General features: G+C 40.0%; 45 protein-coding genes, 7 tRNA genes and 1 pseudogene (1 of these 53 running past the window's edge). 21 read left to right on the top strand and 32 right to left on the bottom strand.

The features are described from left to right. The 9 genes from J3U75_RS06010 to gmk form a co-directional block, all read right to left on the bottom strand. Positions 1–1774: ESPR domain-containing protein (locus J3U75_RS06010; protein ID WP_267391039.1), on the bottom strand; the 1774-nt coding region annotated here is incomplete at its 3' end. Positions 1775–2806: 1032 nt separating this feature from the next. Continuing rightward, a tRNA-Ile gene (locus tag J3U75_RS06015) sits at positions 2807–2882 on the bottom strand. Between the two features lie 100 nt (positions 2883–2982). Then, positions 2983–4944 (bottom strand): RNA polymerase sigma factor RpoD, encoded by a 1962-nt coding sequence (gene rpoD / locus J3U75_RS06020; protein WP_100157162.1) that lies wholly within the window; start codon positions 4942–4944, stop codon positions 2983–2985. 59 nt (positions 4945–5003) lie between these two features. Continuing rightward, positions 5004–6788 carry a DNA primase gene (gene dnaG, locus J3U75_RS06025; RefSeq protein ID WP_267391185.1) on the bottom strand — a complete coding sequence of 595 codons (1785 nt, stop codon included), beginning with the start codon at positions 6786–6788 and terminating at the stop codon, positions 5004–5006. Between the two features lie 78 nt (positions 6789–6866). Further along, positions 6867–7310, bottom strand: a complete 444-nt coding sequence (locus J3U75_RS06030; protein ID WP_267391042.1) for a GatB/YqeY domain-containing protein — start codon at positions 7308–7310, stop codon at positions 6867–6869. A 161-nt stretch (positions 7311–7471) separates the two neighbouring features. Then, a complete protein-coding gene (gene rpsU, locus J3U75_RS06035; RefSeq protein ID WP_100141358.1) occupies positions 7472–7684 on the bottom strand; it encodes a 30S ribosomal protein S21 in 213 nt (70 codons plus the stop codon). Between the two features lie 277 nt (positions 7685–7961). Then, positions 7962–10490, bottom strand: a complete 2529-nt coding sequence (locus J3U75_RS06040) for a RelA/SpoT family protein (RefSeq protein WP_267391043.1) — start codon at positions 10488–10490, stop codon at positions 7962–7964. 14 nt (positions 10491–10504) lie between these two features. Next, the gene (gene rpoZ, locus J3U75_RS06045; RefSeq protein WP_100141356.1) at positions 10505–10708 is read right to left on the bottom strand and encodes a DNA-directed RNA polymerase subunit omega; all 204 of its coding nucleotides are present in this window, start codon (positions 10706–10708) and stop codon (positions 10505–10507) included. A gap of 48 nt (positions 10709–10756) precedes the next feature. Further along, positions 10757–11368 (bottom strand): guanylate kinase, encoded by a 612-nt coding sequence (gene gmk / locus J3U75_RS06050; protein ID WP_267391045.1) that lies wholly within the window; start codon positions 11366–11368, stop codon positions 10757–10759. Between the two features lie 167 nt (positions 11369–11535). Here gmk and J3U75_RS06055 point away from each other — a divergent pair, with 167 nt between their 5' ends. From J3U75_RS06055 to J3U75_RS06065, 3 genes are all read left to right on the top strand, one after another. Next, positions 11536–13161 carry a CTP synthase gene (locus tag J3U75_RS06055; RefSeq protein ID WP_267391046.1) on the top strand — a complete coding sequence of 542 codons (1626 nt, stop codon included), beginning with the start codon at positions 11536–11538 and terminating at the stop codon, positions 13159–13161. 150 nt (positions 13162–13311) lie between these two features. Beyond that, a complete protein-coding gene (locus J3U75_RS06060) occupies positions 13312–13809 on the top strand; it encodes a DUF3465 domain-containing protein (protein ID WP_267391047.1) in 498 nt (165 codons plus the stop codon). Positions 13810–13872: 63 nt separating this feature from the next. Continuing rightward, on the top strand, positions 13873–14448 hold the full coding sequence (locus J3U75_RS06065) for an HdeD family acid-resistance protein (protein WP_267391048.1): 576 nt from the start codon (positions 13873–13875) through the stop codon (positions 14446–14448). A gap of 99 nt (positions 14449–14547) precedes the next feature. Here J3U75_RS06065 and J3U75_RS06070 read toward each other — a convergent pair whose 3' ends face one another. The 9 genes from J3U75_RS06070 to pilM form a co-directional block, all read right to left on the bottom strand. Next, positions 14548–15741, bottom strand: a complete 1194-nt coding sequence (locus J3U75_RS06070; protein WP_267391049.1) for an aromatic amino acid transaminase — start codon at positions 15739–15741, stop codon at positions 14548–14550. A gap of 107 nt (positions 15742–15848) precedes the next feature. Beyond that, positions 15849–16556 (bottom strand): tRNA (guanosine(46)-N7)-methyltransferase TrmB, encoded by a 708-nt coding sequence (trmB, locus tag J3U75_RS06075; protein ID WP_267391050.1) that lies wholly within the window; start codon positions 16554–16556, stop codon positions 15849–15851. Between the two features lie 56 nt (positions 16557–16612). Continuing rightward, complete coding sequence (aroB, locus tag J3U75_RS06080) at positions 16613–17695, bottom strand: 3-dehydroquinate synthase (protein WP_267391051.1); 1083 nt, start codon at positions 17693–17695, stop codon at positions 16613–16615. 6 nt (positions 17696–17701) lie between these two features. Further along, positions 17702–18244 (bottom strand): shikimate kinase, encoded by a 543-nt coding sequence (locus J3U75_RS06085; RefSeq protein WP_416384693.1) that lies wholly within the window; start codon positions 18242–18244, stop codon positions 17702–17704. 261 nt (positions 18245–18505) lie between these two features. Continuing rightward, the gene (gene pilQ / locus J3U75_RS06090; RefSeq protein ID WP_267391052.1) at positions 18506–20689 is read right to left on the bottom strand and encodes a type IV pilus secretin PilQ; all 2184 of its coding nucleotides are present in this window, start codon (positions 20687–20689) and stop codon (positions 18506–18508) included. Positions 20690–20725: 36 nt separating this feature from the next. Beyond that, positions 20726–21262, bottom strand: coding sequence for a pilus assembly protein PilP (locus J3U75_RS06095; RefSeq protein WP_267391053.1), 537 nt, complete (start codon positions 21260–21262; stop codon positions 20726–20728). A gap of 52 nt (positions 21263–21314) precedes the next feature. Continuing rightward, positions 21315–21974 (bottom strand): type 4a pilus biogenesis protein PilO, encoded by a 660-nt coding sequence (locus tag J3U75_RS06100; RefSeq protein ID WP_267391054.1) that lies wholly within the window; start codon positions 21972–21974, stop codon positions 21315–21317. Between the two features lie 13 nt (positions 21975–21987). After that, positions 21988–22656 carry a PilN domain-containing protein gene (locus tag J3U75_RS06105; RefSeq protein ID WP_267391055.1) on the bottom strand — a complete coding sequence of 223 codons (669 nt, stop codon included), beginning with the start codon at positions 22654–22656 and terminating at the stop codon, positions 21988–21990. A 1-nt stretch (position 22657) separates the two neighbouring features. Next, positions 22658–23707, bottom strand: a complete 1050-nt coding sequence (gene pilM, locus J3U75_RS06110; RefSeq protein WP_267391056.1) for a type IV pilus biogenesis protein PilM — start codon at positions 23705–23707, stop codon at positions 22658–22660. Positions 23708–23887: 180 nt separating this feature from the next. On the opposite strand from pilM, the gene J3U75_RS06115 reads away from it, so the two are divergent. From J3U75_RS06115 to J3U75_RS06175, 13 genes are all read left to right on the top strand, one after another. Beyond that, positions 23888–26239, top strand: coding sequence for a penicillin-binding protein 1A (locus J3U75_RS06115; RefSeq protein WP_267391057.1), 2352 nt, complete (start codon positions 23888–23890; stop codon positions 26237–26239). A gap of 339 nt (positions 26240–26578) precedes the next feature. Further along, positions 26579–27511 carry a polyphosphate kinase 2 gene (gene ppk2 / locus J3U75_RS06120; RefSeq protein ID WP_100151997.1) on the top strand — a complete coding sequence of 311 codons (933 nt, stop codon included), beginning with the start codon at positions 26579–26581 and terminating at the stop codon, positions 27509–27511. Positions 27512–27678: 167 nt separating this feature from the next. Further along, positions 27679–28932 carry a glutamate-5-semialdehyde dehydrogenase gene (locus J3U75_RS06125; RefSeq protein WP_267391187.1) on the top strand — a complete coding sequence of 418 codons (1254 nt, stop codon included), beginning with the start codon at positions 27679–27681 and terminating at the stop codon, positions 28930–28932. 238 nt (positions 28933–29170) lie between these two features. Next, positions 29171–30025 (top strand): protease HtpX, encoded by an 855-nt coding sequence (gene htpX, locus J3U75_RS06130; RefSeq protein WP_267391058.1) that lies wholly within the window; start codon positions 29171–29173, stop codon positions 30023–30025. 799 nt (positions 30026–30824) lie between these two features. Continuing rightward, positions 30825–32012: an acetylornithine/succinyldiaminopimelate transaminase gene (locus J3U75_RS06135; protein WP_267391059.1), complete on the top strand. Its 1188-nt coding sequence runs from the start codon at positions 30825–30827 to the stop codon at positions 32010–32012. Then, positions 32009–32719, top strand: a complete 711-nt coding sequence (locus J3U75_RS06140) for a Sir2 family NAD-dependent protein deacetylase (RefSeq protein ID WP_267391060.1) — start codon at positions 32009–32011, stop codon at positions 32717–32719. Before J3U75_RS06135 ends, J3U75_RS06140 begins: the two co-directional genes overlap by 4 nt. Positions 32720–32815: 96 nt before the next feature. Further along, positions 32816–33748, top strand: coding sequence for a hydroxymethylbilane synthase (gene hemC, locus J3U75_RS06145; protein ID WP_267391061.1), 933 nt, complete (start codon positions 32816–32818; stop codon positions 33746–33748). After that, positions 33745–34476 carry a uroporphyrinogen-III synthase gene (locus J3U75_RS06150; RefSeq protein ID WP_267391062.1) on the top strand — a complete coding sequence of 244 codons (732 nt, stop codon included), beginning with the start codon at positions 33745–33747 and terminating at the stop codon, positions 34474–34476. Before hemC ends, J3U75_RS06150 begins: the two co-directional genes overlap by 4 nt. A gap of 51 nt (positions 34477–34527) precedes the next feature. Further along, a complete protein-coding gene (locus J3U75_RS06155) occupies positions 34528–35913 on the top strand; it encodes a uroporphyrinogen-III C-methyltransferase (protein WP_267391063.1) in 1386 nt (461 codons plus the stop codon). After that, positions 35910–37112, top strand: coding sequence for a heme biosynthesis HemY N-terminal domain-containing protein (locus J3U75_RS06160; RefSeq protein WP_267391064.1), 1203 nt, complete (start codon positions 35910–35912; stop codon positions 37110–37112). Before J3U75_RS06155 ends, J3U75_RS06160 begins: the two co-directional genes overlap by 4 nt. Positions 37113–37172: 60 nt before the next feature. Continuing rightward, complete coding sequence (gene hemE, locus J3U75_RS06165) at positions 37173–38237, top strand: uroporphyrinogen decarboxylase (RefSeq protein WP_267391065.1); 1065 nt, start codon at positions 37173–37175, stop codon at positions 38235–38237. Positions 38238–38437: 200 nt separating this feature from the next. Beyond that, entirely contained in the window at positions 38438–39931 is a 1494-nt protein-coding gene (gene cls / locus J3U75_RS06170; RefSeq protein WP_267391066.1) for a cardiolipin synthase, read from the top strand. Between the two features lie 363 nt (positions 39932–40294). Next, complete coding sequence (locus J3U75_RS06175) at positions 40295–42388, top strand: TonB-dependent receptor (protein WP_267391067.1); 2094 nt, start codon at positions 40295–40297, stop codon at positions 42386–42388. A 69-nt stretch (positions 42389–42457) separates the two neighbouring features. Here the strand turns inward: J3U75_RS06175 and J3U75_RS06180 are convergent, their stop codons facing one another. The 6 genes from J3U75_RS06180 to J3U75_RS06205 all read right to left on the bottom strand — a co-directional run bounded on the left by J3U75_RS06180 (position 42458) and on the right by J3U75_RS06205 (position 48238). Further along, positions 42458–43561: a Tim44 domain-containing protein gene (locus J3U75_RS06180; protein WP_267391068.1), complete on the bottom strand. Its 1104-nt coding sequence runs from the start codon at positions 43559–43561 to the stop codon at positions 42458–42460. 490 nt (positions 43562–44051) lie between these two features. After that, positions 44052–44693, bottom strand: coding sequence for a trimeric intracellular cation channel family protein (locus J3U75_RS06185; RefSeq protein WP_100141331.1), 642 nt, complete (start codon positions 44691–44693; stop codon positions 44052–44054). Continuing rightward, the gene (locus tag J3U75_RS06190) at positions 44680–45393 is read right to left on the bottom strand and encodes a 16S rRNA pseudouridine(516) synthase (protein ID WP_267391069.1); all 714 of its coding nucleotides are present in this window, start codon (positions 45391–45393) and stop codon (positions 44680–44682) included. The genes J3U75_RS06185 and J3U75_RS06190 overlap by 14 nt, the downstream gene beginning before the upstream one ends. 38 nt (positions 45394–45431) lie before the next feature. Next, positions 45432–46823 (bottom strand): sodium:proton antiporter, encoded by a 1392-nt coding sequence (locus J3U75_RS06195; RefSeq protein ID WP_370387415.1) that lies wholly within the window; start codon positions 46821–46823, stop codon positions 45432–45434. Positions 46824–47088: 265 nt separating this feature from the next. Continuing rightward, entirely contained in the window at positions 47089–47664 is a 576-nt protein-coding gene (locus J3U75_RS06200; RefSeq protein ID WP_267391071.1) for a DUF1415 domain-containing protein, read from the bottom strand. Positions 47665–47755: 91 nt separating this feature from the next. Next, positions 47756–48238 carry an Lrp/AsnC family transcriptional regulator gene (locus J3U75_RS06205; RefSeq protein ID WP_100141327.1) on the bottom strand — a complete coding sequence of 161 codons (483 nt, stop codon included), beginning with the start codon at positions 48236–48238 and terminating at the stop codon, positions 47756–47758. Between the two features lie 684 nt (positions 48239–48922). On the opposite strand from J3U75_RS06205, the gene J3U75_RS06210 reads away from it, so the two are divergent. The 3 genes from J3U75_RS06210 (at position 48923) to J3U75_RS06220 (ending at position 52758) form a co-directional block, all read left to right on the top strand. Continuing rightward, on the top strand, positions 48923–50119 hold the full coding sequence (locus J3U75_RS06210) for an MFS transporter (protein ID WP_267391074.1): 1197 nt from the start codon (positions 48923–48925) through the stop codon (positions 50117–50119). Between the two features lie 258 nt (positions 50120–50377). Next, on the top strand, positions 50378–51568 hold the full coding sequence (locus J3U75_RS06215; RefSeq protein ID WP_267391075.1) for an FAD-dependent monooxygenase: 1191 nt from the start codon (positions 50378–50380) through the stop codon (positions 51566–51568). Positions 51569–51594: 26 nt separating this feature from the next. Further along, a complete protein-coding gene (locus J3U75_RS06220; protein WP_267391076.1) occupies positions 51595–52758 on the top strand; it encodes an FAD-dependent monooxygenase in 1164 nt (387 codons plus the stop codon). A gap of 1154 nt (positions 52759–53912) precedes the next feature. Here J3U75_RS06220 and J3U75_RS06225 read toward each other — a convergent pair. From J3U75_RS06225 to msrAB, 8 genes and pseudogenes are all read right to left on the bottom strand, one after another. Beyond that, a tRNA-Leu gene (locus J3U75_RS06225) sits at positions 53913–54003 on the bottom strand. 39 nt (positions 54004–54042) lie between these two features. Then, a tRNA-Cys gene (locus J3U75_RS06230) sits at positions 54043–54117 on the bottom strand. A gap of 20 nt (positions 54118–54137) precedes the next feature. Continuing rightward, a tRNA-Cys gene (locus J3U75_RS06235) sits at positions 54138–54211 on the bottom strand. Between the two features lie 52 nt (positions 54212–54263). Further along, positions 54264–54339: transfer RNA gene (locus J3U75_RS06240), tRNA-Gly, on the bottom strand. Between the two features lie 28 nt (positions 54340–54367). After that, positions 54368–54443 (bottom strand) — tRNA-Gly (locus tag J3U75_RS06245). A 31-nt stretch (positions 54444–54474) separates the two neighbouring features. Beyond that, positions 54475–54550: transfer RNA gene (locus J3U75_RS06250), tRNA-Gly, on the bottom strand. A gap of 103 nt (positions 54551–54653) precedes the next feature. Further along, on the bottom strand, positions 54654–55226 hold the full coding sequence (gene pgsA, locus J3U75_RS06255; protein WP_100141323.1) for a CDP-diacylglycerol--glycerol-3-phosphate 3-phosphatidyltransferase: 573 nt from the start codon (positions 55224–55226) through the stop codon (positions 54654–54656). Positions 55227–55462: 236 nt separating this feature from the next. Then, positions 55463–56449, bottom strand: a pseudogene (msrAB, locus tag J3U75_RS06260) (bifunctional peptide-methionine (S)-S-oxide reductase MsrA/peptide-methionine (R)-S-oxide reductase MsrB); the annotation flags it as partial. Between the two features lie 155 nt (positions 56450–56604). Here msrAB and J3U75_RS06265 point away from each other — a divergent pair. Together J3U75_RS06265 and nrdR are read left to right on the top strand one after the other, a co-directional pair. After that, the gene (locus tag J3U75_RS06265; RefSeq protein WP_100141321.1) at positions 56605–57093 is read left to right on the top strand and encodes a GNAT family N-acetyltransferase; all 489 of its coding nucleotides are present in this window, start codon (positions 56605–56607) and stop codon (positions 57091–57093) included. Positions 57094–57577: 484 nt separating this feature from the next. Beyond that, a protein-coding gene (gene nrdR / locus J3U75_RS06270; protein ID WP_100141320.1) for a transcriptional regulator NrdR crosses the window boundary here: on the top strand, positions 57578–57671 show its 5' portion. It continues 362 nt past the right edge of the window; 94 of the gene's 456 nt are visible here — the first part of the coding sequence; its start codon is at positions 57578–57580; its stop codon lies beyond the right edge, outside the window.

Below are 57671 nucleotides of genomic sequence, written 5' to 3' on the forward strand. Positions count from 1 at the left end.
CATGGATACTACCTTTGCCATTATTAATAACCGTACCAGTAAGATTGTTGTTATTGGTAATATCAATATTATTAGCAGCAGTAGTGCTCGCATCACCAGAATTCGTAATGGTGCCGCCCAGAACATTATCATTAACAATCTTAATAGCACCGGCGGCAGAGTTGCTAATCGCACTATCAATCTCACCCGTACCATTGTTATTAATATTAATCAAACCATTTCCGGTATTGTTGATTTTATTAGATGATGATTTGCCATTGTTGTTGAGAGTAACTGTACCATTTTGTGCATTGTTAATATTATGAAAAATATTACCAGATTCACTATTATTAATTTCAATATTACCGCTATTATTATTGTTAATAGATCCATTTTTAGTATTATTTGTATTAGTAATAATAATAGCACCGGTACTATCATTATTTATATTACCGTTTAAATCTCCGGAATTATTAACGTTTAGTGTGCCACTAGATTTATTTCTTATAACAGATCCCGCATTACTATTTTCTGAAGATGGTGAACTAGATTCTAATACTCCTTTATTAGTTATATTTAATATTCCTTTTGAGTCGTGTAGTACTGTATCTGTATTACTAGTTGTATAACCATTCTCATTATTCTCAAAATTTGCTGTTTCTGTTTCTGAAAGTCTTGAGTCAGTAGCAATAACTGTATTCTGACCTTCATTTACTTTTAAGCTACCATTATTTATAAAATCTCCTTTATCACCTAATATAACACCTTTAATTTCAGTGTATAAATTATCTAGTTCATCTTTAATAGTAATATCAGCTCCTTTCGAAGCATTATATTTTCCATTGGATACAAAAATTGCAGAAAAATCTTGGCCAGGACGATCTTGTTTTTGTTCTTGAACTTGATCTCTATTTTTTATCATAGAAATAATTGTTTCACCACCAACATTTATTTGGCCAGATTCAACGCGGATAGCCTCATTTTCATCTAATATTTCACCAGCATTTATTTCAATATTATTATTCACATTTATTGATGGTGTTTTGGCGTTGTTATCAACAGATGTTTGTATAATCGCATTATTTCTATCTTTTTGATTAATAATGATATTATTTGCAGAAATTGTACCATTAACATTATTAATAGCTGTTGTGCCACCGGTGCTTCTTTGTGCATTAACAGTTATGTCACCTTGAGCAATAATTGTACTGTTATTATTTTCAATTCCATCAATAACAGTTCTGGCTGTATCAGTTACAGTTATATTTCCCCCTACATTTAATGTAGAACCGTTAGAATTTTTAATAACGGTTGTACTTGTGCCTGAAGAGTTTGCTTGCAAATTTTGCTCAATGTTAGCTACAGATTTATCCAGTGAAAGAGCGTTAGAGTCTGATGAACTTGATGCTTTGTTTACAGTTGTTACATTTTTTGCGGTTAATGATGATGAATTGTTTAATTCAATTGTTTTTTTAGATCCGGTAGCACGAGAAATTGTACCTGTAGCATTAATTGTCTCTCCTACTAGTTTTGCGCCATCAGTAGCAGAAATTGTATTATAACTACTCGCATCTAAATTACATTCACTTTCAGAACCCGAAGCTATTAAATTTGGATCGGCTCCGGTAGTTGGTACAGTGTCACAAGCCGCATAAGCACCGAAACTGGCTATGGATAATGCAACAGCCAAAATGATTTTAGTACAATTATTTTTTGTTTTGCCACGTGTCAGTTCCGAGCAGGCTACCCATGTATTGGTAGATTCACTCCATTTGGATTTGTAGATGATATTCATCAGTTTTCCTTGGTTTTGCAGATTCTATAAAATAAATCTTAACTCTTGATTAAAATTTAATTAATTAAGCTTATATATGTAATTGGATAATGAATTAATACTAAATAGTATTAATTCATTATAGAAGATATGTTATATCGTATCCAAATAAAGTTAACTTAATACTAATTGTTTGTGTCAGTTAGTTTGTTAGCATTTTTTGTGTGAATCATTAAAAATTCTAATATATTCATATATATAATCATTTGACATACCTATGATGTTGAATAAAACATTCAAAATAAAAAAAGTGTGGTTAACTTTACTTTGTTATTTTAATACACCCTAAATGTTATGAACCTATTTATAAGTGTTAATAGAAAGTTTTGTTATTTATAGGGAATATTATTTTATGTTTTTTGAATGTGGTTGTTGCCAGAGCTTCTATTGGCGGGAAATTCAGGCTATAAAAAGAAAAATAAATAATATATAAATAAGTGTATGAATTTTGCAACTAATTTGTAGCAGAGAATGTTTTGCGTTAACTAAATTTGGATATCAAACTATATTAGTCATTATGTTCAGTTTTAATAATCAAAATATTATGGTTTAAAGATGGCTGAATTTAATCAAAAACATTCTTTTTATCGCTTAATTTTGTTTTTAAAAAGCAGTAAATGCTAAAGAGAGGAAAGGATATTTCAGAAAAATATAAAGTTAAATATCTATATTAAATATTCAATTTTAATTATTGTTGAATTACATAGGTTGTGAAAAGTTGTATTTGTTTAAAAGTAGGATCGGAATAAACCTATTTTAGGTTTAAACCAAAAAATGAAAAATTTTGATGTTGTTGAATTTATATCTTAGATTTTTTGGGTAAAAAAAATCTCATGAGATGAAAATTCAAGCTTTGTGCTAATTTTTTATTGAGATTAAATAGTAATAGTAGAATAGATAAACTAAATCTCTGATAAATAGATAGCAGATAATTGAGAAATCAGCACTGTTAAATTAGATACCTAGCTGATACAAAATCATATGAGGTTTTTTTGGTGGGTCCAGTGGGTTTCGAACCCACGACCAAGGGATTATGAGTCCCCTGCTCTAACCCCTGAGCTACAGACCCGAGAAAGGCGTATTTTAGCTAATACGTCAGACGATTGCAAGGTTTTACATAAAAAATCATCCGCAGAGTGCGGATGATTTTGGTTTTAAAAGTAAAAAATTTACTGTTTGTTTTCGTCACTGTCGAGAAAGCTCTTTAGCCGGTCAGAGCGGGTAGGGTGACGCAGTTTGCGTAATGCTTTGGCTTCAATTTGACGAATACGTTCGCGGGTAACATCAAACTGTTTGCCCACTTCTTCGAGTGTATGATCTGTATTCATGTCGATACCAAAGCGCATCCGCAAAACTTTGGCTTCGCGCGGTGTTAGGCTTTCGAGTACATCTTTGGTGACTTCCCGCAGACTGGAATACATGGCTGCGTCTGCCGGTGCAACGTTATTCGCATCTTCAATGAAATCGCCCAGATGTGAATCATCATCATCGCCAATTGGTGTTTCCATAGAAATCGGTTCTTTGGCAATTTTCATGATTTTTCGGATTTTATCTTCAGGCATTTCCATCAGTTCAGCCAGTTTGGCTGAGTCGGCCTCTTCTCCGTTTTCCTGCAAATACTGACGGGATATCCGATTCATTTTGTTGATGGTTTCAATCATATGTACCGGTATGCGAATAGTACGAGCCTGATCTGCAATTGAGCGGGTAATAGCCTGTCGTATCCACCAGGTGGCATAGGTGGAGAATTTATAGCCTCGACGATATTCAAATTTATCCACGGCTTTCATCAGGCCGATATTGCCTTCCTGAATTAAATCCAGAAATTGCAGACCACGATTGGTGTATTTTTTAGCAATAGAAATTACCAGACGCAAGTTGGCCTGAATCATTTCTTGCTTGGCAGCAGCGGTTTCCTGCTCACTTTTGACCATGTTTTTGTTAATCTGTTTCAGCTCATCCAGTGAAATCTGAGCGGCCTCTTCCAGATTAGCCAGTTCAGTTTGCTTTTCAATAATGGCATACTGGAAACGACGTAGTGCTTCTGTCCAGACGCGGTTTAGAGAAAGTTCTTCATCTACCCAGCCCAAATCGGTAGTGCGATTGGCAAAGCTTTTGATAAAGTAATCACGCTCCATATGCACACGATTCAGAGCTATATCGCGAATATCTCGTTCCAGCTGACGTACTTGATTGACGCGCATGCGCAGGTTTTCACATAGGCTTTCAATCTGGCGGGTAGCAAAGCGTACCTGTAATAATTGCTCTGCAATTTCCTCTTGTAGTTTGAGGTAGGTAGCGTCTTTGCTGCCTTTTTCCTGAAGTGCGGCAACCATGGCTTCATAGCGGCTCTGAATTCCATCGAAGTGTTCTAGCGTTTTTTGGCGCAGCTCTTCCAGATTAGCAGATGCTGCTAGCGCAGCGTTTTCTTCTTCGTTTTCTTCAGAATCATCGTCTACGTCAACACTGTCTTCATTGTCGTCCTCTACCTCAGTATCCTCATTTTTGCTGTCGATACCGATACCCAGTTCATCGAGAAGTTCTTCATGTGGGTCGACAATAGCCTCTACAACTTCATCAACTTTGATTTCTTCTTTGCGTACAGCATCAATCAAAGCCAGTATTTCAGCTACAGAACCTGGGCAGGCAGAGATGGCCTGAATCATGTTGCGCAGGGCATTCTCAATTTTTTTGGCGATGATGATTTCATCTTCACGCGTTAATAGGTCTACCTGACCCATTTCGCGCATGTACATACGTACGGGGTCGGTGGTTCGTCCAAATTCGTTATCTGCATTAGACAGAGCTGCTTCAGCTTCGGCTACCGCATCGTCGTCAGTCATGTTGGCGGTGTTATCGCCCATTAGCAGACTTTCGGCATCAGGTGCTTCTTCGGTAACCTGAATCCCAAGACCAGATATCATCGAAACAATGTTATCAATCTGGTCGGCATCCGACATTTCATCCGGCAAAGCATCATTTATTTCAGCATATGTAATGTAACCACGTTCCTTGCCTTGAATAATCAGCTGACGCAGTCGTGCACGTTGTTCCTCAGCGGTTAACGGACGGGTATCGTCTTGTTCCTTACTACTATCAATAGTGGTTTTTTTGGGTGTTGGATTTGCCATATTTTACTCAATATATTGCAGCAGCTATGGCGCTGCAAGGGGTTAAAATAGACGTCAGGCTAAGCTGACGGCATTTTGGGCGGGCTTAAGAGCAGCAGGAGTAACTGTTTTTCGTCGGCACTGAGACGTCCATGCTGGAGTTTGCGCTTCAACGCATCAATCTGCTGGGTCTTAAGACTATCCAGTAATTTTTGCATGCCCTGTTTGAACGTGGTGCAGTCATCTTCATTTCCTGGCTGCAAGATATCCGGTGAATCCAGATAATCGTGGATAATCTGCCGAATGACGGGTTCAAATTCTGTATTACGCATCAGTTCCAACACAGCTCCGCTGTTTAACGGTGTTACGGAGGCTTGTATGCGTTCAGCCAGCGCAGCGAGGCATGCATAATCGCCGTGCAGGTCCAGATATTCTGGTAGTTCTATAAATGCGGCCCATTGCGGATTTATCAATAGTGCCCGTATCTGTTTTTGTGCCAGTGACATGACAGGCGGTTGTCGGAAAGTGTTCTGTGGAAGACGGTAACTTTTCTGTCTGACAGGTGCAGATCTAGGTTGTTCTTGTCCCAATAGCTGAGCTAGATTATGTTCATCTATACCCACTTTCTGGCTGAGTTCTTGGCGCAGTAGGAAAGACAATGCTGGTGCCTTGATTTGAGCTAGCAAAGGGCTGGCAGTTTTAATCAATTCTGCTTTACCTTCCTGAGTGTTAAGGTCAATCTGTGCAGTTAGTGTTTGCCAGAAGTATGCAGACAGTGGCAAGCTTTGGTTCAGTAGTGCATCTTCAAATGTGCTTAATCCATAACTACGTACATAGCTGTCGGGGTCATGTTCAGCTGGTAAAAAAAGAAAGTGTAAAATTTTGTCATCTTTTAATTGTGGCAAAGCATTTTCCAATGCTCGCCATGCAGCTTTTTTGCCGGCAGTGTCACCGTCAAAGCAGAAATAGATATGATCGCTTTGCCGCATCAGCAAATGTATGTGTTCTGCCGTGGTAGATGTGCCAAGTGCAGCTACAGCATATCCTAGACCATACTGTGCCAAGGCAACGACATCCATATAGCCTTCTACGACCAGTACTCGCTGTGCATCTTTGATTGCAGCGCGTGCTTCATATAGTCCGTACAGATTCCGCCCTTTATCAAATAGGGGCGTTTCAGGTGAGTTGAGATATTTAGGTTCGCTTGCATCAATAACGCGAGCACCAAAACCGATAATTTGTCCACGGGTACTACGTATGGGGAACATAATGCGATCGCGGAAGCGGTCATAATGGCGGCTGTCTTTTTCGATAACCATGCCACTGTTTACCAATGCATTGCTGGGATAGGGCTGAAAAACTTTGGCTAGAGCCTGCCAGTCGTCCGGTGCATAGCCAAGGCCATAATGGATGATGATTTCTTCACTGAGGCCGCGCTGCTGTAGATATTGCTGTGCACGCAGTGAGGTTTTTAGCTGTTGTTGATAGTAGGTGGCAGCCGCAGCTGTAGTTTGCTCTAGTGTCTGCTGAATCTGTTTATGAACTTTCTGTACATGTGGATTGGGATTTCCAGACTGTTTTGGGACAGTCATGCCGATGCGGTCTGCCAGAAATTGTACGGCTTCCTGAAAGCTCAATCCTTGATATTCCATGACGAAGCCAATGGCGGATCCATGTACACCACAACCAAAGCAATGATAAAACTGTTTGGCAGGACTAACTGAAAACGAGGGGGATTTTTCTTTGTGAAAGGGGCAGCAGGCCATGTAGTTGGCACCACTTTTTTTAAGTGGTACAAATTCTTCAATGACATCAACGATGTCTATTTTATTTAAAAGCTCGTCAATAAATTCGTTTGGAATCATGCCAACCATGCCCGTCAATTGCTGCACATAATTTCTAGATCTGATTATCCTGTCTCTTTTTTTTGGATGTTGAATTGATTAGGCCAAGAGCTGTTTGATTTTCTTGCTAACTTCACTCATATCGGCTTTGCCTGCCAGTGTTTTTTTCAATATGCCCATTACTTTTCCCATATCACTCGGTTGTGAAGCACCCACATTGGCAATAGCATCTTTAATGGCAGTTTCAATAGCGGTATCGTCTAGCATTTCGGGCAAGTAATTTTGGAGTAAGTTAATTTCTGCTTGCTCCTTTTCGGCAAGATCGTTTCTACCACCCTCGTTAAACATGCGTACCGATTCTTTCCGCTGTTTAACCATTTTGCTGATAACTGCAACGAAGCGGCTATCGTCTACCTCAATTCTTTCATCTACTTCAATCTGTTTGATAGCAGCTAATGCCATACGAATGGTAGACAGGGATGCTGCATCGTGATTGCGCATTGCTGATTTCATGTCTTCCTGTAATTTTTGTTTCAGGCTCATAATGGGGCTCGCAGTAAGTGAATTGGTTATTATAGAGATTTGCTGTAAAAATACGTTTTACTTCAGGTTTTACCTGTAAAAAGCAAATACCGCAAGCAATGCCTGCGGTATTCTGGTTAATTGTAATTTCCCGGTTGTTAATGCAAAGCCGGAAATTCCAATTAATAATTTTTAGGTGGCAATTGCTGGCTGCGTAGGCGTTTCTGTAAGCGTTTAACGGCTGCTGCTTTTTTACGTTTACGCTCCGTTGTTGGTTTTTCATAAGCTTCGCGTGCGCGCAGTTCGGTCATCAAGCCTGTTTTTTCAACAGAGCGTTTGAAACGACGCATAGCAACTTCAAAAGGTTCATTTTCTTTTACACGAATAGAAGGCATGTTTTTTTCCTGAATAAATAATTATATTACTGATTGTATATCAGATAGATAAATACTAAATAAAGGCCACTAAAGGCAAAGGCGGTGTTTACGGTTCCGCATTACCGTTTACAACATCACCTCCCAAGGTGTAATTGAGGCTATATCTGTTAGAATTTAAAGTAAAACGGATATAGGGTTATTTTAAATAAATAAGGAGAAGATTATGGCTGATTAAATATGATTCGTCAAGCCAGCTGGAGGGGTACGTTTGTAACATCATTAAAGATGATGAGCGTTATATTCTGTTTACACGACGAATCTGAGGAACAGAATGTAAATCGCGGATAATATGATTGAGCTGATTTAAATCTTTTACCTGTAACACAAAACGAAATTCAATAAATCCTTCCACACCTTCGAGTTTTTTTGAGGTGGTTTCTACAGATGTAATATCACCGCCATTTGAAGAAATAGCCTGAGCAATGGTGGCCAGTAATCCATGACTATCAATAGCATTGAGGCATAAAGTTGTCTGATAGTTATTTGCTTGTAGTAAATCCCAGTTTGCATCCAGCTGAAGTTCAGGGTCTGTTTTCAAAATCGTATTACAAGTATCACGATGAATAATAATGCCCTGATCTTTGATTAGCAAAGCTTTAATGGTGTCACCAGGAATAGGGTGGCAGCATTTGCCTAAATGAATATGAGTTGACTCATTGCCAGTCAAATTAATTGGTGCCAGTTTAATGGTGTCATTAAAATGCTCGCCAGCCAGTTCAGCTATATGCATGGCTACAGATACTGGCTGTAGTAACCCCATACCTACTTCGCAGAGAACATTTTCAAAAGAAGTATTTTTTTGGCGTAAATCGGTCAGATATTTGTCTTTTAAAGAGTCTGACAGTAAAACGTTTTCTGGCAGTAGGCTGGATAAGGCTTTTTGTAATAATTTTTCGCCTAAGCGTATGGCATCGGAACGATCCATTTTTTTTATTTGGCTGCGAATGGCACTACGGGCATGGCTTGAAACGGTAAAGCCGAGCCATGCCGGAGTAGGGTGGCCATTGCTGGAGGTAATTATTTCTACGGTATCACCTGTATGCAGACGGGTACGTAAGGGCATTAAATTGTGATTAATGCGTGCAGAGACTGTTCGATTGCCGATATCGGTATGAACAGCATAGGCAAAATCTACAGGTGTGGCACCTTCTGGAAGGGTAATAATTTTACCTTTAGGGGTGAAGACATAAACCTCATTCGGAAATAAATCTGTTTTTACATGTTCCAGAAATTCAATGGCATTGGCACTATGTGCTTGAATGTCGAGAATACTTTGCAACCATTGATTGGTACGCATTTGTGCCTGATCAAAACTATTCTGCTCTCCATCTTTATGCATCCAGTAGCTAGCAATACCACGTTCGGCTATAGTATCCATTTCGTGTGTTCGTATCTGAACTTCAATAGGTAGCCCGTAAGGTCCAATTAAGATGGTATGCAGGCTCTGGTAACCATTGTTTTTGGGAATAGCAATGTAATCTTTAATTCGTCCAGGTTTAGGTTTGTACAGATTATGCAGAACACCCAGAGCGGTATAGCATGAAGGTATGTTATTTACAATAACCCTGAATGCATAAATATCCATTACATCGGCAAAATGGAGATTTTTACGACGCATTTTTTCATAAATGCTGTATAGGTTTTTTTCTCTACCTCTTACCTGTGCCTCAATATTGGCGCTCACAAGACGTTGACTGAAGGCTCGTAGTACTTTACCTACTATATCGCGCCTGTTTCGTCGTGAAGACTGAATGGCTTTGGCAAGTACTTCATAGCGGTGGGGGTACAGATGTCTAAATGCTAAGTCTTGCAATTCACGGTATACATGATTCAAACCGATACGATTGGCCAGTTGCGCATAGATTTCCATGGTTTCTTGTGCGATACGTCTGCGACTGGCCGGTTTTTTAGCAGACAGTGTGCGCATGTTGTGCAGCCTGTCTGAAAGTTTGACAATTATGACACGAACATCTTGCGTCATTGCCATAATTAATTTACGGAAGCTTTCTGCCTGTGCTTCCTGCTGGTTGTTATATTCAAGTTTTTCCAGTTTGGATAGCCCGTCAACCATGTTGGCAATGGTTTCACCGAATTCGGCAATAATTTCTTCTTTGGTAGTACCAGTGTCCTCTAGTACATCATGTAATACACCGGCACATAAAGCCTGAATGTCTACATGCCATTCTGCTAATTGAGTCGCCACGGCTAGAGGATGGGTGATATAAGGTAAGCCGCTGTTACGGAATTGTCCATGATGTGCATGGGCACCGAATTTGCAAGCTCGGGACAGCATTTGTAAATCTTCTTTGCTGAGGTAAGAGGCAGTGTGTAGGAGTTTATTTTCTGCTTCAGTAATAATGTCCTGATAGCTCGTTTCTATCTGTTGTTGACAGCATTGTAGCTGGTTGTTTGTGCCGGTGCATGATGAAGTATTAATTGCATCAAATATTTTCATTCCCACCGTGCCTATAGCTGCGCTGGGTAAATCACTGTCTGAAGAACATAAATCTTCAAAGGCTATTTTGATCAGCACCGCTGCCAGTGCTTGTACTCGTTGCTGATTTTGTGCCAAAGATGTAGTAATGGCAAAACTGCGTTTAAGTAGAGCAGTTTTGCCATCTTTTTCGGCCAGAGTGTAGATATAGGCACACGCTTGTTCCAGTAATTCCCAGCGTTCCTGTTTATTTAAATACTCTGTTTGTGCAAAGAGAGTGTTACGCCATTGTTTAACAGGAGGTTTGTAGGTGTGACTGGGAGGGTACATGGCTGTTTGCCTTATTATTTTTGTTGGTTGAGTAACTCTGCACCAATTTGTCCACTGGCTATCTCGCGCAAAGCAATGACTGTGGGTTTGTCATGATCTTCTTCTACCAGTGATGTTGCGCCATTAGCCAGCTGGCGTGCTCGCAGGGCAGCAATCATGGTCAGGTCAAAGTGATTAGGGATGCGTCCGATACAGTCTTCTACAGTAATGCGTGCCATAATATAAATTCCAATAGAAATAATTGTTTAACATTAAACTTGAAATATTTATTTTCCAGATAAAATCCGGGTAATGGTTTGTTGCTGCGCCTTCGCGCATAACCCAACCGAACGGATAATTGCTAATAAATCCTGCTCTGCCTGATTAAGATCTTGATTAACAATAACATAATCAAACAAAAGACTTTGTTCAATTTCTTCACGGGATTTTGCTAAACGATAGGCTATCACGTCTTCGCTATCAGTGCCTCTATTTTTAAGACGTTCAGTGAGTTCTGTCATCGAAGGAGGTAGTATGAAAATACTGGTAGCATTAGGCAGTAAACGGCGAATCTGTTCCGCACCCTGAACATCAATTTCTAAAATAACGTTGTAACCTTGCTGGGTTAATGATTCTACAGCCTGTAAACTGGTGCCATAATAATTGCCATAAACATTGGCATGCTCAATAAAAGCATTGCTGGCAATCATATCCTCAAATTCACTACGGCTGACAAAATGATAATGTACACCATTTTGTTCACCCTCACGCGGCATTCTGGTTGTATGGGAAATAGATATGCGAATATTCGGCTGACGCGCACTCAGGCGCGAAACAAGTGTGGTTTTGCCAGTACCTGAAGCAGCAGAAACAATGAAAATATGTCCAGATTGCAACATAATATAAATTTAAGGATTACGGTGACTAATTATGCCACAGCCGTGATTATTACGCCAATCCGAGCAAGCAGATTATTGCATATACTTGCAGAGTTTGAAAAAGGGAATGTCTTTCTTTTGGTGTTATTTTCAGCTAAAATGCTAAATTCAATTTCCTGCTGATTGTCATGACCAAGTTTATTTTTGTAACTGGCGGTGTGGTCTCTTCACTGGGTAAAGGCATTGCCGCTGCGTCTACTGCTGCTATTTTGGAATCTCGTGGTCTGAAAGTGACCATGCTTAAACTGGATCCTTATATTAATGTGGATCCGGGTACAATGAGCCCTTTTCAGCACGGTGAAGTATTTGTCACTGATGACGGTGCTGAAACTGATCTAGATCTGGGTCATTATGAACGCTTTATTGATGCTACCATGCAGAAGCGTAATAACTTCACTTCTGGCCAGGTTTATGAAAGCGTAATTCATAAAGAGCGGCGTGGTGATTATCTTGGCGGTACTGTTCAGGTAATACCGCATATTACAGATGAAATTAAACGTAAAATACATGAAGGTGCTACCGGCTATGATGTAGCAATTGTCGAAATCGGTGGAACTGTAGGTGATATTGAATCTTTGCCGTTTTTGGAAGCCATTCGGCAAATGCGTAGCCAGCAGGGCAGACCAAATACTTTATTTGTTCATCTATCTTATGTTCCTTATATTGCTGCTGCTGGTGAAATCAAAACCAAGCCAACCCAGCATTCAGTCAAAGAATTACGTGAAATTGGTATCCAGCCGGATGTGCTTATTTGTCGTATGGACCGGCCGATGCCTGAAGAAGAAAAACGTAAAATTGCATTATTCTGCAATGTAGAAGAGCGTGCTGTTATAAGCTGCTATGATGCTGATAGTATTTATGAAGTACCAAGAATGCTGCATGATCAGGGTATTGACAATATTATCTGTGAACAATTGCAATTAAACGTTCAGCAGGCTGATCTGACTGCATGGAATAAAATTGTTTATTTGGTACAACATCCGAAACATAAAGTCAAAATCGCCATGGTTGGTAAATATGTGGATTTGACTGAGTCGTACAAATCTTTATCTGAAGCATTAAAACATGCAGGTATTCAAACCGAAACAGAGGTAGACATTCATTATATTGATAGTGAAATACTGGAAACAGATGGCACTGCATGTTTGCAAAATATGGATGCTATTTTGGTTCCGGGCGGTTTTGGTACTCGTGGTGTTGAAGGTAAAATTGCAGCTGTACGCTATGCACGTGAACACAAAATTCCCTACTTGGGTATTTGTCTGGGTATGCAGATTGCACTGATTGAATACGCACGTGACGTTGCCAATCTGGTTGGTGCTAATTCTACCGAATTTGATTTAAAAACACCGCATCCAGTTGTTGCTTTAATTAGTGAATGGCAAGACCGCGATGGACAGATTGAAAAACGTGATATCAATACTAACCTTGGCGGTACCATGCGTTTGGGTGCTCAGGAAGTTAAATTGGCTGATGGATCACTTGCCAAAACCATATATGGCAATGAGTTTATCCGTGAGCGCCATCGTCATCGTTATGAAGTGAATAATTATTATCTGCCACAGTTACAGCAGGCTGGCTTAGTAATTGGAGGTGTATCTACTGGACATGAACAACTTGTAGAGGCCATTGAACTACCTGAACATCCATGGTTTTTTGCTTGTCAGTTCCATCCGGAATTTACTTCAACGCCTAAAAATGGACATCCATTATTTACTGCTTTTATCAAAGCTGCATTAGCTCATAAAAAATAGTTTACTATTTTATTCAAATTAGTATCTCAGGCTGCTGGTGTTATCCGGTAGCCTTTTTTTTAAGATTAAACTATTAATATTTTGCTATCTTTGATTACATTTTGTATGATGGTTTCAGTGCTGATTCTGTAGATAGATTAATTCCCTATTATGAAAAATATTATTTTTCTGGTTATCGTAGCACTGGGTTTCTGGTGGTGGCAGCATAGCTCTGTTGATGACCAGCAAAAAAGTCAGGCACATGAACAAATAATTGATTCATTTAAATCAATTCGCAGTAATTTTTCTAAAGAACCTTTGTCTGTATCTCAGATACGAGAAGCTATATCTTTACATCAGGCTCAGAATGAGAATTTAGACAAAGTGCAGGTTTACGGTGATGGCTATGTTATCAAAACCTTACCAGATGATAATAAAGGTAGCCGTCATCAGAGGTTTATTTTAAGCACAGGTAGTAGTACGGTTTTAGTGGTACATAATATAGATATCGCTCCGCGGTTAGAAAATTTACAGCGTGGTGACAAAGTAGCTTTTACTGGTGAATATATCAGTAATGAAAGGGGGGGGATGATACACTGGACACATCATGATCCTAGACACCACCATCCTGATGGCTGGCTGATGTATAAGAAGAAGCGATACCAATAGTTTGCTGAAATGGCATGTGTAATATTTATTATTTGCAGTTTACATTTATCTAAAGGAAATAATGTGAATACTCTTTCTTTTCGTAGACCATTAACTGATTTGTTGTCTGAAAATTGGTGGATAGTATTAGTTCGTGGATTTGCAGCTTTAATTTTTGGTTTATTAACTTGGTTTTATCCATTTATTTCGATACTGGTTATGGTGATGTTTTTTGGCTTTTATGCGTTGGTTGATGGTGTAATGGGTATTGTTCTTTCCATCAATGGACGAAAAACACATCAGGATTGGTGGCTGATGCTAATTTGGGGCTTTATAAGTGTACTTGCCGGTTTCCTAACATTTTTTGTGCCAGGAATTACTTGGCTGGTACTGATTACTTTTATTGCGATTTGGGCGTTAGTAAGTGGTATTCTGCAAATTGTAGCAGCTATTCGTCTGCATAAATCTGTTGGTGGCGAAGGATGGATGATCACAGCGGGTGTATTATCCATGTTAGTTGGTATTATTTTGCTGGTAAATCCTATTCAGGGCGGAATAGCGCTGACTTGGGTAATAGGCATTTATGCTGCTTTGTTTGGTGTAGTTAATATCGCTTTGGCATTCCGTATGCGTAGACTGGGTAGGGAAAATGCTAATTGAGCTCTAATTATTGAGTAATAATAATTAATAGAATAAATGATAAAAAACTGGTTAGCTAAATCTTGGCCAACCAGTTTTATTTTTAATTAGTCATATTTCTTATTTCAAGACCTCAGCCATGGCATTGGCAACATATTCTATATTGCTACTGTTTAAACCAGCCATGCACATCCTTCCATTTTCAACCATATATACACCATATTCACTTTTTAAACGGGCTACTTGCTGTGGATCTAAGCCTGTAAAACTGAACATGCCACGTTGTTTAATAAAATAGCTGAAATCACGATCAGGAATTTTCGTCTGCAATACTTCATACAATCGAGAACGCATTTTCCGAATGCGATCGCGCATGATATATACTTCTTGCTGCCAGTGTTCATAAGATTTAGTGTTGCTAAGTACTCGGCTTACGACGTGACCACCGTAGGCAGGTGGACTAGAATATAGACGCCGTACGGTGAATTTGAGCTGACTCTGAACTAATCGAGCTTCTTCGGAAGTTGGACATACAATACTCAGACCCCCTACACGTTCACCATAGAGCGACATGTTTTTGGAAAAAGAGTTACTGATATAAACACATAACCCAATTTCTACTGCTTTGCGGATAGCATAAGTATCGGTTTCTAAATCGTCCCCAAAACCTTGATAGGCTATATCCATAAATGGTATTAGCTGTTTATTTTTAATAATATCTAAAAGCTGATCCCACTGCTCATGACTGGGATCAACGCCAGTGGGATTGTGACAGCACGGATGTAGTAAAATAATACTGCCTACATCGAGTTGTGTCAGAAATTGTTTTAATTCTGTAAATTTAATTCCGATAGTTTTAGGGTCATAATAAGGATATTTATGAACCTCGATTCCAGCACCCTCAAATATGCTGATATGATTTCCCCATGTAGGATTGCTTACATAAGCTTTTGCCTGTGGAAACCATTGGTGAATAAATTCTGCTCCTACACGCAGCGCACCTGAACCGCCCAGACTAGCTATGGTAGCAACACGACCAGATGTAATGGCTTCATGGTTTTTACCTAATAACAATTTCTGGCATGCCTGCCGATAAGCAGGCAGACCATCCATAGGTAAATAGTCGTGTGGCTGATTTTCTTCTACTAATTGTGACTCTACTGTTTTAATACATTCGAGCACAGGTACATGGCCGTTATCATCATAATACACACCTACACCAAGATTTACTTTTGAGCTGCGTGCATCCTGTTTATATTCATCCATCAGACTCAGAATAGGGTCACCTGGATAGTATTTGACATTCTGAAACATTTCAGTTCCTTAGAAAACAGCAATATTATTTGACAGAAAATGATTGCTGTAATGCAATCTAAGGTAATTGTACTCTAAATGTCTTTACTTTTTATTAATTTGGTCTGTTATTTTTTTACAAAAACTAAATCCCATACACCATGACCTAATTTTTTGCCTCGTGCCTCAAATTTGGTTTCGGGACGGTAGTCAGGGACAGCTGCATAAGTTTCAGCAGTGTTGTGCAACTCAGGAAACCCGTTTAAAACTTCAAGCATTTGTTCTGCATATTCTTGCCAGTCAGTTGCAAGATGAACGTAGCCATTTGATTGAAGTTTTGGAAGTAGTCGTGCAATAAAAGATGCTTGAATCAGGCGCCGTTTATGATGTCGTTTTTTGTGCCAAGGATCAGGAAAAAAGATATGAATACCTTGCAGGCAGTTATCTTCAAGCATGTGATCAACCACTTCAACTGCATCATGTCGCATCACTCTAATATTTTGTATATTCTGTTCTTGAATCAGCTTTAATAGATTTCCTACCCCAGGCCCATGAACATCAATAGCTAGAAAGTCGCAATCAGGAAGGTTTTGTGCAATTGCTGCTGTTGCAACGCCCATACCAAAACCAATTTCAAGTATCTTGGGTGCTGTTCGATTGAATATGGCATTTAAATCAATTTTATTGTTGACGAAATCAATGCCAAAATTTGGCCATTGGTTATCTATAGCACGTTGCTGGGCTTGTGTCATATGGCCTTGACGTAAAACAAAACTACGTATGCTACGCGGGTGATCTTTATTAATGTCCGATTTTGAATCAGAATATTGGGTCATGCTGTTCTGTGTTAACTTAAAGTTGATAAATTTTCTAACGTCAATTCTAACATGCTTCAACTTATATATTGGTTCAATGTTGCTGCTAGGTTTTGAGTTGTTACATTGTCAGTGATTGTTGCTTCACCCAATTGTTTCAACACCACAAAACGCATGTTACCATCGATAACCTTTTTATCATGGCTCATATGCATCAGCCAAGCTTCTAAAGACATTTTAGGCGGCGTAACAGGCAGGTTAACTTGTGATAATAATTTGATTAGACGCTGAGTATCATCCTGATGCAAATAACCAAGTTGTTCAGATAAACGGCAAGCAAGTACAGTACCTGCAGCAACAGCCTCACCATGAAGCCAGTTACCATACCCCATTTCAGCTTCAATGGCGTGGCCGAATGTATGGCCTAGATTCAAAAGGGCCCTGACACCACTTTCTTTTTCATCGGCCGCAACAATATCTGCTTTCATCTGACAGCAACGATGAACCGCATGTGCCAATACTTCAGGTTCTTGATTAATCAATGCTTCGATGTTGATTTCTAACCATTCCAGAAATTCTATATCCCCCAGCACTGCGTATTTTATGACTTCTGCCATACCTGCTGAAAATTCACGTGGTGGCAAAGTATGTAAGCTATTTAAATCAATAAACACAGCCTGAGGTTGATAAAATGCACCAATCATATTTTTACCCAAAGGGTGGTTAATTCCTGTTTTTCCACCTACGGAGGAATCCACCTGGCTAAGTAGTGTTGTAGGAATCTGTATAAATGGAGCACCACGCTGATAAGTTGCAGCAGCAAACCCTGCCATATCCCCAATTACTCCGCCACCTAAAGCCATAATGGTGGTTTTGCGTTCGGCGCGATTTTGCATTAGACCATCGTAAATCAGATTAAGTGTTTGCCAGTTCTTATATTTTTCTCCATCAGGCAAAATAATATTGAAATATTCGCGTCCTGAATGATTTAGTATTTTTTCCCATTGCTGCAGGTATAAAGGCGCTACGGTTTCATTGCTGATAAGTGCAATTTTGTTTGTAAAATAGGGTGCCAAAAGATGATTTGCGGATTCAAGCAGGTTGCTTCCAATAAATATAGGATACTGATGTGATGTGGTAGCAACGTTAAGTGTGTACATGATGATTTAAAGTTGAGGTATTTGTTTAGAATGTTGACGTAGTAAACGAATTAATCGATTTAGTGAGTGAAAGCTGTAGGGGCTATTCACATCTAAAACAGTATGTGCCGTAGCTCGATAGATGGGATCACGCAAGCTATATAATTCCTGCAATTTTGCTAAAGGGTCTGAGACTTGCAAAAGAGGGCGATTTTTATCGTGCCGTATCCTGTTTAATAGAACTTCAGGTTGCGCATGAAGATAAATCACATGCCCATTCTGCTGCAAATTGAGCCGGTTTTCAATTTGCAATATAGCACCACCACCTGTTGCTATAACAACATCTTTTTGTTGTGTCAGCTCACTAATAACAGCTGTTTCTCGAGTGCGAAAACCTGCTTCTCCTTCGAGCTCAAAAATAGTAGGTATTGATACTCCGGTACGTTCACAAATTACCTGGTCACTATCATAAAAAATGCGTTTCAGTTTATTGGCAAGTTGTTTTCCAAGAGTAGTTTTACCTGCCCCCATTAAACCGATTAAAATCAGATTGCCTGCGATGTTATCCATGTTCGTAATTGTAACTTAGTATAAGAATTTACGCATTAATTGGCAGAATAACCATTATCTTGACTTGCTTTGATTGAAACAGAAACTTTGGGTGTGAAAATTTTTTTAGCTATAGTTATAGAGTCACTATAAATATCATTTTAAGTCATTAATAATTATATCAAATAATTTTATTTTTAAGTGTGTTTGAAAATTTCTGACTCTATAAATTAAAAAAAGTCAGCCTGTTTACAACAGGCTGACTAAATTGAAAATGCTTACTTAATATTTTAGTGGGGCACTGCTTGAATCGACTACACGAGGTGTAATAAATACAAGTAATTCATTACGTTGTTGGGTATTTTTTCTGTGTTTGAAAAGATTGCCAATGCCTGGGATGTCGCCAAGTAAAGGTACTTTATCTATACTGTTTTCATTATTTTCATTGTAAATACCACCAATAATTAATGTACCACCATTCTCAATCATTGTCTGAGTCACTACATTACGCTTTTGCATACAAATGTCGCCAGAACGGAGAACATCAGGTGCAACATTTGAGCATGCTATGGGTCTGTCATTCTGTACGTTCAATGTCATAATAATATTACCATCAGGTGTAACCTGTGGGGTAACTTTTAAACCAAGAACGGCATCTTTGAAACTGGTAGAAGTTGCACCGCTGGAAGTTGATTCCTGATAAGGTACTTCATAACCAGATTCAATTTTTGCTTCTTTTCTATCTTGTGTTAATACTCGTGGAGAAGAGATAATTTTGGTTTTGCCTTGAGCTTGTGAGGCTGAAAGCTCTAAAGCGAGAGCCCCAGATGCAAATTTATGCACCCATGATACTACTGATGTTGGATTGGATACGCCAAGGTTGACATTAGGAAAACCTAGTTCAAAATTAGGGTCACGTGTTGTACCACGATCTTCATCTTTAAGGGATACACTACCACCTATACCATTTCGATAAGTTCCTCTATAGTAGCCAAATTTAGTTCCCAATTCACGGGCAAAACTGTCTGTAGTTTCAACGATTCGCGCTTCGATTAATACTTGTTGAGATGAAACATCAATTTGAGCAACCAGTTTTTCAAATTTCTTAATTACACTACTAATATCGGTAATGATTAAAGTATTTGTTGCGGGATCCAATAATGCGCTGCCGCGTGGACTCAAAATACTTTTATCTGATGAACTGTTACCATCATCGGATAAATGCAAAATCTTTTTAAAATCTTCAACATTACGGTACTTAAGTTGGAAAGTCTGAGAAATCAGGGGACCTAAGTCATCTAATTTTTTTTGTTGTTCTAATGATGCTGTATCCCTGTTCATCAGTTCGTCACGTGGAGCAACATTGATAACATTTCCTTCGCGACGCATATCAAGATTTCGAGTTTCCATAACCAAATTTAAAGCTTGATCCCAAGGAACATCTTTTAATGATATTGTCATTTTACCCTGAACACTGTCGCTCGCTATTATATTCATTCCTGATTCTTTAGCCAGAATCTGTAGGATTGTGCGAACATCAATGTCTTGAAAATCAAGTGAAACCCGTTTTCCTTTGAAGGATTTATTATTTGATTGTAAGCCTTTAGAGTCTAAATCAAATTTGCGGGTAACCTGAAGAACCAGATTAGTCCCACTTTTAATTTGGGAATAATCCCAGTCACCCTGCATCTGAATATTCACTTCGGTATCATTGCCAATCCTGCGCAGGCGAATAGTGCGTACAGGAGTGCTGAAATCGGTTACATCAAGATTACGTTGTTGTTCTGTTAACAAAGGTACATTTTTATAGGTTAAAACCAAATTAGATGCATTGCGTCTAATTGTTGGCTCTCCTTTGTCACTCAAACCACTAATGGAAATTACACCATTACCATTTTTCCCTTTTTGAAAATCTATATTTATCGGTACAGAAGCTGATTGATCAAATGCGTTACTATTTGAACTGGCAGGCTGACGGCTGACAACTTGTTCAGTAATGTTATTTGTTGCTGTATATGGTGTGTTGACTGTTGCCGGAGAAGTAGTAATTTTTTCTGATTTATTTTTTACTTTATTTTTGGACGGAATAGATTCCTGTACATATACCCAGACTTCATTGCCTTTAATTACAGCATTGTACTGGCCAGTTTTGGCTAATGATAGCATTACACGAGATTTGTCTGTAGTTTGACCAGCTTCAATTTGCTGTAAAACTGTATCATCAAATTTGAGTAAATTCTGTGGTAAGGTTATTCCTGTCCCAGCAAAGTCCAGTGCAATTCGTGCAGGATTTTCGGTTGTAAAACCTTTAGGTAACGCGGGGTCTTTATCAAACTGAATTTTAATCAGACGTTGCTGGTTTGGTAACGCACCGACATTGATGGCTGTTATGTTGCCGGCAAAAAGACTCTGACTCAGTAAACCCAGACCCAGAGTGGACAAAATAGATATGGTTTTAATTTTCATATTGGTACCTTCTTAATTTTAAATGGGTTACTTTTTTCAGTTCTGACCGGATGTCTCTGAAGATGCTGCGTCAGCAGCCTGCAAGGGTAAACTAGCCTTTCTGCTAGTCCAATTGCCATATGAGTCTTCAACTAATTCTGATATAACAATTTCATCAGGTGTTATTGCAGTAATTCGTCCATAGCTTTGACCCAGATAATTACCCAGATTAACAGTGTATACATGTCCATTTACTGAAATAAATGCAGATGGTGCTTTTCCCGTTCCTTTAATTAAACCAACATAATGCAATTCATCTAATGAATAATTTTCCAAGATTTGTTTAGGTCGGTTTAGATCAGGTGCATTAGCACCTTGTAAACCTGCTTTGAGACGCGCAGGTTCAAATATATTCATTTGAGGCTGTGGTGGAGGGGTGTAAGAAGGCTGAATATTTATTGTAGTTTGCTTCTGTTTCATGGGTTTGATTTTTGCCTGTTGGCTGGTATTCCGCATCCATTCATGTAAATCTTCATTTGCTGCCGAACAGGCACTCAGTGTAAAAATACACAGGCAGATTAGATATTTATTCATATTTTTTCCGTTGCTTATATATTAAATTACCCTAGTTACAGCTATAGGCAGCCTATTTTTGGTCGTTTTTATTTTTATTTTGAGCTTTAATTTCTGCATCTGTTAAAGCTTTATATGTATTGGCAACTGCGTTTAAGGTAAGCGTATTATCTTTCTCATTTCGTTTTAGTACGATTGAGTTTAATGTGACTATTCGCGATAGCTTGCCTACATCACGAAGAAACTGACTTATCTGATTATAATTACCCGTCAATGTGATGTTGTAAGGTAAGGTTTGAATAACTTGTTGATCTGATTTATTTTGTGGCTGATCATCTGAGTTTGAATTAAGAACTTGTGCTGGAGTGATACTATCCATATTTAAACCATTTTTAGTAGCACATTCATGTAGTTCTTGAATAAGATTAGGGATTTCTGCTTGTGTTGGGAGCTGTTTTAATAATAAATGAAATGAACCATTAATATTATTAAGTTCTGCTTTCAATACATCAAGATTAGCTGCCTGTTTACTTTTTTCAGAATAGGTTTGCTTTAGAGATTCTTCTTCTTCCTTCAATCCACTAAGCCGTTCATTTAATCCGCTGTAAATAAAGAAATAGGCAATAAGAAGTACCAATACAATGATACCACCGGCTATGCCTAGCTGTACAGGTTTAGCTTGTTGGGAGAGGAAATTTAGATTTATTGATTTAAGATCTATATTTTTGGCCATTGTCAGTACTCCTTCAATTTGTTGGTTCAGATGCACTAGACTCATTTTCTTGATGAGGTGCTTCTGTATCCTGATTTAGTTCAGTTGATGAAGAGTTTGGGTTAATAGCCTGATTGGTTTCTCTCATATCTTCTTGCTGGCCAATAAGATTATTTAAACGTATACGAATACTAAATTCCTGAGTATTATTAACTCGTTTGATATTTAATAATTCAGGTGTTGTAAATAGTTGTCCTGGTAAAGCATTCATGAAAGCTGCAGTTTTAGCATCACTAAAAGCTTTACCATTAATGACATATGTATTGGCATCTTGAGCTTCTATACTGGTTATATACAATCCTAAAGGTGCTAATGTATTCAACGTATCCAGTATACGAGCTGCTTCAAAACGTTTATTTGATAACTCTTCTACTTTTTCTTGTCTGGCTGTGAAATTTTTGCGCTCATCTTGTAATTGAGCGATCTGTTTAATTTCTCCATCCAGTTTGTCTATTCCATCTTTTAATACTTGATTACGGGCTTCTTGACTGCTTACCCGACTGTCTATAGCTAAGTAGCCTAATACTGCCAGACCTACACCGATTAAAGCAGCAACGGCCAGTAGAGTCTGAAATTGTTTCTTTTGTTTGGTTTGTAAGGCTTCTCGATAGGGCAGCAGATTAATTTTTAATAAAGGTAACATCTTATAATCCTCTTACGGCCAGGCCAAAGGCTACGGTTAATAAACTACTGTCCTGTTGCAATTTTGCCTGTTGAATTGCATCACCGGGCTGTGCTAACAGTATAGGGTTAATCTGTTGCGCAGGAATACTGGTTTGCTGGCTGATGCTGTCAGCAAGGCTATTGGCTGCCTGATTATTGCTGTAACCAAAAACAAGGATTTCTTCAATTTCATTTTCTTGACTAGCCGAAGTAAAATAAAATTGTAAAACTCTCTGTATTTCCTGAATAAATTGTTGCTGGAATGGCTGCGCTACAGTCTGATTGTAATCTTCTGGCTTGGTTTGACTATAGAGCATTTCCCACGCTTCTTCATCAGTCAGCTGGTAGTTTCGCCGCAAGGATTGCATCAGATGATCATAGCCAAGATTAATTTCTTGTTTATAAAGTAATTTGCCATGACGCATGATAATTGCTTGTGTTTCACCGTAATCAATATTGAAAACTGCGATACATTTTTCTGTTAATTCAGGCTGTCTGATATTTATCCATGTGATGGCGCTATTCATTATTGCCAGTATATCGACATCCATTTGTGTGGGTGTGATACCTGCATCGGTAAAAGCATCCATCAAAATATTGACGTCATCCCGTTTGCTGTTGACCAGTAGCAAACTTTCTTTTCCATTCTCATTGATACTGACATTCTGATAGTCGTAACTTACATCATCCATTGAGTCATATTGACTCAATTCAGCCATGATTTGTTCTTCTTCGGTATACTCTGTATCTTCATCTCTATCTAGAAACTGGATGGAGGTTTGCTTTTGTGAAATGGCTACGGTAATGTTGCGACAATTGCTTTGGAGCATTTGTTTAGCCTGTTGTAGATGAACAACAAGTTCATCATGATTTTCGATGTTGCCGTTACCAATAATATTTTTTGGCAAAGGCACAACAACGTATTTTTCGAGACGAAATTGATTTAAACTGCGTGCATTCAGGAGCACCATGTTAATGCTTTTATCAGTAAGACTGATACCAAGACACTGTCTCGATGAAGTTGTGGCCACCTTCTTATTCTTTGAATTTATTTTGAAATTATTCAGTTTCATGAAAGGGCTTTCTGTCTGTTTATCAAACGGGTGATGAAGTGCTTAAAACTCAAATTTGTATGTTGCTAACGAAATGAAGAACAAAGTTTACTTTATTTTGAATATGTTTCGCAGCCTTTAAATGAAAATTAGTTGATTATGATTAGAAAATTATTGCTATCTACCGTTGGTTTGTTTGTAGGACTGGCGCTATTTGCTGCTGGTCTGGTGGCGATTGCAATTATGGTAACTTATCCTAAATTGCCTTCTCTAGAAGCTGTAACTCATTATCAGCCGAAAATGCCACTTACCATTTATTCTGCTGATGGCAAGCTTATGGGGCAGTTTGGTGAAGAACGACGTGCTTTTACTCGTATCAATGATTTTCCACAAGTACTGAAAGATGCTGTTGTTGCAGCTGAGGATAAGCGGTTTTATGAACATGGTGGTGTTGACTTTATTGGCATTAGCCGTGCGCTTATTTCTAATCTAACTGGTGGTGTGCAATCTGGAGCCAGTACTATTACTCAGCAGGTGGCTCGCAATTTTTATCTTACTAATGAGCGTACCTATACGCGCAAGTTCAATGAGGCTTTGCTGGCCTATAAAATTGAACAAAAACTGACTAAAGATCAGATACTGGAACTTTACTTTAATCAGATTTATCTGGGGCAGCGAGCGTATGGTTTTGCAGCTGCTTCTTTGGTTTATTTTAATAAGCCTGTACAACAATTAGATTTGGCAGAGGCGACGATTCTGGCCGGTTTGCCTAAGGCTCCTTCTACTTTTAATCCTGTTGTAAATCCACAACGGGCTAAAATGCGTCAGCGATATATTCTGAATAATATGGTTGAACTGGGCAAAATTACTCAGGCTCAGGCTGATGCCGCTTATGCTGAACCATTAAAGTATGTGCATTATCAGCAGGCTATAGATCAGAATGCTCTTTATGTCGCTGAAATGGTACGTCAGCAGATGTATGAAAAATATGGTGACGCGGCGTATACCCAAGGATTCAAGGTTTATACCACAGTAAATTCTCAGGATCAGGCAGTAGCTACTCAGGCGCTGCGTAAGGTATTGAACAATTTTGATAGAGGTTCTGCTTATCGGGGTGCTGAAGGCTTTTTTGATTTAAGCAAAATTCCAGATGATATTCGCGATGAACAGATAGAGCAGTATTTGGCCAATCGCTCAGCGGTGGATGGGATGCTACCGGCTGTGGTGACGGCTCTGAATTCCAATTCAATAGTAGTTTATATCGCTGGTGTGGGAGAGATGCGCATTGGTGGTAATAGTTATAACTGGATAAAGCGTGCTATTAACAATGCTAAATTGGGTGAAGCATCTGTACGTGTTGGTTCGGTAGTGCATGTGCATAGAGAAGGTAATAGTTATCGTGTTGTGCAGCAGCCAGAACTTCAAGGTGCAATTGTTGCTTTAGATGCTCAGACAGGGGCAATTAAAGCACTTGTGGGTGGTTATGACTTTTACCGCCGCAGTTTTAATCGTGCCACTCAGGCAAAAAGGCAACCTGGGTCATCATTTAAACCGTTTATTTATTCTGCTGCTATTGCTAAAGGTTTTACGCCGGCTACGATGGTTAATGATGCGCCGATTGTTTTGCCAGGTATGGGTAATGGTGGACGTGCATGGGCACCAAAAAATTCGGATGGACGCTATGCTGGATTTATAACACTGCGACAAGCATTAACTGCCTCTAAAAATATGGTGTCTATTCGTATTTTGATGGCAATGGGAGTGGATTATGCCAGACAGTATGTGCAGCATTTCGGTTTTAGGCCAGACCAGATTCCCAACAGTTTGTCGATGGCATTGGGTAGTGGGCAGGTAACGCCAATGCAAATGGCTGAAGGCTATGCAATTTTCGCTAATGGGGGATACAAGGTTTCCAATTATGTGATTGACCGAATTTATGACAGTCGTGGTAATTTGCGCGCGCAGATGCAGCCGTTGGTGGCTAAACAGAATGCTCCCATGGCTATAGATCCGCGTAATGCATTTATTTTGTATCACATGATGATGGACGTGGTTAATCATGGGACTGCTTATAGTGCTCATGCATTGGGACGCAGTGATATTGCGGGTAAAACAGGTACGACTAATGATAATAAGGATGCTTGGTTTGTAGGTTTCAATCCGAATATAGTTAGTGCGGTATTTATTGGTTATGACCGTCCACGCAGTATGGGACGTTCTGCTTTTGGTGGTACGATTGCAGTGCCAGTATGGCTTGATTACATGCGCTATGCGTTAAAAGATAAACCGGTTGTAAATACACCAGTACCTGCCGGAATTGTTCAGAAATCCGGTGAATTTTATCTGAAGGAATATCAGACAACTAATCCTGATCTACCACTGGATAATCGAGCTGACGGGCCGATTACGCCAAAGCAGGGAAATAGTAATAATGATGGAGATGATGATGGTGCTGAAATTCCAGTTGTTCCGCAGTCAGGTAATAATGGCCAATTAGATTCTCTTTTCTAAACGATATTAGATAAAGATATTTATTAATAAAAACGGGTAATCTGTACAGATACCCGTTTTTATTGAATATATTTTTGAAAAGAAAACTTAAATTTAAAAATTTATTTGTTATCTGGTTGAATTAGATTTTTTTATTATGGAAATGAATATTTGAAAATTAGAATTTTTGAAATTACAGTGGTTTTTAGTTGTCATAGTTGTAATAGACTAAGGTTTTATTAATCTATGACATTTTGTTTGGTAAGCAGAGTGTACATTGAGTTACAATACTTATACAGATTATCACATTTCTTAAAATGAAAATTTGGCTTACTCTGAGCCATATAGGAAAGGAAGAATATGAGTGAGCAGATACTAAAGCCTGAACAATCCTCTGAAGTGAACAATCAGGATAAAGACACTAAATTAAATGTTTTTGAAAAAAGTGTGCTGGAGTATCGAGGAAAACATTCCGATGAAGATTCGTCTTCAGCACCTTTGCCGGCTAGTTATCCATACCGCACTCGGATGCGGCGGGCTACTTATGAGCGTGAGAAAGCCAGATTGCAAATTGAGCTGTTGAAAGTGCAAAACTGGGTTAAGGAATCTGGTCAGAAAATTGTCTCTTTATTTGAAGGTCGGGATGCTGCCGGTAAAGGGGGGACAATCAAGCGATTTATGGAACATCTCAATCCGCGCGGTGCCCGAGTTGTAGCGCTGGAAAAACCGACTGAAACTGAAAAAGGGCAGTGGTATTTTCAACGCTATATTGAGCGTTTGCCGACAAGTGGTGAGATGGTTTTTTTCGATCGATCTTGGTATAACCGTGCTGGTGTGGAAAGAGTAATGGGTTTTTGCCAGCCACATGAATATTTGCAGTTTATGCGTCAAACACCAGAATTGGAACGTATGTTAGTCAACAGCGGGATTTATCTGTTTAAGTTTTGGTTTTCTGTTTCTAGAGAAGAGCAGTTGCGTAGGTTTATTTCTCGTCGTGACGACCCGTTGAAACACTGGAAACTTTCGCCTGTTGATATTCAGTCTCTGGATCGCTGGGATGATTATACGGCAGCTAAGAATGATATGTTTTTTCATACGCATACCGGTGATGCACCCTGGACGGTTATTAAATCCGATGATAAAAAACGAGCCCGTCTGAATTGTATTCGCCATTTTTTGACTGAACTTGATTATCCAGGTAAGGATACCAATGCCATTGGTGCTGTTGACCACTTAATAGTGTTGAGGCCACAAACCAATTTTAAGGATTCTACCGATACACATATTGATTAGTTCTATTATGTGTGCAGGGTTCTATTAGCCTGATAATTTTTACCTATCATGTGGATTTCAGGGTATATGCAAGGGTAGTTGTAATTGGGTAAATGTATTCTTTGTGATTTTATATGAGAATAAGAATGATTTTAGTGTTTTTTTCTGGAAAGTAAATTCACGTGGAATTGACCGAATATATTACTGAAACGGCTAAAGCAGCTAAAGAGGCTTTTTATTCTCTGACTAGAGTTTCTGCTGCACAGAAAAATCAGGCTTTAATGCTGATTGCTAATAATCTAGCTGCACAACAGCACCTGATTCTTGCAGCCAATGAAGCGGATATGAAGGCAGCACGTTTGCAGGGATTGGATGCTGCTTTACTTGATCGCCTGCATCTGAGCAATCGTAGTATTGATGCGATGATTGAAGGTGTTCATAAGGTTGCTGCACTGCCTGATCCAGTAGGTGAAATGGATGATTTTAGAACTCTGCAAAGTGGTATCACGGTTGGTAAAATGCGTGTTCCGCTTGGTGTAATTGGCATGATTTATGAATCACGCCCGAATGTGACGCTGGATGCGGCGATTTTATGTCTGAAAGCAGGTAATAGTTGTTTATTACGCGGCGGGAGTGAAGCCATTAATAGCAATAAAGCTATTGCTGCTGTCATCAATTCTGCTTTGATTGAAACTGGAATACCCCAAGCAGCTGTTAATCTGATTACTGAGACTGATCGGGCAGGTGTTGATGTGCTGCTTAATCTGCCGGAATATATTGATGTGATTATTCCACGTGGCGGTAAAGGACTGGTGCAAAGAGTGAAGGAAAAATCGCGGATACCGGTAATCAAACATCTTGATGGTATTTGTCATGTCTATATTGATGCTTCCGCTTCTGCAGAAATGGCAATTGATATAGCTGTAAACGCGAAGACTTCGCGCTATGGTACTTGCAATACTATGGAAACCTTATTGATTCATACTAGCCAAGCAAAAAAGTTATTGCCTTTACTACAGCAAAAGTATGCTGAGAAAAATGTTGAATTACGTGGTTGTGCGCAAACTGTGCAGATTTTGAAGGATGATGTTTTACCGGCTACTGAGGAAGATTGGTCTACTGAATATTTGGCTCCAATTCTGTCTATAAAGGTAGTAGACAATATTGAAGACGCTATAGAGCATATAAATCATTTTGGCAGCCATCATACTGATAGTATTGTAACCAATGATTTACTACATGCTCAGCTTTTTCTGCGTGCTGTAGACTCTGCTAGCGTTATGCTGAATGCGTCTACTCGTTTTGCAGATGGCTACGAGTATGGTCTAGGGGCGGAAATTGGTATATCTACTGATAAAATCCATGTACGAGGTCCAGTAGGGTTGCAGGGGTTAACCAGCCAGAAGTGGATTGTTTTGGGACATGGAGAGGTACGTATTTAGGGATTAGTCTGTTTTAATCATCGCTATATTCTTTTGACTTGAATGTTTCTTTCTCTATACAGAATGTCGCTTTTCAAAGTTGAATTCGTGAATTAAATCATTTCTTTAATTTTATATGATAATTTTTGTTTGTGACTTCTGATTTATAAACTGTTTGTTTCAAGTTTGGTATTTAGATTTTTATATGTCAATATTATATTGTGCTGATTAAATTCTGCAGAAATTAAAAGGGCATAATGTGAAACGCATTTTATTGTTTATTGCTACAAATCTAGCCGTTATTATCGTTATTAATATTGTTCTGAACATCTTATGTGCATTTTTGGGTATTAGGCTTAACAGTAATACGACCAGCAGTTTGTTGTTAGTGGCAGCTGTAGTGGGTTTTACCGGTTCGTTTATCTCTTTGTTGATGTCAAAATCGCTAGCTCTTGCTTCGGTCGATGGTCAGATAATCGGTCAACCTCAAAGTGCTGCAGAGGCATGGCTACTAAACACTGTAGCCCGGCTGGCAAATCAGTGGAATATTACTATGCCGGAAGTGGCGATTTATGATTCTCCAGAGCCCAACGCTTTTGCGACTGGTGCTACTAAAAATAGCTCACTGGTCGCGGTGAGTACTGGTTTGTTACATGGTATGTCTCAGGATGAAGTAGAAGCTGTGCTGGCTCATGAAATGGCACATATTGGTAATGGTGATATGGTGACAATGACATTGTTACAGGGTGTGGTAAATACATTTGTGTTTTTCTGGGCACGCCGTATTGCAGATGTTATGTCCAGAGATGAAAATGGAGAAGTGTCTCAGGGAGCCTACTTTGCAATAAGTCTGATTTTGCAGATTATATTTGGTTTTTTGGCCAGTCTAGTTGTGATGTGGTTTAGCCGTCAGCGTGAGTATCGGGCAGATGCAGGTGCAGCACGTTTAGTGGGTGCACCAAAAATGATCGCTGCTTTGCAGCGGTTAAAAGGTGAAACCAGTCAGTTGCCGACTGGTATGTCTGCTCTGGGAATTGCCAGTGAATCGGATGACTCTTTGTTTAGCACCCATCCAACGTTGGATAATCGAATTAATCGTTTGCGCCAAATGTGAAATCTGTATTTTTATAAGTAGACTGCTTTAAATCAACCTCTTATATTTATTTTGTGCAAAATGCTAGTAATTATTTTGAAGCTAAATTGCTGAGTACTATTACAAATAAGGTTCATTAGAAATTAGTAATAGCCGATTTATACTGAAGCCATAGGTTAATTGAAAAAATAGTTTGTGGATTTATGATTTTTCGGCTTTTTATAAAAAGTATTTATAAGTTTCTGATCGAATATTTCCCTTATTTGTTCCAGTCTTAGATTTATAATCAAGGTAATTCTGAACACGGTAGTGATAAATAAACAATTTCTTCAGAATATTCTTTTAAAAATGCACTAGTTCAAACCTTTGTAATTGACTAATAAATCTGTTTTTAGTTTTAAGAATTTAGCTATAAGAGTTATTCTGGTTTTATGAATAACATATAAGAATTATGATTTATTTGGTACTTCAAATTTGATATTTATTTCAAATTTTAATGAGTTATGATTAATTTTTCTGTCTATTTTGATGAGGGTTTTTGTCTTGATAGATGTTATGGAAATTAGTTATCTAAATAGTTTTTTGCATAAAACTTATGATTAATGCTGAACATATAAGTTTAGGAATTTGAAAAATGTTCGCATTTTATCTCTTTGCTTTCTATAAGCTTATTCTCAAACTAATATTTTATTCAGGTTAATCTTTACTGAATCAGTTGTTGGTATGTTTTCTTATTTGTTCATCAGGTTTATGATACATTGAGATAGCAGAACTTGATGACTTCTGATTATGATAAATGTATATATTAATAGAGAGAAATATGCATAATTATTTAACACCGAATTTTAGTTTTGCACCTATGCTGCCTATTCGTGCTGAAGGTAGCCGTGTTTGGGATGATAATGGGCAGGAATACATAGATTTAGCAGGTGGGATTGCTGTAAATGCTTTGGGTCACTGCCATCCGCTTCTGATTAATGCGTTGATGGAACAGGCACATAAGTTATGGCACATTTCCAATATTTATACCACCCAACCGGCACAGAATTTGGCTGAGCGTCTGGTAAAACACACATTTGCTGAGCAAGTATTTTTTTGTAATTCTGGCGCAGAAGCCAATGAAGCTGCTTTTAAACTGGCCCGAAAATATGCGCGTGACCATTTTCCTGATACAGGAAAACACGAAATAATTGCTTGTATTAATGGATTTCATGGTCGTACGCTTTTTACTGTCTCTGTAGGCGGTCAACCCAAATACAGTAATGATTTTGCGCCCTTGCCTGCTGGTATCCGGCATATTCCGTTTAATGATGTTGCTGCTATTGATGCAGCGGTCAATGATAAAACCTGTGCGGTAGTTATTGAACCGATTCAAGGTGAAAGTGGTGTATTGCCTGTAACTGAAGCTTTTTTGCAGGCGGCTCGTCGTGCCTGTGATCGTCATCAAGCTTTGTTGATTCTCGATGAAGTGCAAACGGGGATGGGACGTACCGGTAAGTTGTTTGCACATCAGTATTATGATATCCGGCCGGATATTGTTTCAGCTGCTAAAGCACTGGGTTGTGGGATTCCTATAGGTGCTATGTTGACAACAGAAGGTGTTGGCCGCAGTTTTACGCCTGGTAGTCATGGCAGTACCTTTGGTGGTAATCCGCTAGCGTGTGCGGTGGGCTGTGCGGCATTTGATATTATAAATACGCCTGAGACCTTGCAGAATGTTTTGCGGCAAGGTGAAAAATTGAAGAAAGGTTTGCAGGAATTATCTGATGCATCTGGTGTGTTTGCTCAGGTAAGAGGACAGGGCTTATTGCTTGGTTGTGTGATGTCTGATAAGTACAAAGGACGGGCTGCGCAATTAATGCAGTTGGCTTTGCAGCATGGCTTGCTGGTTTTGGTGGCAGGTAATAATGTCTTACGTTTTGCACCTAGTCTGCTATTGACTGATACTGATTTGCAGACTGGCTTGCAAAGACTAAAAGCTGCAATTAAAGCTTTTGTGCACATATGAGTAAGTTTTCATCTGTAGGCCGGCATAAAATTGTTGTGTTGACAGGTTCGGGCATCAGTGCAGAAAGTGGTTTGCAGACTTTCCGTAATCATGGTGGATTATGGGATGGTGAAAAAATTGATGATATTGCTACACCTGAGGCTTTTGAGCGCCATCCTGAACGAGTATTAGAATTTTATAATCGTTTAAGGCGGAAGTTGCTAAGAGCTCAACCTAATACGGCTCATCTAGCATTAAAAAATCTGGAAACAAGATACAATGTTAATATTATCACGCAGAATGTAGATGATTTGCATGAGCGTGCTGGTAGTAGTCATGTACTACACTTACATGGTGAACTCTTAAAAGCAAGAAGTAGTGTTGATGAAAATTATATTGTCGATTGTTTTTCAGATCAGACGCTGGAAGATAAGGATAATCATGGCTTCCAGATGCGGCCGCATATTGTGTGGTTTGGAGAGACTGTGCCGATGATTGACTCTGCCATTCAGCTAATGCGTTGTGCTGATATAGTTATCATTGTTGGCACATCTTTGCAAGTATATTTGGCTGCAGGTCTGTTTCACTATGCGGCACGATCTGCAGAAATTTTTCTGGTTGATCCTCAACCACTTGAAGGGTTGCAGAATATACAAATCATTCGTGCATCTGCTCAAGCTGGTGTAAGTAGTCTGGTTGATGAGTTATTGTTACGTACTGAAGCTTGACTTTGAATACATATTGGGTTGTGTAAGTAAATGCAGCTTAATCTACAGTTAATGCTAAAATTTATATTTTAATTTTTTGGTTTTATGTGTCTTGGTATGAAAAAAAATAATCTGGTCATTGCTAGTCGTGAAAGCGCACTGGCTATGTGGCAAGCACGACACATACAGCAGTGTTTGCAGGTGCTTTATCCTAATATATCTATCACTATTCAAGGTATGACGACAAAGGGTGACCAGATACTAAGCCAGTCTTTGTCTAAAATAGGTGGTAAAGGACTGTTTATCAAAGAGCTGGAATGGGCATTGCAAGCAGGAACCGCCGATATTGCGGTTCATTCACTTAAGGATGTACCTATGGAGTTGCCAGAAGGTTTTGTTCTGGCTGCTATAACTGAGCGGGCTAATCCTTTTGATGCTTTTGTTTCACAACAGTATGCCCATCTGTCGGAATTGCCAGAAGGAGCCATTGTTGGCACATCTAGTCTGCGCCGCGAAGCTCAGCTTCGGTTGCACTATCCGAATTTACACATAAAACCTTTGCGCGGTAATGTGCAGACCCGCCTCAGTAAATTAGATAAACAAGAATATGCAGCTATTATTCTTGCTGCTGCTGGTTTGGAACGTTTGGGTTTAGATCATCGTATCCGTAGCATTTTGCCGGTTGAAATTTCCATACCTGCGGCTGGTCAAGGTGCACTGGCAATTGAGGTGGCTTCTCACCGGACTGATTTATTACACTTATTGCAGCCTCTTCATCATGCAGTTACAGCGGCTTGTGTGACGGCAGAACGAACCATGGCAAAGTTTTTGGGTGGTAGCTGTCAAGTCCCTCTGGCTGCTTATTGTGTTGAAAGCTCTGGTACGCTTGAATTGTTTGGTTTGGTTGCTTCTGTTGATGGAAAAACGGTGCTGCGTGCTAGCGCGCAGGCTTCTATGAGTGATGCGGAACAACTGGGTTTAAACGTGGCACAAAAATTAGCCAGTTTGGGCGCCAGAGACTTGATTAATGAAGTGCTGTCCGGTCAATGATTACTCATCCCAGCATTGTATTGATGCGTCCGCGACAGGCTGCGGCTGCTGATATAGAAAGCTGTATTCGTGCTGGATGGCAGCCATTATTAATGGAGTATCAGCAGTTGCTACCTTTTGATGATATCTTGCAGCAGCTGGCTGAGCGCAGCTTGAAACAAGATGTCATTGTGTGGGTCAGCCCTAGCGCAGTGCACATTGCTGCCAAATATCTTGTTCAGTCTGATAATGTAGTGCATGTGGCTGTAGGCGCAGCTACAGCAAAAGTGTTAATTGCTTCTGGTTTTAAACAGGTTGTTTATCCGCTTGATGGCAATGATAGTGAAGCAGTTTTACGTTTAGCCATATGGCATCAGCAAAATGGAAGGATGATGCTGATTAGGGGTGTTGGCGGTCGCGAATTGCTGGTTGACAAGCTAGGTCAGCAAGGTTGGCAGGTTGATCTGGCTGAAGTATATGAGCGCCAGCCACAGCTGCTTAATTGGTCTGTATTGAGGCAGCCACTTGAAGAAAAGCGTTTAAAGGCTGTTTATATGACGACAAGTGCTGCTGTAAATGCGTGGTTTTCGCAGATGCCGCCAGATTTGTACGCAATTGGCAAAAGCTTGTTATACTTAGTTCACCATCCACGTGTGGAAGCAGCGCTGTCGAGTTATGATGTCGCTACGATGCTGGTATCGGATTTACAGCGTGGATTGGAAATTTTGCATTCAGACAGTACAGTGTGATAGTTGTTCTGCTGAGCTGTTGTCCCAATTATCGTGCAGGGAGTATACCGAATGAGTGAACAACAAGATACGCAGTCTGGTCAGTCTCCGGAACAAGGTAAGCAGCCATTGTTGGTGAATACACAAGGTGAAGTGCGTGTACCTCCTGAATCGACTACATCCGCGGCAGCTGAACCTTCAGATAAACAAAAAGCCGGCACCCATCAAACTAAAGATTTTCAAAAAAACAACACAGGATCAGGAATGTCTGTACCTCAAGAAACCAGCCGGCCAGCTGCAGTGAAACAAGTATCTGGTACGGGTAAGGGAATAGCACTGGGTGCTTTGGTACTGTCGATACTGGCATTGGGTGCCAGTGGATTTTTATTCGTTGAGGGGCAAAATCTGCTGAAAAATCAGCAACTTCAATTTGATCAGAAAATCGAAAATGCAGGTATTGGTGCCAGTAAAACCGCAGCTACAGTGGAAACAAGTTTGGCACGGGTTGATGAATTGAGTAAGCAATTGCAAGATTTGCAAACGCAGCAGAAAACGCAGGGTGAAAATGTTGATCGTCTGACACGTGCTTATCAGGAGCTGGTAAAAAGCCGTACTGATTGGCTGGTTGATGAGATTGAGGCTACACTAAATCTGGCTGCGCAGCAGTTGCTGATATCGGGGAATGTTCCGGTGGCTGTAAATGTGCTGGAAAATCTGGATAGTCGTTTGGCACGTTTTGACCAACCTCAGTTACTGCCAATTAAAAAAGCCATCAGCAGTGATCTCGAAAACTTGAAAGGTCGTCCATATCTTGATGTGGCCAGTGCCTCTCTCCGTCTAAATCGTCTGGAATCTGGCGTTGCAGGCTTACCTCTAGTCGTTGATAATCAGTTGCAACCCAATGTTTCTTCTGGTACGGCAACTATTAATCCAAATGCATCATGGTGGCAGCGTACGTGGCAAGCTACACTGCATTCGCTAAGTAGTATGGTAGAAGTTCGGCATATTAATCATAATGATTCGATGTTAATGTCGCCGGAACAAATTTATTTTGTACGAGAAAATCTACGTCTGCGTTTGTTGGATGCGCGTATTGCGCTGATTCAGCGGCGTAGTGAGGTTTATGCCGCTGATTTGAACACAGCCGAGGCCACGGTTAAACAGTATTTTGATGGTAGCTCTGCGGCGACACAATCTTGGCTTAAAGAGCTGTCTCAACTGAAAATGTTGAATGTTCAGACCAATCAGGACAGTAATCTTTCTGCAAGTTTGGCAGCAGTGCGAGATTATCAGCATCAGGCTGGTATGGATATGTCAACTGCGTTGCCAGATTTTAGTGCTTCTAGTGCCAGCAGTGCTTCTGCTGTGCCCGAAACTCATTCAGCAAAAGCAGCCAGTGCGGAAAGCGCTAAAAATGCAACAGCAGCTTCTGCCGTGCAGGGAGAACATTCATTATGAGATCTTTGTTATGGTTGATTATACTATTTATAGTGGCTGTAGCTGTGGTACTGGGTGCCAAGTATTACAGTGGTGATGTTTATATTGTCGTAGAACAGACGTTGATACGGATTAATCTGCAGCTCTTTATCGGTATGGTGCTTTTGACGGTGGTAATGCTGTATATTTTGCTGCGCATTGTTATGGGTTTTGTGCATCTCCCCGGCCATTGGCAACATTGGCGCATAAATCATCAGCGCCATCAGGTTGAAACGGCCTTGAATCATGCTGGTTTGGCTTATTTTGAAGGACGCTATCAGTTTGCTGCCCGAGAGGCTGAACGAGTGCTGCGCAATAAACAGGGTCAGCATAGCCGATCACTGGCTTTATTGCTGGCTGCTCACAGTGCAGACCAAATGGATGATATGAGTACTCGAGACCGCTATTTAAACGAGGTGGCCAAGCTGCCCGAAAAACAGCAACTCTCACGTTATCTGCTGCTTAGTCAATCAGCTCTGGCTCAGCACAATGAGCAGCAGGCAAAGAGTGCATTGGATGCTGCGGCCAAAATCAATCCGAATTTAACTCAGCTTGTGAAACTACAACTACGCTATGACTGGGATCAGCATGATGCACGAGGAGTATTGCAGCAAGTGGATAAGCTGAGCCGTGCAAGTGCATTAAGTGATAGTGAACAGCAGCAATATAGATATTGGGCTTACCGGCAATTACTGGCTGAAGCCAAAAATCCTGTTGAACTGAAAAATAGTCTTAAATCAATACCAGTGGACGAACAAGAAAGCTTGTTGAGTGCAGATATAGTAGAAAAGTATTTACAGCTAGGGATGTACACACAGGCTGTGAAATGGGTAAAGAAATATTATCCACGTAGTCATGATGCTGCATTGTTACCAGCTTTTAATCACGCTAATCAGTATTTGAGCAGTAAAGAACAGCAAAAAAATATGATAGCAGCGGATAAGTGGTTACAACAGGAGCCACAGAATGCGGATTTGTTATTGCTGATGGGTGAGATGAGCTACCAGCAGCAATTATGGGGTAAGGCGAAAAATTATTTAGAAGCGAGCTTGCAAGCGAAAAGCAATAATGTGACCAGATTATTGCTGGCAAAAGTGCTGGAGCAATCGGGTGAAAATGAGGCCGCAGAAGAGCAGCGTACTCAGATTCTGTCCAGTATCAGTAATGATGATGAGTTGTAATTTTTTATTTTGATTTTACAGGCAGTCAGTACATTTTTTGCTGACTGCCTGAGGTAGATTATGGCAGTTTTACATAACGATACTTTTTTACGAGCTTTATTGAAACAGCCAGTCGAGTACACGCCAGTATGGCTGATGCGTCAGGCTGGACGTTACTTGCCTGAATACCGCGCTACTCGCGCCAAGGCTGGTAGTTTTCTGGCGTTATGCCATAATACCGAGCTGGCTACAGAAGTCACATTGCAACCACTGGAACGCTTTGCACTGGATGCGGCGATACTTTTTTCAGATATTCTGACTGTACCTGATGCCATGGGTCTGGGCTTGCACTTTGTGGAAGGTGAGGGGCCTAAGTTTATGAATCCGCTTCGGCAGGAGCAAGATGTACAGCGGTTGCATGTACCGGATATGCAGCGGTTGCGCTATGTGTTTGATGCTGTAAACAGTATTCGGCGGGCTTTAAACGGACGTGTGCCATTGATTGGTTTCAGTGGTAGCCCGTTTACATTGGCCTGCTACATGGTTGAAGGTAGCGGTAGCCGAGATTTTCGTTTATTAAAAACTATGATGTACCAGCGGCCGCAGTTATTGCATCATATTCTGGATATCAATGCACAATCGGTTAGTCTTTATTTGAATGAGCAAATCAGAGCGGGCGCTCAGGCTGTGCAGATTTTTGATACTTGGGGCGGTATTCTCAGTGATGCAGCCTTTCAGGAGTTTGATTTACGCTATCTGCAACAGGTGATTTCTGGCTTGCATAGAGAAGCAGATGGCCGGCAAGTACCAGTAATTGTGTTTACTAAGGGCGGTGGGCAGTGGCTTGACCAGCTGGCTGATTTGGAAATCGAAGCTCTGGGGGTGGATTGGACTGTAAATTTACATCGGGCACGTGAGTTAGCTGGTGATCGAGTAGCTTTGCAGGGAAATCTTGACCCGTTGGCATTATTTGGTAATTCTGAAAGTGTTGAATGTGAAGTGCGTCGTTTACTGACCGATTATGGTAAAGGTAGCGGTCATGTGTTTAATTTAGGACATGGAATTAATCAATATACTGATCCAGAAATGGTAAAGTTTGCTGTAGAAGCAGTACATAATTTGTCAGCTCCATATCATCAGATTTAGTCATCACTAGATACTGACAACTACGGGGCTCATACAGTTTTCAGCTAAATTACCTTAATGTATAGGCAGGCACAGGAAGTGATGATTCCGGTACCTGCCAGATTTTTGTCTGGCTGTTATTTTATTTGCGTATTCATTCTTTGTTGCTTTATTTTTATAATTAATCTTTTTTTGTGTTTAAGAACAACAGGTCAGCTTTTATGTTACACAATATTCCTTGGGCAGAAATTTTTGTTGTTTTACACGTGGTGGTGGTGACTGTTCTGATGGTACGAGTGTTGTATCACCAGCGGAATACAGGTGTTTCTGTTGCTTGGATATTAATGCTGATGGCGTTTCCTCTTGTTGGTGCTGTGGCCTATTTGCTGATTGGTGAACCCAGACTAGGTTCGCGCCGATTGCGGCGCCAGCGGGAACTGGTGAAGTTTTATCATAAATTCAGTGATACCTATCTGCATGATTTCAATCAGCATGCTTGTAGTGGTCTGAATGAGCGTTATCATGGAATCAGCCTGATTGCAGCAGACAAAACTGGTTTTGAGGCTACTGAGTACAATCATCTAACTTTGCTGACACATGATGAGGAAATTATTTCTGCTATCCGCCACGATATTCAGCAGGCCAAAACGAGCTGCCTGCTGGCTTTTTATATTGTTGATCCTCAGGGTGTAATTGTCGATTTGCTGAATGATGCTATGGCGGCTGCTCAACGAGGTGTAGTGACCAGTATGCTGGTGGACAGTATTGGCAGCGCTAGATTCTGGCGTAGTGACTGGCCGCGGCGATTACGCAGTGCTGGTATTACTTTGACAGAAGCGTTACCTATACAGCTGTGGCGTACATTTTTTGTCCGTGCTGATTTGCGTAATCACCGCAAGATTGCAGTAATCGACCAGAAAATTGGCTATACCGGTAGTTTTAATCTGGTGGATCCTCGGTTTTTTAAAAAGAATGCTGGTGTCGGGCAGTGGGTGGATGTGATGATGCGCTGTAAAGGCAGTTTGGTTCAGCCACTAGCTGCTGTGTTTGCCGGTGATATGGCTGTAGAGACCGAATCTAATTTGATGCAGGTACAGCAATGGGTAGACAGCTATGGCAAACAAGCTCTAATGCAAAATTTGCAGGTTGCACAAAAAGAAAAGACCGGAGTGGTAGTACAGGTAATTCCATCAGCACCTGAACAGGGAAGTCCGGTCATTTATGACACGATTGTGAACGCTATTCATGCCGCGACACGCCGGATTATGATTACAACCCCATATTTTGTACCGGATGATGCTTTGCTACTGGCACTGACTACAGCAGCTACTCGAGGGGTGGAAGTAACCCTGATTGTACCTGAGGCTGTAGATTCGAAACTGGTTAAATATGCTTCTCGAGCTTATTATCCGATGTTGCTTCAGGCCGGTGTTAAAATTGCTTTGTTTAAAGGTGGTTTGTTGCATGCTAAAACACTAACTGTTGACAGTGATTACACGCTTTTTGGAACGGTTAATATGGATATGCGCAGTTTTTATCTGAATATGGAAATTAGTCTGGCCATTTATGATGAAGGTATGACGGAAACGATTGTTGCTTTACAAAACGGCTATCTACGTGATTGTGAGTATATTGAACTTAAAGCATGGCAGGCGCGTTCCAAATGGTGGGGACTAGTTGAAAATTCTGTGCGTCTCGTCGGCCCATTATTGTAGCGGTTTGTGAATGTATACAAAGCTGTCTGGTACAAACCGGCAGCTTTTTTTATTAGCTGATATTGTAGATGCAGTCTGTGCAGAAAAAACTTCAGGTGTGAGTGAGAACAGTTAGTAGCTTGAGTAATCAATGTTTACTGATAAGCTGCTGTTATTAATATTTTTTAAATATTTTTTTGCTTTGATTATTATTTTTGTCAATATTTACAGATAAATAGCTGCTTATTTTATGTCTATTTCAGAATGTATAAATATTTCTGTTATATTTATGTATCTTTGATTTAGGAAGTAAATATTTACAAATAATATTTGTTTGAAAAATTTGCTTTTTATATATATTACTTATTCCAACATTTGATAATTATGTCTTACACACACTTGAAGAAATTGGTTTTGTCCCTGTCTATGTTGCCTGCTGTTGTTTATGCAGAAGATAAAGATAATGCGCAGTTGCCAGATATAGAAGTAACTGCTTTACGCACGCATGCATCGTGGCTGGATACAGCAGCATCTGTGCATACCGTTAATGCCAGAGCGCTAACTGATACACCTAAAACGAATATTTCCGATGCCCTAAAAGGGATTCCGGGTTTACAAGCTCTGGAACGGGAAAATTATGCTCAGGATATGCAAATTTCGATGCGTGGTTTTGGCGCGCGTTCAACATTTGGGGTGCGTGGTATTCGCATATACGTTGATGGTATTCCAGCTTCTATGCCAGATGGGCAAGGGCAGACTTCTAATATAGATTTGAACTCTTTAGATAAAATAGAAGTGCTTGGTGGTCCTTTTTCATCTCTGTATGGGAACTCCTCAGGAGGAACAATACTGGCAACTACCCGTGAAGGCGAAGGTAAGCCCAGTGTTAGTCTTGGATTCAATACCAGTCGTTTTGCTAAGCAGCAAACTTCATTTCAGTTGCAGAGTGGGAGTGAATCAGCGTACCTACCAGCCTATAATATCAGCTCTAATTATTTTGATACCAATGGATATCGCGAGCACAGCGATGCACGGAAGGTACTGAATAATGCTAAATTTACATGGAATCTGAATGATGGCAGTACGCTGAATTGGGTGCTGAATCAGGTACGCATCAGAGCGGCTGATCCCGGCGGACTGACACGTGAACAATGGCAGGAGAATCCGCGCCAGATTGCTCAAAATGTCAGGGATTACAACATGCGTAAGGAAATTGACCAAAGCCAGACTGGTTTAACTTGGGATAAACCCATTAATGAGCATAATAGTCTATATGCAATGGTTTATGCCGGCCGTCGTCATGTAGTGCAATATCAGTCGATTCCGGCCAAGGCGCAAACCGCTCCTAAGCACGCAGGAGGCGTGATTGATTTTACCCGACATTATTATGGAGCCGATTTGCGTTGGCTAAACAAAAACACTTTGCCCAATCTCACTCTTATTGGGGGAGTGGCATTTGACCGTGAGAATGAAGACCGGCAAGGATACAATAATTTTAACGGCAGCCATCTGGGGGTGAAGGGTAAATTGCGTCGGGATGAGTACAATACTTTATGGAATCTCGACCCATATATGCAGTTTTCGTGGCGTTTTGTGCCGAAATGGCATGTGGATGGAGGCTTGCGTTATAGTAACGTACATTTTAAAACGCAGGATCATTATCTAGCTAATGGCGATGATAGTGGAGCACTGCGTTACCATAAATTATTGCCCAGTATTTCGCTAGGCTGGGATTTCCGGGATGATGCGGCTGCTTATATTGCCTATGGCAAAGGTTTTGAAACGCCTACTTTTACTGAAATGGCTTATCGGCCAGATAGTATGGCCGGTTTTAATTTCAATCTTAAGCCTTCTACCAGCGATACTATTGAAGCAGGACTGAAATTTGACCAGCAATGGGGAATATTTTCTGCAACAGCATTTCACACTGAGTCACATAACGATATAGTCTCAGCTGTATCAGCCGGAGGCCGTAGTACATTTCGTAATGCTGACCGTACCAAAAGATATGGCGCAGAGTTAGGCTGGCAGAAAACACTGTGGCAAAATTTGGAGGCGCGGGCTAGCTACTCATATATTGATGCCAAATTTGATAGTGATATACCGGCGCTAGGAAAAGCAGTTGCTGTGCGTAAGGGAAATAAAATACCGGGAGTAGCACAGAATCAATTGTATTTTGGTTTGCAATGGCAACCGAAGCAAGGATGGCAAGGTGGTATGGATGTTCGTTATATGGATAAAATATACGTTAATGACAGCAATACGGATCATGCCCCTGGTTATGCGCTGGCATCTGCCAATATTGGTTATGAATGGGCTTATCGAGGCTGGACATTAAGCAGCTACGCACGTGTTGATAATCTGTTTAATCGACGTTACGCTGGTTCGGTGATTGTCAATGATAGTAATGGCCGTTATTTCGAACCCTCTCCTAAACGGACTTTCAGTACTGGTCTTAATATTCGCAAAGCTTTATGATAAAAAAGCACTGATTTAATCAGTGCTTTTTTCTTAAACGGCGTAATTTATCTTACGCAATGTTCTCAATTAATCCTGCTGAATTCCGGCTATTAACCATTCTTGCTGATTACTAAGCGGTTTGACAAAATGCCAGACTTCGCTGAACGGTCGCTGAGGGCTGCCCAGATTTTCACTGACTAGTCCACTGAAGCGTACGCTGGCAATGTACTGACCATTTTCCTGTGTGCTGTCTACCAGTTCGGCATTGAGGTCGCTGAATTCGGCCGTATCCTGATTCTGGATAATATCGTCGCGGATGGCGGCAAACATTTCAGGTGTAAAGTAGCGTCTAATTTCTTCCAGATTCGAGGCATTATTCATGGATTGCACATGATTAAAACGTTGCCGTGCAAAGCGAAGAAATGCTTCAGTATTGCTGCCATCAGCCATACCCGAAAAATTGTTTGGCATGACAGAGCTATTGTTGCTTAGATTTTGACCAAATATGTTGGTACGGGCACTATTACTGCTATTGTTCTGAGTGCCGAAATGATTGCTGTTTTGCTGAGTATTGTAAGGTATATTGCCCTGATTATTTTTTTTTGCTGCAAAACGGCGATACAAATAGACTCCGCCAATCACAATAATGAGAAGCCATAGCCAGCTAAACCCGCTTTTTTTCTCTGGCTGCGCCATTTGTGTCTGCTGATTAGCCTCAGGGATGGTCTGATTATCAACATTATTAGCCGCATTATTGTAATCACTTGCAGGGGTAGCGTTGGTGGTAGCAGGTTGCTGCTGGTTGTGGTTTGCCATAGCATGGCCGGCTAATGCACCAATTGCTGCTCCAGCAACACCGGCACCAATGACTCGTGCAGTACTGTTTCCACGAGGCTGAGCTTGATTGGCGTAACCATTCTGATTATTACCGTATCGGTAATCATTGCGTCCAGAATTTGAATAAGAGCGTGACATACCTGCATTATTACCTCCTCCTAGACGGCTAGACGAAGAATTTGCATAATTGCTGCGGTTGTACTGGTAGGAAGGGCTGCTATACGTGCTGGAATAGCTGGATCGTGACATACCACGGTTTCCTCCGCCTCCAATGCGTTTGGCTTCTGCTAAAGGGCTCAAGGTAAGGCTGAGGATGACAGCTGAAGCAATGTATCGTAGTTTTCGATTGTCCATTATTTGGATACTTTCATATCTTGAATATTAAATTTAACTTTACTGTACATAGCGTTGAAAAATAAGATTTCAAGCAAAAAAAACAGCAATATTTAAACTATTTTACGGTTTAATGGTAGCTTTTGCGAATTGCACTCGGCATTTTAGCGAAAAATAACTAGCATGGTATGATGAACTTAGGCGTTAAAGAGGTTTGGATTGAGTTTGTTAAACAGCGCTCACCTGTGAAGAGTTTTGCAGCTTGCTGTTATTTATTTGATAAAAATGGGGATATCTTGATTAGAAGGATTGCTGGTAGATGAATTAAATACACTCCAGATAAAAAGAACCCTCTGTGCCAAGGGGAGAAGCAGCAGAGGGCCAAAATAATGTTTCGACAAGAGAATACTAAAAAGCATTTGAAATCTTGAGGTTATACGCTTGTTGCTGCGTATGGATATCATCTTAATGACTTAGACTGTTTTTTGCAGAGAAAGTTCATGTATTTTTGTTATATTTTGTAATTTTTCTTTTTTTGAAATCCGGGCAAGGTGATGTTGTAGCGATAAACGATTAAACGGCTGATGACACCACTGATAAACAACACATTAATGCTCAGTGGTGTAACCATATTCCAATGATTCAATATGCATAATAGCAGCCCGAGTAATATTGCTATAGTTCCATAGATGTCACTACGCAAAATGATCGGGACTTCATTGACTAAAATATCACGCAGAATCCCGCCACCCACTGCAGTAACAAAGGCTAAGGTGACTACGCCAAACCAGTTTAATTTCAATGCTAAGCCGACTTCGGCACCAGTCAGGCTGAATGCAGCCAGCCCGAGCGCATCTGCTACCACAAACCATACTGCAAGAACTCGGTGACGCTGATACTGAATATGAAACAACCACGATAATAAAAGCGTAATAAAAATAGTCCACAATGAGGTATTGCTTTTAAATATCATCGGAATATGTCCGATAAGGGCATCGCGCATCATGCCGCCGCCCACTGCAGTGAGTAAAGCAACGATTATTACACCGAGAATGTCTAGCCTTTTACGAAATCCGACCAAATAGCCAGACACAGCAAATGCTACAGTACCTATGATGTTAATCAGCTGAAAAATAAGATCAGTATTGAGCATATTGCAGTTTATCGAAATCGGGTTGAAAAAAACGCCAGCCACCTACCGGTAAATCTTCGGCTTGCCAGGGACCAAATGCGCTACGGTGTAAAGCAACTACCCGATTACCCGCAGCTGCAACCATGCGTTTTACCTGATGATACTTTCCAGAAGTAATGGTAAGCAGCAGGGTATGGGAGTCGGTCAGTTCAGCCTTTTCTGCTTGTACAGTTTCATTGTCATCATGTAACAATACCCCTTGCTGTAACTTCATACACAAAGTTTCATCAGCAGCATGTTTCAGGCTAACTTGGTAAATTTTAGGTAGTTTGTGTTTAGGCGAGGTACAGCGATGATTAAACTGGCCATCGTTGGTCAAAATCAGAACACCGGTGGTATCTGCATCTAGCCGGCCAACAGCTTGCATATTTAGATGGCGCAGTGGTTCGGGTAATATGCTGAATACACTAGGATAAAACTGAGGTTTGTGTGAAGTTTCGTAGTCGGCAGGTTTGTTTAGCAGAATATAAAAATAGGGCAATGGCACAGGTGGGAGATTCACTTCGTCAATTTGCAGACTGCTGACATTCGATGGTTCTATCTCCATGCGTGCATCGGTACAAAGCTGCCCATTAATGAGTACAGCGGCATCTTTAATCAGCACCTGACATTGCTTACGGCTGCCCAGACCCTGCGCTTGCAGGTATTTCAATAAATGCATAACAAATTAACCTTACAGGCCGTTATTTTCTCGATAAATTAAAAAAATAAAAGCGTATCTACAATAAACAATGGAATAAGTATAGTTAAAGACCAACCCATGTAGCCAAAAAAACTGGGCATGGCGATATGCTGCTGCTCAGCGATTGATTTAATCATCAGATTAGGTGCATTGCCAATATAACTGAGTGCTCCCATAAATACTGAGCCCATGGAAATAGCCAGCAGTGTTTTAGAAAATTGCAGCATCAGTAATTGTGCTTCACCACCGGCAAGATTAAAAAATACCAGATAGGTTGGCGCATTATCCAGAAAACCGGATAAAACACCACTCATCCAGAAATACAGCGTATTAACAGGCGCTCCATTGTGGTGAATGAAATTGACTAGTGGCTTAAATTGACCATCTGATCCTAATTGCAATATTGCCATCACTGGTGCAATGGTAATAAAAATGCCGATAAACAGCTTTCCGACTTCTTGCATTGGTGCCCAGTTGAATTCATTCTGCTGACGCAGTGCGGATGGAGTGTACTTCAGTCCGCATAAGGTAATCAGTAGTAGTAAACCATCACGAATACAGGCTATTAAGCTAATTTCTATGCCAAAAAACTGCCAGATTGGAAAATTTTTACATAAACCAGACAATAGTATGATAACTATTACTGCCAGCAAAAACAGTAAGTTGATTTTACCCTCAATTGTCCATGTAGACTTGTGTGGTTGTGATAGAGGCTCAATTCTGGCTTCTCGTCGCCATAACCAATTATCTATACAGCTAAACAAGACTAGTAAAAGCACTGTATTCAGCAATACTGGTAAAATCATATGACTAAATGTCCACTGGAATCCTACGCCTTTTAGAAAGCCCAGAAACAAGGGTGGATCACCAAGCGGTGTTAAACCTCCACCGATATTAGCCACCAAAAAAATGAAAAATACTACTATATGAACACGATACCGTCTCTGTGCATTGGCACGCAGTATTGGCCGAATGAGTAGCATGGAAGCTCCTGTCGTTCCCATCAGTCCAGCCAGAACGGTACCGCTTGCTAAAAGTAAAACATTTAATTTAACACTGCCAATACCATTATTCCGAATTACTATACCCCCAGAAAGAGTATAGAGCGCCAGTAACAGTAGCATAAATGGCAGATATTCCTGCAGTAGAGTATGCAGAACAAGTGAAACACATGTCATGATACTGAATTGCCAGCATAGTGGTAGCAGGAAGATACAGCACCATATAGCAATAATTTTGCCACTATGGTGATGCCAAAGATGTGGTATCAGTAAAGGACTAACAGCAATGGAAAGAAGTACGCCAATAAAGGGAAGACACCACCACAGACTTAGTTCATCAGCTGGTAAGCCAGCAGCCAGCACTGTAGCAGGTATAAAGAAGCCGATAAATGCGCTGATATAGCGCAATATGTGACTTTTTTGGCACAAAATGGCTAAAGCGGACAGAGAAGAGAAATGGGATACCGGAAGCATTACAAAGGTGGTTTATTTTAACAATCGCGATTTTAACAACAAAAATAAAAAATGGTTGAAGAAAAGTTTTTTCTGCTTTAAAAGTGAGTAGAGAAAAGGAATTTAAATCAAAGATATTTAAGATGTGTTGTCTATAGATTGTAACCGACGCGCTTTAGTTAACCTATATTCTTCTGGCCTATATAAATGTAATCTCTGTTCAGTGCTTTTTTTGTAGCGGATACTTTATGCCGAGGCTAGACCATCCTTCCGTACCCATCGTGCGCAATAATGTTTTGTTGCGTTCATAAATGGATCCTGCATCAGGAAAGGCGGCCACAGCTTGATCTATACTGCTCTCTCTAATCAGATGCAGTATTGGATATGGGCTTCGATTTGTATAATTGGTAATGTCTTCAGCTTGTTCATCAGCAAACTGAAAATTTGGATGGAATGGTGCTATCTGAATGGTGCCTGTGGCATCAATATCTTCTAAAACTTGTTCGGCAAGAGCCACTACGTCGAGGAAAACCTCAAAATCAGCGAATAATTTTGGTTCAATAACTAATGTGGTTTCAATTTCAGTGGCTGGTGTCTGTAATAAAAGGCGTAATTCGTTTTCTAGCAAATCAAGAAATGCATCAGTATGTCTAGCATGGCTGATACTGAAGCGCAGTCTGTGTAGCTGGTATGGTCTGCGAGCAAAAGGGCAAAGATTCAGGCCGATTACTGCCCGTTCTAGCCATTGCTGGCAAATGGCGGAGATATCATCATCAGAATAGACATTGGCAGACATAAATCTCGATATTGCCTTTATATTAACTGTTTTAACATTTAGAAATAATTGATTAATCAGATTGTGCCTGGCTCATCGTTTTTTTCATATACTAACTGATATTCAGGTGTTCCAGTGGTAAAGAAGTCGTTGCCTTGATTTCTCTCAGAACGAAACTAGATTTGGCATCTTCCACCCCTGGTGTGGCCAGCAATGTTTCCAACACAAAATGTGAGAAAGCATTCATATCGGAAAAAAAAGCTTGAAGAATATAATCTGATTCGCCGGTTAAGGCAAAACAGTTTAGAACGTGCGGCCAATTTTGCACTGCTTGAGTAAATTCATCTCGTTTTTGTTTATTCTTGTTTACACTAACATGAATAAAAGCCTGTAATCCAAGTGCAACGTGGTTTGGGTCTAGTAGCGCAGCATAGCGACGGATGATTCCTGATTCTTCAAGCTGCTTTAGCCGGCGCAGGCAAGGTGAGGGCGATAGTGCCACACGCTCGGACAGCTCTACATTGGTAAGACGACCGTTGTCTTGTAAAACTTGCAGGATTTTTAGGTCGGTTTTATCTAAAAAACTTATTGCCATAATGCAAGGATCCTGAGGATTACTGCCGCATTGATGCAACAGGCAGCGAAACATAGATTAAAGTTAAAGTTTATGAGTGATGCAAAATTGCATTTTATTACATAAAAAAGTTTATTTTGACATTAATTTAATTTTAATACTAGTTATTCTGAATGATTTTTGTTTATCTATCTACTTTAATAATATAAAAAAATGTAGTCAGCTATTTGTGATAACTGAAAATGAATATTTTAGTGTAAAGTTTCAAAGTTAAGTTATATACATCAAGGTTTGATTAATATTTCGTTCTATTTTTACAAGTAATACAAGTGCAACTCATAATTATAATAAATGAATTTAAAATTACCATACCTGTGCATTTGAAAAACATCTATTTGTCTTACGACACCAATATAAGCAATATCTTTTTAAAGTTGTTGAAGTGATTTAGTCTAAATGTAATGAAAAAAAATATTTATTGAATGAAAATTTATTTACTATCATGCGTGAAATTATTACTGCTAAAAATCCAAAGTTGTTCTCAAACCTATTGAAAAGCAGAAAAGCAATATTTCATATAAAGGGTATAATTACCATTCCACAAAATTTAACTCAGGTTAAAAAACATTATTCATAACCCTTTGCTTCACCTATCTTGATGATTTCACATGATTGATAAGTGAAGTTGAATAGTTTTAATCGATTATGTCTGACTTATCTGCGGCTTTAGCCAAACCTAAACTAAATCTTGCTCTCATATTTACCGTATTACTCATCGGGGCCCTGGCTTTTGTGCAAGTCTATTCTGTGCAGTCCATATTGCCTGTGCTAATGCAGGAGTTTCATGCCAGTGCTGCTACTGTAGGCTCAACCGTAGGCGCTACTATACTGGCAGTCGCATTGATGTCTCCATTTCTGGGTATGATTTCAGATGCTTTCGGACGCAAGATGTTTATTGTTGGTTCAATCATATTTATCGCTATCCCAACACTGGCGCTGTCTTTTGTGCATAGCATCAGCTGGCTTTGGTGGCTGCGATTTGTACAAGGGTTGGCTGTTCCCGGTATCACTGTAGTATTGCTGGCTTATATAGGCGAAGAATTCAGTGGCAATCCGCGCATCAGGCTAATGAGTTTCTTTGTTTCCGGTACAGTGCTTGGTGGCTTTCTTGGCCGGTTTTTGATGGGTTATCTCACTGAATTTATCGGCTGGCGACATGCATTTATGATAATGGGTATCATCAGTTTGCTGGGGGGCATACTGGTTTGGCGCAACTTGCCAGCATCCAAAAAGTTTGAAGCTAAGCCACAGGTTTCAACCGCAATGAAGACTCTCTGGCATCATCTGCACAATCGTTACGTTCTTGCAGCGTGTGCACTAGGTTTTTGTGTACTGTTTTCATTGGTTGGATGTTTCACTTATATTAATCTGTATTTGGATCAGCCACCTTATAATCTTTCAAGCTCGCAACTGGCCAATATATTTGCGGTGTATTTAATAGGTATGATTATTACGCCGTTGTCAGCTCGTCTGATTATCAAATTTGGAACTAATCTAACTGTATTAATGGCCATGAGTTTGTCGATTTTCGGCGTATTATTAACATTATTGCATCCATTGTGGATGATTGTTTTGGCACTTGCCGTGATGAGTAGTGGTATTTTTATTACTCAGTCTTCCACCATCACTTATATATCTGCTAATGTCACAGAAGGCCGCTCATTGGCTTCTGGGTTATATTACATGTGTTACTATGCTGGTGGTTTTACGGGTTCACTGGTTTGTGGCCATGCTTTTGAAAGTGGTGGCTGGTTTATGACAGCAGTCACATTGATTAGCGCTCAACTGCTGGCTATGCTGATAGGTGGTGTACTGATGCGAAAAAAGGCTAAACCTAATTAGCCTTGAGCACATGTGCAAAGCGAGTAGACAATAATCATTTCCTAGTAATAAAGAAAAAACCAGACCATAACTTCAATTTATCAATAAGATAATTAGCTTTATCTGCCATAGAAAACACATGTGTAATGAGCAGAAAAAATCTGCTGCACTAAAATCTATGCCAAGTACAGATAGGGATAATGCTTATATGGCTGTTTTTACTTTATCGAGTGGTAAATTACGTTAGAATCTGTTTTTCTGATTGTAAAAGGGTGCATCATGCAACCATTGTCACATTATCCGATTGTGATTATCGGTGCTGGTCCGGTGGGTATGCTTGCAGCCCTGATGTTGCAGCAACAGGGAAAATCTGTATTATTGCTTGAGGCTCGTGCCGCTGGCAGCAGATTGACCGATCAGCGTACACTGGCTTTGTCGTATCACAGTATTCAAATATTTCGTCATGCTGGAGTAGAACTCCCAGACGATGTTTTTACTTTCATTCAGAAGGTGCACGTCTCGCGGCAGCATCATTTTGGTCGAGTACTGTTGTCAGCTCAGGATATAAATCTGCCTTATCTCGGTGCCACCATTGATTATGTGAAATTGGTTCAGGCCTGTGAACAAGCACTGACTAAACTTCGGGTTCCCGTACAATGGCAGACTAAGGTAGAAAAAATACATACAACGCCACATTGGGCTTCTATCCAGTGCCAGAGCCAGTTTCAGACACGCATATTTACTGCGCAATGGCTAATTCTCGCTGAGGGCGGTAATTTGGCCGCAGACTTACCTGATATTCAGATACGCAGCTACGATTATCAGCAACAGGCCTTGGTCAGTACTCTTAAATTTGAATTACCCAATCAATCTGTTGCTTATGAACGTTTCACCCTTAACGGTCCATTGGCATTATTGCCGTATGCAAATGATTTTCGTTTGGTATGGACATGTACGCCGCAGGAAGCAAAACAACGCCAGCAGATGGATTTGGATACGATGAATCAGCAGTTACAAACGGTGCTGGGAAACCGTCTTGGCCGGCTTTGTCAGATAGGCAATGTGGCAACTTTTCCACTACAATTGCGGCAGCTTAGCCGTGTTTACAGCCAGCGGGTAATCTGTATCGGTAATGCAGCTCAGACCATGCATCCCGTGGCTGCTCAGGGGCTGAATTTGGGTGTACGTGATGCAGAAACACTAAGTGTAGTATTCGGCTCATTTGATATTGCAAGACTGGATAATGATATTTTGGCACGAAACTATGCACAAGCACGTGCTTATGATGCGAATGCGGTTGTAGGTTTCACACATGCTTTGGTTCAACTGTTTGATCACGCCCATAGTGGTCTGGCTTACGGCCAGAGTTTAGGGATGAGTATTCTGGGTGCTATACCAGCGTTCAGACAGTCATTTACCAAACAATTGGTTTATGGTCTGAATTCATCCTTCACAGATTTTGCTGAATAAGAATATTGGCATGCTAAGGACGTAAAATGCAGCATAAGCAGCAAACAGATTTTGACATCATTGTTCTCGGTGGTGGGCTAATTGGAGCAACATTGGCACTCATATTGCAGCAGCAGGGCAAAAGTGTATTACTAGTAGAAAAAGCACCACCAACAACCAACCTGACCAGTCTGACTCAATCATGGGATGCGCGTATCTATGCAATTAGCCCAGCCAACCAACAGCTTTTAAATAAATTAGGTGTATGGCCTGCCGAGAGGGTACAGCCAGTAAGCCGTATGGAAGTATATGGCGACACCAACGGGCATATCAGTTTTGATGCAGCCAGCGTAAAAGTACCTTATCTGAATTACATGCTGGAAAACCGCTATTTGCTAGCCAGAATATGGCTTGCTTTGGTAGAGACTGATGTAACCATTGTGCAAAGTAAGCCCAAAATGATAAGCACTGACGTCTGGTCTGCACAGCTTACATTGGGAAATGGCTCTTCTTATCTCAGTCAGTTAATCATAGGTGCTGATGGTGCTCAATCGTGGCTCCGGCAGCAGGCAGGTATTACAGTAAACGTTTCACCGTACCAGCAGCAAGGTTTGGTAGCTAATTTCAACACAGAAAAATATCATCACGGCTGCGCTTACCAGTGGTTTAGTCATGGCGATATTCTTGCTTATCTGCCTTTACCAGGGCATCAAATTTCTATTGTTTGGTCTACAGCTTCCGCAGACAGGCTTTCACACCTGAATGGTGAAGATTTTGCTTGTAAAGTAGCTGAAGCAGGCAATTATCAGTTGGGTGAATTATGCCCGATCACTCCGGTATTTGCTTTCGACCTTATTAAGCGCCAGCCGCAGACTATCATCAGTCAGCGTATAGCTTTGATTGGTGATGCAGCACATACCGTTCATCCTTTGGCTGGACAAGGTGTTAATCTGGGTTTCGCAGATGTAGAATATCTCAGTCAGTTGCTGGCACATGCCGATGATTTAGGTAGCTGGTCTTTGCTCAGACAATATCAGCGTTCCCGCTTACTAGCAGTGCGCACAATGCAGCAGGGGTGTGATGGATTGTTCAGACTGTTTGCCAATAATTACTTACCCGGAATAAGCTGGTTGCGCAATCAGGGAATGAATATGGTGAATAATTTAGATTCGCTTAAAAATCAGCTAATTCGTCAAGCTATGGGTCTGTAATAATCTAAAGCCTAACTACTGTAAAATAGATTTTAACTAATGAGAAAAAATTCAGATTTCTGTATTGAAATATTTATAAAAATCTATGAATTTTGCAAATTTCAATAAAAAATTGATATAAATATAAATTAATAGGCACTCAGATAAAAGCGCTATATTATCAATCATCAAAATGTATTAATTTGGTACACCAGCTTATTTTGATCAATAACGTTTTTCTTATCACATCATAATATCAAGGCTGAATTAAGACTTAATTGCTGCATATTTTGCATGGGTAGCTCTTTAAGTTATTTCTTTCTCTCAGTAGTGACTTTTGTGACATAAAAAGCTCTAAAATTAGCTGCTAGACTCAAAAATGATTGAATTATTAAATATTAATCCAGATGATATAGGGACAAAATACGCATAAACAGAATAAAATTTTTTTAATATTATTGATTATGTATTTTTATATTGATGAATTTATTTAATTTTTATCAAGTTATTATACTGTCTGTAACTAGCTTGATGTCGAAAGCTTATCTGTTTATTACTATTTTCAGGTTAGAATGTTTGGAATAAATATTTTAACTTTCACAACGCATGTGTTTTTGACTAATTTGTGATTGATAAGCTTCGGATATTCTTAGAAATACGTGTTATTTGTATTATTTATTATTTTTTGGTTTTTTAGCCTGAGGAATTAATAGAGCATAATGTAATGATTTGGCTTTTTCTTAAGCTCACACATCGGCTTATTAAAATTTAAAATAAAGTAAGTTAATACGTATATTAAGATTGATATTTGTAATGCCTAAAACTCAAGTTTTAGTTCGAGTACTTTGATTGAGCAACATCAGAAAAAAAACTCAAGCTATATCTGAACTGATTAAAGGCTTACACCATTGGATGCAATATTATTTGGATTAATTATCACAGTTAAGTACTGGTTTGTTTTCTCAAGTTTGCATAGAAAACTGCTGATATCACACTCAAATCTGTAACTGAATAGACTGTACGAAGATAATCAAAAAATTTGCTGTGTACCAATTCTTTGTGGAGATGTTATATTCTGCTATAAATGGGATTAAAAATTTGAACAGTTTTAAACATTTAAGGTCTGAACTCATTTGTACAAATTTGTGTATTTATGAGTATAGGCGAGTATAGAATGGTGCCCGGAGCCGGAATCGAACCGGCACGGCCGTTTTAAGAGCCGACGGATTTTAAGTCCGTTGTGTCTACCTATTTCACCACCCGGGCGGATGGAAATTAATACAAAAGATGTATTAATTTTTATGTTGGAGGCGGGGGCACGGATTTAAACCGGCCTACACAGCTTTGCACACTGTGGCATAGTCACTCTGCCACCCCGCCATAAAACTATTCAAATTATCTGGAGGCGGGAGTCGGAATCGAACCGGCGTACACGGATTTGCAGTCCGCTGCATGACCACTCTGCCATCCCGCCTTAAATCTTAAATATTTACTCAATCGGGTAGAGCAACTACTAAATCAAAATCTGGAGCGGGAAACGAGTCTCGAACTCGCGACCTCAACCTTGGCAAGGTTGCGCTCTACCAACTGAGCTATTCCCGCNTCACTTTATACATGTGAGCATGTTTTTTGGAGCGGGAAACGAGTCTCGAACTCGCGACCTCAACCTTGGCAAGGTTGCGCTCTACCAACTGAGCTATTCCCGCATTTCACTTTATACATGTGAGCATGTTTTTTTGGAGCGGGAAACGAGTCTCGAACTCGCGACCTCAACCTTGGCAAGGTTGCGCTCTACCAACTGAGCTATTCCCGCNTCATTCGTACTGAATGAAGAAGCAACATTATATCGATGAAAAAATCTGTGTCAAGGCTATTAATGAAGCTTGCTTGTTTTTTTTTGCTTTCACTATGATTTTTTAAGATTTAAATTCTTTAGTAGCCATTTTTAAATAATACAGCATGGACCAGATGGTCAGAATGCAGGCCACAAGCATCAGAATATTTCCAATTTTCCATAGCAGATTGGGTTCTGCTAATGGGGGAGATGTCATCAATAGTATAAATATGGCACCCATTTGAGCAGCGGTTTTGAATTTGCCTAGTTTGGCTACTGCCACACTATTGCGTTTACCCAGTTGGGCCATCCATTCACGCAAAGCAGAAATGGTGATTTCCCGCCCGATAATTATCATGGCAAATATAGCGTATGTGCGGCCGGTTGCTACTAGCAATATCAAGGCTACAGCTACCATTAGTTTATCGGCAACTGGGTCAAGGAAAGCACCAAAATTAGATGTTTGCCCCCATCGGCGTGCCAGATATCCATCAAACCAGTCAGTAATGGCCGCGGCTGCAAAAAAGCCTGCCGCTAGCCAGTTGATAATCTGACGGTCGCTGATCCAGTCTGTAGGCAAATAAAATAAGAGGGTGAATACAGGAATGATAAGGATACGCAACCAAGTGAGCAATATCGGAAAATTCCATGGCATAACGGGGTGTTCCTGATGGGTTTAGGTTTGGTTAGTTCACATGATACCTGTTTGATCGTTTTCAGGTAATTTTTTATTATTCGTTGTTGTCCGCATCAGTGCATAGAGAGATGTAGGTTCTTAATTTCAAAATAATATCGGTTAAATATTGCTTTGGTTCTAGATATGAGCAGTAATATTCAAATCTTTAATCAGGCAGCATGGCTATTGCACCCGTGCTGCCTAAACGGTAGATATTATTTGACCATATCCTTATAAGCGCCATAGCCTGCTGCTTCCATTTCATCATATGGAATGAAGCGCAGGCTAGAGCCGTTGATACAGTAGCGCAAACCACCCCGTTCTTGCGGACCATCATTGAATACATGTCCTAAATGCGAATCAGCCTGATGGCTACGTATCTCTGTGCGTTGCATACCATGGCTGTTATCATGATGTTCACTAACGGCTTCTGATTGAATTGGCTGGCTAAAAGAGGGCCAGCCGCAGCCGGAATTGAATTTGTCACGCGAACTGAATAAGGGTTCTCCACTTACAATATCCACGTAAATACCGGGAACAAACAGCTCATCATAGGGATGGCTAAAAGGTCGTTCGGTAGCAGAATTCTGTGTTACCTGATAGGCTTCTTCGCTTAACTGTTGATGTAAAGCAGCATTATCGGGTTTGTGAAATGAATTAGGGTTGTAGGCTTGAGTAGGAGTAGTTGGCTGAGGCAGTTCGGGCAATGGTTCACGCGCTTTTTGTAAATCAATATGGCAATAGCCCTGTGGATTTTTATCCAGATAGTCCTGATGATATTCTTCAGCCGGGAAAAAATTTTGTAATGGCAGATTTTCCACAACAATTGGTGCTGTGTACCGACCCTGTTCAGCTTTGATGGCCGCCTGAATAATATTGCGATCAGCTGCATCAACATAATAAATACCACTGCGGTACTGGGTACCTACATCGTGGGCCTGCCGGTTTAGGGTAGTGGGGTCAATGATTCGAAAAAAATGTCGCAGAATATCTGTTAAGGACAGAATGTCTGCATCGTATTCAAGTTTGATGGTTTCGGCGTGGCCGGTATTTTGGTTGCATACTTCTTCGTAACTGGGATTAGTAGTACGTCCATTGGCATAACCTGCTTCCGTGTGCAACACGCCTTTTAGTCTTTTAAAATAGCCTTCCATACCCCAAAAGCAACCGCCAGCTAAATAAATAGTTTTTTTATTCATGATGTTATAACCTGTCGCTGTATGATATTTATCTATATGCTATCACCTGCTTATTATGAATGAAAGGTGTTGTTTTGCTTAATTATGTGTGTGTGATATAAAATCTTAATATTTGATGAGTAAATCTACGTAGTGCAGACCTAATTTAAAGAATTGTTATGAGTATTATTACTTATTTGCGTCCGGCACGGGCGGAGGATTGTGAAGACATCTACAATGCGCATCGCTATGCAGTGCAATATACTTGCGCACGCAAGTATGATGAAACCGTGTTGAAAGCTTGGTTATCATTATTAAATATTGAAAGTTATTTACATACTCTGGCTGATACAAATAAAGCTTTATGGGTAGTTGATTATAAAGGCCATATACAGGGTTTTTTTCAAATGGATCTTGTTGAGGCACAATTGGATGCATTGTATATCCATCCGTTTGTACATAATCAGGGGTTAGGAACGGCTTTGTTGCAGCGTGCTGAAAATGTTGCCATTCGTGCAGGTTTAGGGATGCTGAAGCTGTATGCATCGCTTAATTCTGTAAAGTTTTATGAAATCAATGGCTATGTTTCTTTGGGAGAATGTGCTTTGCCGCTTAATAAAGAGGTTACGGTGAATTGCCTGCTGATGCGTAAATATTTAACTGAGTAGCTTTTTTACAGTAATCTTTTTTTGTAATCACAATTATTATATCTATTAATTTTGTAATATCTACAAAATATATTAATGGTACTTTTTCTTTTTGTTTTAGATAAATCAAAAATTTAATCAATCATTCCACATCTTTGTTTATTTGTGAATTTTAATTTCAATGTTTATTATGTTTTCACAGGTTGATGTAGATGATTTTAGCTCAGTGAATATATCGTTCTTGATTGTTGTATACACTTAATATTGGTAGGTATTTATAAATTGCCTATTTTTTAATCAATTAAAAATATTCTCTAAAAAACAATAGTATATTATAGTTATCCCCAGATTTTACCCGCAGTTTTGCGCTGAAATTTGTGTACAGGTGGATAAGTTAGCGTTTCATGTTCGAATTGTACTAACTTTGTATATAAAGAAGCTTGCCAGCCTTGGTAGTGCCTGCCACAATAGTTGTTCAATTCCTTTTTTATCAATTTGCATTTATATGAAATGTCCCTTTTGTCAACATCATAATACACAGGTAATAGATACCCGTCTGAGTGAAGGTAATAATAGTATTCGTCGCCGTCGCCGCTGTC

The organism is Snodgrassella sp. B3088 (assembly GCF_026535815.1).
Lineage (GTDB): Bacteria > Pseudomonadota > Gammaproteobacteria > Burkholderiales > Neisseriaceae > Snodgrassella > Snodgrassella alvi_E.

Excerpts from the sequence above, each read along its gene's own strand:
- rpoD (WP_100157162.1), bottom strand. The coding sequence starts at position 4,944 with ATGGCAAATCCAACACCCAAAAAAACCACTATTGATAGTAGTAAGGAA.
- dnaG (WP_267391185.1), bottom strand. The coding sequence starts at position 6,788 with ATGATTCCAAACGAATTTATTGACGAGCTTTTAAATAAAATAGACATC.
- J3U75_RS06030 (WP_267391042.1), bottom strand. The coding sequence starts at position 7,310 with ATGAGCCTGAAACAAAAATTACAGGAAGACATGAAATCAGCAATGCGC.
- rpsU (WP_100141358.1), bottom strand. The coding sequence starts at position 7,684 with ATGCCTTCTATTCGTGTAAAAGAAAATGAACCTTTTGAAGTTGCTATG.
- J3U75_RS06040 (WP_267391043.1), bottom strand. The coding sequence starts at position 10,490 with ATGTACCCTCCCAGTCACACCTACAAACCTCCTGTTAAACAATGGCGT.
- rpoZ (WP_100141356.1), bottom strand. The coding sequence starts at position 10,708 with ATGGCACGCATTACTGTAGAAGACTGTATCGGACGCATCCCTAATCAC.
- gmk (WP_267391045.1), bottom strand. The coding sequence starts at position 11,368 with ATGTTGCAATCTGGACATATTTTCATTGTTTCTGCTGCTTCAGGTACT.
- J3U75_RS06055 (WP_267391046.1), top strand. The coding sequence starts at position 11,536 with ATGACCAAGTTTATTTTTGTAACTGGCGGTGTGGTCTCTTCACTGGGT.
- J3U75_RS06060 (WP_267391047.1), top strand. The coding sequence starts at position 13,312 with ATGAAAAATATTATTTTTCTGGTTATCGTAGCACTGGGTTTCTGGTGG.
- J3U75_RS06070 (WP_267391049.1), bottom strand. The coding sequence starts at position 15,741 with ATGTTTCAGAATGTCAAATACTATCCAGGTGACCCTATTCTGAGTCTG.
- trmB (WP_267391050.1), bottom strand. The coding sequence starts at position 16,556 with ATGACCCAATATTCTGATTCAAAATCGGACATTAATAAAGATCACCCG.
- aroB (WP_267391051.1), bottom strand. The coding sequence starts at position 17,695 with ATGTACACACTTAACGTTGCTACCACATCACATCAGTATCCTATATTT.
- J3U75_RS06085 (WP_416384693.1), bottom strand. The coding sequence starts at position 18,244 with ATGGATAACATCGCAGGCAATCTGATTTTAATCGGTTTAATGGGGGCA.
- pilQ (WP_267391052.1), bottom strand. The coding sequence starts at position 20,689 with ATGAAAATTAAAACCATATCTATTTTGTCCACTCTGGGTCTGGGTTTA.
- J3U75_RS06095 (WP_267391053.1), bottom strand. The coding sequence starts at position 21,262 with ATGAATAAATATCTAATCTGCCTGTGTATTTTTACACTGAGTGCCTGT.
- J3U75_RS06100 (WP_267391054.1), bottom strand. The coding sequence starts at position 21,974 with ATGGCCAAAAATATAGATCTTAAATCAATAAATCTAAATTTCCTCTCC.
- J3U75_RS06105 (WP_267391055.1), bottom strand. The coding sequence starts at position 22,656 with ATGTTACCTTTATTAAAAATTAATCTGCTGCCCTATCGAGAAGCCTTA.
- J3U75_RS06115 (WP_267391057.1), top strand. The coding sequence starts at position 23,888 with ATGATTAGAAAATTATTGCTATCTACCGTTGGTTTGTTTGTAGGACTG.
- ppk2 (WP_100151997.1), top strand. The coding sequence starts at position 26,579 with ATGAGTGAGCAGATACTAAAGCCTGAACAATCCTCTGAAGTGAACAAT.
- J3U75_RS06135 (WP_267391059.1), top strand. The coding sequence starts at position 30,825 with ATGCATAATTATTTAACACCGAATTTTAGTTTTGCACCTATGCTGCCT.
- J3U75_RS06140 (WP_267391060.1), top strand. The coding sequence starts at position 32,009 with ATGAGTAAGTTTTCATCTGTAGGCCGGCATAAAATTGTTGTGTTGACA.
- hemC (WP_267391061.1), top strand. The coding sequence starts at position 32,816 with ATGAAAAAAAATAATCTGGTCATTGCTAGTCGTGAAAGCGCACTGGCT.
- J3U75_RS06150 (WP_267391062.1), top strand. The coding sequence starts at position 33,745 with ATGATTACTCATCCCAGCATTGTATTGATGCGTCCGCGACAGGCTGCG.
- J3U75_RS06155 (WP_267391063.1), top strand. The coding sequence starts at position 34,528 with ATGAGTGAACAACAAGATACGCAGTCTGGTCAGTCTCCGGAACAAGGT.
- J3U75_RS06160 (WP_267391064.1), top strand. The coding sequence starts at position 35,910 with ATGAGATCTTTGTTATGGTTGATTATACTATTTATAGTGGCTGTAGCT.
- hemE (WP_267391065.1), top strand. The coding sequence starts at position 37,173 with ATGGCAGTTTTACATAACGATACTTTTTTACGAGCTTTATTGAAACAG.
- cls (WP_267391066.1), top strand. The coding sequence starts at position 38,438 with ATGTTACACAATATTCCTTGGGCAGAAATTTTTGTTGTTTTACACGTG.
- J3U75_RS06175 (WP_267391067.1), top strand. The coding sequence starts at position 40,295 with ATGTCTTACACACACTTGAAGAAATTGGTTTTGTCCCTGTCTATGTTG.
- J3U75_RS06180 (WP_267391068.1), bottom strand. The coding sequence starts at position 43,561 with ATGGACAATCGAAAACTACGATACATTGCTTCAGCTGTCATCCTCAGC.
- J3U75_RS06185 (WP_100141331.1), bottom strand. The coding sequence starts at position 44,693 with ATGCTCAATACTGATCTTATTTTTCAGCTGATTAACATCATAGGTACT.
- J3U75_RS06190 (WP_267391069.1), bottom strand. The coding sequence starts at position 45,393 with ATGCATTTATTGAAATACCTGCAAGCGCAGGGTCTGGGCAGCCGTAAG.
- J3U75_RS06200 (WP_267391071.1), bottom strand. The coding sequence starts at position 47,664 with ATGTCTGCCAATGTCTATTCTGATGATGATATCTCCGCCATTTGCCAG.
- J3U75_RS06205 (WP_100141327.1), bottom strand. The coding sequence starts at position 48,238 with ATGGCAATAAGTTTTTTAGATAAAACCGACCTAAAAATCCTGCAAGTT.
- J3U75_RS06210 (WP_267391074.1), top strand. The coding sequence starts at position 48,923 with ATGTCTGACTTATCTGCGGCTTTAGCCAAACCTAAACTAAATCTTGCT.
- J3U75_RS06215 (WP_267391075.1), top strand. The coding sequence starts at position 50,378 with ATGCAACCATTGTCACATTATCCGATTGTGATTATCGGTGCTGGTCCG.
- J3U75_RS06220 (WP_267391076.1), top strand. The coding sequence starts at position 51,595 with ATGCAGCATAAGCAGCAAACAGATTTTGACATCATTGTTCTCGGTGGT.
- pgsA (WP_100141323.1), bottom strand. The coding sequence starts at position 55,226 with ATGCCATGGAATTTTCCGATATTGCTCACTTGGTTGCGTATCCTTATC.
- J3U75_RS06265 (WP_100141321.1), top strand. The coding sequence starts at position 56,605 with ATGAGTATTATTACTTATTTGCGTCCGGCACGGGCGGAGGATTGTGAA.